Here is a 56,726-nt window from a genome sequence, read left to right as displayed (position 1 = left end):
CAGCAAACTTCATTTACGAACGTAAACAAGACGCAACTGTATATATGATTGGTGAAGAAGGTTTACATGATGCGCTTGTGGAAAAAGGATTTGAACTTGTAGATGAAAATCCTGATTTCGTTGTTGTTGGCTTAGATCGTGACATCACATATGAAAAGTTAGCAAAAGCTTGTCTTGCTGTACGTAACGGCGCAACGTTTATTTCTACAAATGGAGATATTGCCATTCCGACTGAGCGCGGATTATTACCAGGTAACGGTTCATTAACATCAGTTGTAGCAGTATCAACAGGTGTGGATCCGATCTTTATCGGAAAACCAGAATCAATCATTATGGAACAAGCTTTAAAAGTGCTTGGCATAGAAAAAAATGAAGCATTAATGGTTGGGGATAACTACGACACAGACATTTTAGCAGGAATAAATGCTGGCATGCATACGCTTCTTGTCCACACTGGAGTAACAACTGTGGAGAAGTTAACAGAATACGAAGTTCAACCGACGCAAGTTGTGCATAACTTGACGGAGTGGATTGAGAAGATGTAATGAAGAAAGCTGTTCCAAACTTTGGAGCAGCTTTTTTTCTAATATTTGCGGGTAGCCCGATTAATGTGGGCTAATATTCAGTTGTGATTAGTGTCGGTTTTTGTTGGTAAGTCGATATATTTAGAAAATCGCCGATATAATCTGAGTTGTGCTGATATAATTTTATTTAAAATGCCCGATTCACAACATCTTTAACCTCTTCAAGATATTGTTTACGCACACTGTCATCCACAGAAGGAACACTCGTATAGAATGTATGCTCAATTGTTTCAATACCTGTAAATTCAAAAATACCAACATCAGCTGTTTTTTTCATTGCTTCAAACATACCGCCGGCTAGGTATGCCTCTTTCGTATTTCCCATTGTAGATAATAATAATCCTTTTTTACCGCTTAATAACTTCTCGATGCCATTTTCACCGTAAGCATAAGCGAAGCCGTGGCTAAATACACGGTCAACGTATCCTTTTAAAATAGCAGGAAGTCCCGCCCACCAAACTGGATAAATAAATGTAATGCTATCAGCCCAAGAGATATGCTCTTGCTCTTCTTTAATATCTGCTGGTGTGTTTCCTTGAGAAAATGAGATGAAATCGGTAGCGCCTAATACTGGATTGAAGTTTAATTCGTATAGATCACGAACGCGAACTTCATGACCTTTTTCTGCTAATTCACTTTTTACCGTTTCTAAAATCGCATGGTTGAAGCTTTCTGTATTCGGGTGTGCATAAACGATTACATGTTTCATTGTTATTCCTCCTATTTGTGGATATGTGAATGGTTTTTATGTATTCATGTAACTATTGTGGTTACTTTTCTTGTAAGAGTCAATTTTTTTGCTGTGATAAACAAATGTTAGTATGTGACAAAAAAATACAAAATAGTAGGGATTTTGCATTTCTGAATAGAATATATAGATTGGTAAATAGAGAGAGAAGGGGATATGGGGATGAATATTATTGAAATTGAAAGGTTAGAAAAATCATTTGATATTGGGGATAGTAAAGTCAAAATATTAAAAGGCATTAATCTTCAAATTCAAAAAGGAGATTTCGTTTGTATTATGGGAGCAAGTGGCTCGGGTAAAACGACCTTACTTCAGTTGTTAGGTGGATTAGATATTCCATCGGTAGGTAGTATTCGAGTAGACGGTACAGAGATTTCCACATTAAAAGAAAAAGAGCTCGCTTTATTTAGACGGCATAAAATCGGTTTTATTTTTCAGCAGTTTAATTTGATTCCGGTGTTTAGTGCAGAGGAGAATGTGGGGTTGCCGTTACTGTTAGATAATGTATCGCAAAAGAAGGCAACGGTGACAGCAACTCGTTTATTAGAGCTTGTTGGATTGAAGGGAAAAGAAAAACATTTACCAGCACAGTTATCAGGCGGGCAACAGCAAAGGGTTGCGATAGCAAGAGCTTTTGCAAATGAACCGGCAATTATATTAGCGGATGAGCCAACAGGGGCATTAGATTCGGAAAATAGCAAAAACATAATTGCGGCACTTCGCAATGCGTGTGATGAGTTAGGGAAAACAGCTGTTATTGTAACGCACGACCCGTTCGTAGCGGCTCATGCGGATAAAGTTGTTTTCTTATTAGATGGTGAAGTGATTCATGAACATGCTGAAAGTAAAGGATGGAAATTTCGAAATATCCCGCAACAAGTTACTCATATTCAAGAGATTATGAATCGCCACTTTAAAGTAGGAGGTAAAGGTGATGCGATGGGTAATTAAATATGCGGTAAAATCGATGAAACAAAATTGGCTGCGAAATATGTTGATTGCTCTCGGTGCAGCTTTAGGTGTTATGTTAGCGACGATGTTATTGCTAGGAAATCAATCAGTAGAGAAGAGTGTGAAGGAACAAGTAGTAAGCCGATATGGAGATTATAATTTACAATTTGGCTATATAAAAAACGATATGTATTTAAATAATGAAAGTTTAAAAGGAATAGATGGCTTAGAAAATGCTGAAAAAATATCAAAAGTACTTATACCGTATCCTTTTCCAAATTATAAAGAGCTATCAGGAAAGCCGTCCTATTGGGGTGTTGAGCAAGATTCTCCAGAAATGCATTCTTATAAAATAGTAGAAGGTCGATATCCGAAAGAAGGGGCTGAAGTAGCGCTGACAAAAGGGTATACAGAACGTGAAAATATACGGATAGGAGATACGATTCAGTTGCCATTTCCGCAGCATGGAGAAAAGAATGTGAAAGTCGTCGGCATTTTAAATCCGCCGTTAATGGCAGCAATGGGACATAGTGCTTATTTTCCAATCGATTGGCTTCAAAAAGAATTAAATCTACCAAATCAGTTCAATCTCGTTCAAGTGAAAACAGCCGATGTAAATGTGAAAAGGACGATTGCTCTTGAGGTAAATAAGAAGATAGAAAATATAAAGGTGGATCAACGTACTTATGTCGATAAGGCATTTGAACGACTAAATGTAATGAAGCCTTTAATTTTTAGTTTAGGTGGTATTGCCTTATTTGTAGTAGCCCTTTTAATAATGGGAAGTTTCTTCTTATCTGTCAGAAGTCGATTTAAGCAATGGGCATTATTACGTGCACTTGGTAGTAATCCAAATCAAATTATATTAGTCGTTTTATTAGAGGCTTTATGTATTGGGGCAATCGGATCACTAGCAGGAGTTATTCTTGGAGCAGGTACGCAAACAATTGCAGCATCATTCATTAACAAATGGGTGAATATTGAGGAAGCAGGGAAAGCATCATTCGCGATTTCAAGTGAGATTTTACTTATTACTTTTTTACTAGGGATTGTTATGTCTATCCTAGGGGCTATTATACCAGCTTTTATGGTTAGAAAGATTCCACCAGTTCAAGCACTCCGCCCAGGTCTTCCTAGTAATGAGAGAAAAGAAAAAAGATGGAGTGCTTTTAGCCTTAGCATTTTAATCATTGGTACTGTTATTGGACTAGCAGGTAGCGTATTAGAGGAGTATATCGGTTTTAATCCAAGTGCGATAGGAGCGCTTTTATTTGCGGTCGGTTTGTTATTTGCGATTCCGTTATTTATTCGCGTGATAGCACCAGTGATTGCAAAACCGATTCAAATGATATTACGAATTGAAACGACGATTAGTAGCCGGAATGTCATTCGTTATCGAAATAAGGCAGCTGTGTCGGTTGCTATACTAGCATTTGGTTTTATGTTAGCACTTGTTGGAACGATGTATGTAAACTCTATGTATGAAGGTATGAAAAAAGGATTACAAAAACATTTACCAGCGGACTTAGTAGTAAGAATTCCAGTAGAGTCGCAAGGAATAGAAACATTACCGTTTAGTTGGATGGAGAAGGTTAAAAAAATTGATGGTGTAGAGGCGAGTGTTGGGAATGCTACTGACTTTACAGCAAAGCTTGTGAATTATGACTTTAAAAAAGCGAATCAAGAATGGTATGAATTTAGGAAAAAAAACAATTTGAACTCTGATTCAATGGAAGTTGTAGGTAATGATATTGTAGCGTATCAGAAAGTAACAAAGGCGAAAGTGATTTCAGGGCAAAGTTTAAGTAAGCCGTTACAAGATGGTGAGGGAGTCATTACGAAGGAAGTGGCTAAAAATTTAGGGCTTCAGTTGCAAGATACGTTTGAAGTACAAGGAAAGGGAAAAGAAAAACAAACGATTAAAGTCGTTTCGATTATTGAGCAAGGATTAAGGTTAAGAGGGTTAGATGTTTTTGTAAATGAACAATGGGCTCGCGATAAGTTTCACGTACAAGGATATGAAGCGATTCAAATTATGACAAATTCTAATCAGTCATTTGAAGCAATTAAGAAGCAAGTAAAAGAAATTACAAAGAATAAAGAGAATATAGAAGTTATAAATAGTCATGATTTATTGAAAGAACAAGAGCAGTTATTATCACAAATGATGATGTTAATTCGCTTGTTAGTTGTAATTGTTTTCATTATTTCTGGTATAGGATTAATGAATGCGATAGTCGCAAGTTTACATGAAAGACGTGCTGAAATTAGTATGATTCGTGCGGTAGGAGCTATCCCAAAGCAAATGAGAAGGATCGTTTTATTAGAGGGAACTTTACTTGGAGCGATAGCTGGTTGCATTGGCATTTTTGGTGGGATTTTGTTTAGTTATATCGTGTTATCAAGCTTAGAGTTAACGGTTATTATTATTCCGTATAATCAAGTTGTCATACTGGCTTTAGCTAGCGTGATGCTTGGAGCGGGGGCAGCATTGATTGCATCATTACAATTAAGAAAGTTCAAATTAAGTGATACTTTAAAAGAGTTATCAGCATAAAAGACTGTTACACACCACTCATACAAAGAACAAAGAAAACAAATAAAATAATGATAATACCAATGCCGAAGTTAAATACGAGAGTACTATCCATATATGTAACCTCCTGATTTGAAAGTAAAAAGCACTCTAGCCAAGAGTGCTTTTTTATTTTGAGTCTACTTCAAAACTTTGAGAAAAGGATTCGTGCATGTAAAGAGTTACATTAGTTTATGTATTGATGCTTTGAAATGAGTAAGTCCTTGTGAGGTATAGAAAAAAAAGACACTCCTTTGAGTGTCTTTCAAGATGACAAAATATGCCAATTGCTTGAGTTTGATAAGGCGCTAATATCCGTTTTAACGCCTTTTCTTTGATCAAGAAGTGTAGCAACAGCGATTCAAATAAATTGTACCATTTGTTTCATAGGTGTGCGTATGTAATTATGCATATTTCGATTAGAGGGAAATGAGGCGCTAAAAATGAATGAGTATATATAGAATATTTGATTAGGGGAGAGAAGGATGGATATACATAAGTTAACGGTAGAAGAAGCGAATGAGATAAATACGTGGATGTATGAAGAACCTTATCATTTGTATAGTTTTTCAGGTGAGGAAGAAGTAATAGAAGAATTATTAGATGGGACGTATTATGGTTGTTGTGACGATAAGGGAGAGTTTATCGGCTATTTTTGCTTTGGAGAAAATGCACAAGTGCCAGGGGGAAGAGATGTTCATTTATATGGTGGAGAAGATGTAATTGATATCGGACTTGGCATGAAGCCGGCGTTAACAGGGAAGCGAATGGGGCAAGAATTTTTTCAAGCTGGGATAGCCTTTGCTGTTAAAGAATTTAAGCCGAAAACGTTTCGACTTAGCGTAGCGACATTTAATACAAGAGCGATTACGCTATATAAAAAAATAGGTTTTCAACAAGGTCCTATTTTTTTGAGCCGCGGAAGAGAATTTATGCTCATGGAATACAAAAGACCGTCAGTATGAAACTGACGGTCTTTCATATTTCACTCCGAATGCTCAGCTCTGTGCGCTAAACGGCTTGAAGCAGCGGCAGCGATTCCGCCAACGATATCGTCCAGGAATGTATGCACCTTTCCAGTTGATTTATCATTTAAGTATTCTAAAATACCAGGTTTTAATTTATCGATATATCCAAAGTTTGTGAAACCGATAGAGCCGTACACATTAACGATAGAAAGTGCGATCACTTCATCAATTCCGTATAAGCCTTCATCACGTTTTACGATATCTTGTAACGGCTCACTTAACATTCCTTTTTCAGCGAGAACATCGAGTTCGATACCAGTAATTAGTGCGTTTTGTACTTCACGTTTTGATAATACACGCTCAACGTTATAACGGCATTCTGACATCTCTAAATTTGGATGATATTTTTTTTGAAGAAAATGAACAAGCTCAGCAATATCGTCAATTGTTACACCGCGTTCTTGTAATAGTTGTAATGCTCTTTCTTGTAGTTGATTTGATTCTTTCATGTTTATCACCTTTTTTTCTTTTTAGTATTTGTATACGTTTCGTTGCTTTATCATGTGCATAGGAATGAAAGGCGAGCACAAGCTCATATATATAAAGAAAAACCATAGGTGGCGACTGCGATGATTCATCATATTTATGAGCATTATCATATGCATGTTAAAGAATTAATCCCCCTTGGCCCCTATAAAAGCTTTTGGATTCGCAACAAAATTTATGTACTTGTTCCAATTGGAGAAATGGAGGAAGAAGTACTTGTAGAGATGAAAAAGCTCAGTGACTATATGAACCAGCAAGGGGATATAACTGTAGCGACTTTCGTTCCGACTATACACGGCTACTATGTAAGTGAGATAGAAGAACAAAATTACTGCTTATTAAAAGGTATGCGCGCGTTAGAACGACATGCTACGTCATTAGGAAGTGAGCTTTCTATATTCCATAAACGAGGTGCATTCTTTCCAGAAGAAATTGAGCAATTAAGCCGCATTGGTGAATGGAAAGCGTTATGGGAAAAAAGGCTCGATCAGTTAGAAAAGTTTTGGCAATCACAAGTAATGAACCACCCTACAGACGTATTCGATCAATTGTTTATTGAATCCTTCCCGTATTACTTAGGAGTTGCGGAAAATGCCATTCAATATGTTGTTGATACAGAAATGGATGACACACCGCAACTAACGGATGCAGCAACAATTTGCCAAGAACGATTCACACCTTTATTATGGCATCAAACGAAGCGTCTCAAACTTCCTTTTGACTGGGTGTATGATCACCCGACTCGAGATATAGCAGAATTAATCCGCTATATGATGATTGAAAAAAAGAAAGACTGGGAGCAAACAATCGTTCAATTTGTTACAGATTATGAACGGAATTATTCGCTATCCTCATTTGGGTGGCGCCTATTATTTGCAAGACTGCTGTTCCCACTTCACTATTTTGAAACAGTCGAACGATATTACCAAACTGGAAACGAAGAACAAAAAAGCATATATAGAGATCGCTTAGAAGCCATTCTACACGATGTGAACCGCTCTGAGCAATTTATGAAGCATTTTTATGGCTCACTCCGTTTACCAGTTGATAAGCTTGGGATTAGAAAATTAGATTGGCTGTCTTAAAAATATAAAAAAGAGACCGATTGAGGTCTCTTTTTTATATACCACAATTGTATGTAATACATTATGCCCCTACTTGTTGATCTGCACATATATTTAAAATGAATTGATGTTTTTCGATTTTTTCATTTACTTTACTCAATAATTCTTGCTGGATTTCTTTAAATAAAAATTGATAGCTCGCATTCCATGTTGGTATAACGGATGAAAGGTCTAATAAATACTCTTTTTTCTTTTCTAGTTCTTGAATTGTTAAAAACGTGTTCCCCATTTTTGGCATGTGTCGTCCCCCTATGTTTTTTACTTTATATGTGTGAACGATTCACTATATAGTATCAATTATCGCATTTTTTGAGAAGGATTTCCAATTTTGTTTTATGATGTTAACGGATAAATGTGATTTGTATAAAAAAAGGAGACCAAATTTGGTCTCCTTTTAGCAAGTGGCTTTGAACGAGCCGCTTCTGTTTTTAATTAATATCCAGCTCCAGCGGCTAAAATGTTCGGTGGCTTCGCTTCTTCCGCCGAGGCAAAAAGCGCCTCTATGTCAGAAGCTCCATCCTCCTCACATTCTGAACGAGCCGCTTACGCTTTTAATTAATATCTAGCTCCAGCGGCTAGAACAGTCGGCCATTTCGCGCCTTCCTGTGAGGCAAAAAGCGCCTCTTCGTCAGGAGCTCCAATGACCTCCTGTTCTGAACGAGCCGCTTCTGCTTTTAGATTAAAATACTTGTTCTACTTCGATAACGCCTGGTACTTCTTCAAGTAATGCGCGTTCGATACCAGCTTTTAGTGTGATTGTAGAACTTGGGCAGCTTCCGCATGCACCCATAAGGCGTAATTTTACGATACCTTCTTCAATGTCTACTAACTCAACGTCACCGCCATCGCGAAGTAAGAATGGACGTAATTTATCTAATACTTCTAGTACTTGTTCTTGCATATGTGGGTTTTCCATTTTTATCGACTCCTTTCATCAGTTTTATTATAATCAAGATAGAGGGGAAAATCTATTTTTTCTGTTCTTGTTTTATTGCCGAAATTTTTTATCATGTTTACAACGTGTTTTTTCAGTATAGGGGTATGGAATAAGTTTGTAAAATGATGTGCTTATGTAATAAGGTATCTGAATATACTGTTAGAACAAGAAGTGGGGGAGAAGAAATGGTTAATGTGCAAGTGTATGGGACGAAAGTAATTTGTGCGAGCTGCGTTGGAATGCCATCTTCAACAGAAACGTTTGAGTGGTTACAAGCGGCGATTGGTCGTAAATATGAAGGACAAGAAAATAAATTTAATTTCGAGTATATTGATTTTCAAGAAGAACAAGAAGATGAAGAGAAAAAAGCATTCGCAGAGCGCGTAGTGGAGGAAGATTTATTTTATCCGGTCGTTCTTGTAAATGGAGAAATTGTTGGAGAAGGAAATCCTCGTTTGAAGGATGTTTACGAAGAAATCGAGAAATATTTATAAAGCAGGAAGTCTTTGCGAATTGCAAAGGCTTTTTTTATTGGAGGGATAGATGTGGAGAATGTAGTAAAGCATGCGTTATCAAAAGAAGTAGAGCGGTTGATGGAGCGATACATAATAGGGTTAAAAGAAATTTTTTTAGATGAAAAAATAGTTGGCGTATATATTTACGGATCCATCGCACTCGGTGCATTTCATGAAGAAACGAGCGATGTTGATTTTGTCACGGTAATAAGTGATCCCGTGAATGAAGCTGAAAAACAGCAACTGGTAGAACTGCATAAGAAACTTAGTGGTAGTACGTTAGGGAAAAGAATGGATGGTATGTATATTCCGCTTGCTGATTTAGGGAAGTACAATGATGAAATGAATGAGTACGTGTATTGTGCGGATGGTAAGGCGAATATAGGACATTGGGATATTAATGCAGTCACATGGTGGACTTTGAAAAATCAAGGTATTACAGTAATCGGGAAAGAAGCAGAAGAACTTTCGTTCCAAATAAGGTGGGATGATGTAGTAAATACGATGAAATACAACGTAGAACAGTACTGGAGTGGGAAGGCGAAGCAGCCATATTTATTCTTTATAGAAGAATGGGTAGAATCAGCGGTTGTTACGATGGGGCGCATTTTATATACACTAAATTATAAAACAATCGTTTCAAAAGATAGAGGATTGCAATACTTGTACGAACATTCAGCGGAAGAATGGAAGTCTTTATTAAAAGAAGTAGCGAGAATACGGCAAAATCCAAAAGAAAAGCGAATGCTCTCAAGGTGGAGAAGGGCAGATATGACGAAGAGGTACTTACTGCATTTGATTGAAACATGTAGAGAGAAATGGTAGGGAAGAAAATGGACAATACAGTTGAGTGTATTGTCTTTTTTTATGTTTAATTTGGTATATAATGGTTAAAAAGGTTTAATTATACTGGAGGGGATATGGTGAACACGGAATTAGTTACATATAAAGAAAAGAATGTACAAATGAGTATGCTAGAAGTAATCGGTATGATCGTAATTATTTTTGGGGTAATGTATGGAATTGGTTATTTGAACTTTTTATATGAATTCTCATTATATCCGTGGTATGTAAATCATCTCATTTCACCCTTCACGTTTTGTATGATTATTGTAATGTATGCACCGGCAAGAAATTACTGTGTGCATTTACTAAAATCAATACAATTCAATAACTCAAAACATTATGTAACAATAATAATGACGATGATCGTACTGCTTATATATCTTGCGGTATTAAATTTAGTTTTACCACATGGGCTTCGTGTGGGGGAATCTAATATAGTAATAGAGCCTACTAAAAATGAAATCATTTTATATGTAGTTGTACTCACGATTTTTGCGCCGATTTGGGAAGAGCTTGTATTCCGAGGTATGTTTTTTATGAAATTATCTCAGCGCTTCTCTACACTTAGTAGTGCCGTTATAAGTGCTTTCATATTTACTTTAGGGCATCCCCTTACAGTAGGGAGTATTTTATATATTTTTGGTATAGGGATAAGTTTAGCCTACACCTATAAGAAAACAAACAATTTACTCGTTCCAATTGGAATTCATGTATTAAACAATTCATTTTATTTATTAGTAAATTTTCAACTGTAAAAAAGACGCCTTTTTGAAAGGGCGTCTTTCGTATTATGTAGTAGTTGGGAAAGGCTTTACAAGTATTATGTAGAGGAAAGATAATAGAAAAAATATGTGTGTGGAGGAAGACGATGAGTAAATATAAATTACATATAGATAGAGAACAATTATGGAAAGGCTGCATCTTAAATTCAATTGCAAATGCAATCTTTGTAGCACATGCTCCTGATTTCTCGCATGAAAGTTCATGGGATGGATGTAACTATAGTATGCAAGATAGTCAAGGTGGAAGAGGGACAATTACGTTTCATCCGGATTATACGATTGTATGTCTTCAAGATGTGAATAGTGAGAGAATTGATGAGAAAAGTTATTTTGAAGGGGCTCCTTCGGAAGTAATAGATATTGCGAAAGAAGAAGCACTTCAATATGTATTAGAAGAAGTAGAAGGTGAAACAGTTCCTTTTATTACAACTGCATTTTGGATTGAGGATAGCGGTGCGTATTCAATTGATTCATTTGAAGAGATGGAAGAGCATGGCGGATTCTTATTAGAAATTCCATTACTTGATACAGAATCAGCAATGGAAAGACTAGAAGAAGAGTATGAGCTGACAGAGGAACAAATAGAGCTTGTACAACTTGTATATGAGAGAAAAATCAAAAATCCAAACGAAGAAATTATGTTGTCTAAAGAAGAAGTAGCAATGATCGGAATGGATGATAGTGAAGGATTGAAAGTTAGTAAAGAGTCGTTTGAAGAAATGAATATTACTTGGGCGTTGTAGGAGAAGGATATAAAAGTGTGATAAAGCACTAGTAGAAAGCACATTGCGTTTTCTACTAGTTTTTTCATATACATGTCAACTTCGTGAAAGAATACGGGCTCTTTTTCCTCGGTATTCAGATGTACAGCACATTGCAAATATTGCTGTAAGTAGTGATTAGCTTGCTCGTACTGTTTTAAATTGTAGAAAGAGAAACAAGTAAGAAGCAAAAACGCTTTTTCCTGTAATATTGGAACGACGGCTAGTACTGGAGTAACGGAATGTATATTTATTTTTACTAAATTCTCATAAGATGCCCACACTTGAAACCAGTCGAAAATAGTAGAAAGATAATTCGGAATGTCGATAGTTTCATGTGAAACAGTATGCAATAACTGGTTCTGTTTCATATGTATAGGCTCTATTCTCGTTCGCAGAATGCAATCGAATATTGAGATGTTTTCTTTAATTAGTAATTGGTCCGTGATAAGCTGCGGGAGACCGATAGGATGAACTCCTATATGTATATAAAAGTCATCTCCAAATTGACTTTTTTGTATGTTAATGAGTTTATAAAATCCGTTTTCAGCTTTGCAAAATGTATGTCTTTTTTTCTTAAATTCAAGCAGTTTTAAAGCAGCATGTAAATTTGCAATGGAATTTTGTACCGCTTTAGAATAAGGTTTACTCTTCGTCATATTCATATGTAGTTAAGTTTTGTAAGAAACTTTCAAAGTTAGGTGCTAATTCAATTATTTGCTCAACTTCATTATCAATAAATATAACTGGAGGATTTTCAGCTACATTTCGATAGTCTAATGCAATCCACGTATGTCCGTCCCCAGATAAGAGTACGAGATTCTCAGGCATTCCCCATTCCTGAATGAAATAACGGCTCTCTAAAATACTAGATTCATTTTCATCAAAAGAAATGCCATATAAGCCAGAAACATTAACGTGATCGTCTGCCCAAGAATTCGGCTCTGAAGTAGGATGAGCATCAAGGCGAAGCGTTCCTCCATTTTGTTCTTTTAGAAGGTTTATGTACGATTCTGGAAGCTTTACGTTCAGTATTTCTTCTGCTTTTTTGATTAGTTCGTCGTTAATAGGTGCTAGTTTTAAATAATCATCTTCTGTCCAAATTGTAGTCTTCATATTGGATCACCTCAAATAATAGTTTTAAGAATCTTATGTCATATATTATAGTTAGTTTGAATAACGAGCAATAGAGGGAGGAAATAATGAAAAAGTTTCAAATCGAACTAAATAAACTGCCGACAGAAAATACCGGAGAAATAGTAATTAGTATAGATGAGAGTATTGTGTTGCAAGAAAAAACAGACATAGTCGACCCGATTTGTCAGTTGTTTGACGCATGGGGTGAATGTTTTAAAGATGATGGTGCTGTGATTTTTTTAGATGGATATGAAAAAAAGGTAGAGTTTAAGAAGAAGGATGGGGACTTTCTTATTATTAATCAGAGAGGAAAAAAGTTAGCTAGTGTTGATAGCGAGCAATTTTTACGAGTAATCTTTTCGTTTCTTAAAAAGGAGATAGAGCAGATTTACATAAGTGGAGTTGATTCTTTCCGAATAAAAGATACGTATCATAGAATTTTAGAAATTGAGCCATTTCTTTCTGAACTTGTAAATGGAAATAACGCAATTATGTACCGAACATATCATTCTACAAGTGGTAAGTATGAATTAAACTGGAATTATTTAAAGGGGATAGAGGTTGAACCGATATTTACTCCGGTACTATCTCATGATGAGAAGAGTATCTTTTATGTAGAGGAAAATAACCACAAAATTCGTAAACTCGATAGTGAAACGAAAGAAGAGATTTGGCAGTGTCATATTCCACTAGTAGAAGATTGTAATTGCATAACTGTGAATGGTGTCACAGTTATTTGGCATGCGAATAGATTTGGAGGAAATATTGCGAAATTGTACGCTATTTCATCAAGTTCTGGGGAGTTTCTATGGAATTTAGAAATAGAAGGACATATTATACAAGATGTAAAAACTACGAGGGAAGAATTACCACGTTTATTAGTTATTACACAGGAAGGCTACAATGTTTTATTAGAGCTTGAAAGTGGAGTAAAAGTATGGGAAAAGAATGTTCGAGTCGGAGGAGAAAAATTGCAGTGCCATCTGGGCCCAGATTACTATGTATTAGCAGGGAATCCTTCTGATGAAGATGGGGAAATGGATGTATATAGTAACGCTACAATTGCTATTCAATTATTAGACGCTTCTACACGATGGAAACAAACAATTGAAGAATGTAATCCAAATGAACCAGTTGCTTTAACTAATGAACATTTTATATGTGTAGCAATGGAGGTATTACAAAAGTGGGAATACGGAAAAGAGGGGTGTAACTTAATTTTTGAAAAAGCTCTTGATGAGGCCTGGTATTCTCACATTGTATCAGATGAATCAAAAATAATATTAACAAGAACAGAGTATGGATATGAAGATATAAGTAGACAAATACAATGTTATGATCATAAGAATAGTCAAAAATTATATGAAGTAAATATGCCGTCTGAAATTGAATTGCCTCGATTTCTTATCGGAGAGATGATGGTATTGTCCTTAGGAGAAGGCAGAATTTGTGGTATTAATATTCAAACAGGTAAAGTGCTTTGGAACAATAATACTCTACATGATATTACAGAGGTTTTGTTATATAAAGGTGGAGAAATTTATATTGCAACTTCAAATTTAGAATTGATAATACTTGATGCTGCATGTGGGGAGGTAAAAGATATAATTAAACTGCCTAAAAATGTTGTTGCAATAGATTTTATTGTAGCAATGGAGAAAGTCAATGATGCGTTATTCATTAGTTGCGTAAGTGGAAATATGTTTGAAATAGTAGAAAGCTAATTTGTGAGTTCTCTTAAGTCGAGATGTTTGTTTTAAAATAGTAGTATATATTCACTAAAAAAGATGTATAAAATGATTTTGATGCATCCTTTTTAGTGAATATATAAAATAATTAACTTAGTGTATTAAACCTATCATTCATAAGTATTCTAATATATTTAAAAGTAAAATGGAATAATAAACGGGAAATTGTAGGAATATATTCGATTTATGTTCATTTTTATGAAATATATGTACTTTTTGTTAGATTCCTTCTTTTTTTTTCTATAAAATACATGTATGTAGAAAGAAGAAAAGGATGATGTACGTGAAGGACACTGTTTTACAAGAAACAAATTCCCCGCAAGAGTTGCATAAAGTTGTTCAAAAGAATACAGCTTATTATGACTTTAAGTGGGGCAAAGTAGAAAATCCAGCGCAAGGAAATACGTGGAATTGGGTAGCCTTTTTCTTCCCACCTTTTTGGTTAGCTTATCGTAAAATGTATAAGTTGTTTATGATACTTACGTTATTGGCGGTACCTAGTATCGTTGTAACTCCTTTTATAGATATTCCAGATGGGATTTATTTAACATGTAGTTTAGTTCTTCAGTTAGGAACGATGATATTTACTGGATGGCAAGGAAATCGTTTATATTATAAGCACGCTGTTCGTGTATTACATAAGGGAGAAGATATGCCAGATCATGAGAAGGCGTATTATTTACAATCAAAGGGTGGCGCTAGTTTTGCTGGTATGATTGGTTTACACATTATAGTAGGGTTAGTATTTGGCGGAGCAACCTTTGGCCTTTCCCTTTTACCAACTGAGCCAAATATTAAAAATGTCGTTCGTTCAAGTAGTGAAGGTGTGACTTTAGAGATTATGACGGATAATCCAACTTGGAAGTTTGTGAAGAAAGAACAAGATTATGATGTAGTAGAATTTACTGGCTATGATTATACAGAGAAGAAGAACGTGAAAATTAAATTTGCTGTTTATTTTAGTGAAGACTATTTTGAATGGCAAGAAGTACATGAAAATAATAAGAAGTTAAGTGAAGAAGAGTTAGAGGAATATCAATTTTACATTGAAGAAAATGGTTGGGGGTTCTAGTGAGAACTCGTTCATTTTGAAAAGGGGAATCTTGTGAAGGTTCTTCTTTTTTACTTGGAAACACCATACGAATTGAAATTTTGTAAAATACAATAAAAAATGAGAATTTGAGGTAAGCTTGTCAATAACGTGAGACTATGGCACTATATAGAAATGCTATACAAATTTTATTTATCGAGATGTAAACATCAATTTTGATTTTTACGTATAAATAATGAACGGAGGAAATAAATTTATGGCTACTTTACCAAATTGTCCAAAATGTAATTCAGAATATACGTATGAGGATGGCGTTCTTTTCGTATGTCCAGAATGTGCTCATGAGTGGGGCCAAGAAGCAGAAGCTGAAAATAATGATGGTGCAAAAGTTGTAAAAGATGCGAACGGAAACGTTCTTCAAGACGGCGATGCTGTTACTGTCATTAAAGATTTAAAAGTAAAAGGAACTTCTTCAGTTGTGAAGATCGGTACGAAAGTAAAGAGCATCCGTCTAGTTGATGGTGATCACGATATTGATTGCAAAATCGACGGTTTCGGAGCTATGAAGTTAAAATCACAATTTGTTAAGAAGGCGTAAGTAAATAAAAAGAGGAGGCGTATAGGCCTCCTCTTTTTATTATGTCATTTTTTGTCGGTAAGTCGATATTCCTTGTCGAATCGTCGATATATTTCAAAAATCGTTGATATATTTTGAGTTATGATAGATATATTCGAAAAATCGTCGATATAATTTCACTCACCGAGAAAGGTGCATCATTTACCGAGCAAAAAGCTAGATTACCGTCCGCCATAGTCAATCTCCTTCAACTGACACCGCTTATTAAAGAAAGTTTTATATCCAAGCTGTAAAAAGATAATAACAGCAAAAGCGGTACTTCCTGAAATACCGAGTATAATTGCGATTTGATATTGAATAGCTGTAAATGGTGATACACCAGATAAGATTTGACCAGTCATCATGCCCGGTAAGCTTATAATCCCCATTCCGACCATAGAATTGATCGTTGGTAAAATAGCAGAGTCAAAAGCGTCGCGTATGAGCGGGGCAGCGGCTTCTTTCGGCGTTGCGCCGAGCATAAGTGCTCCTTCAATTTGACCTCTTTGTGATTTCATATTGTTTAAGAACGTATTTGCACCGAGAGAAACACCAGTCATTGCATTCCCAACTAACATTCCTGTAATCGGAACGATATATTGCGGCGCATACCAAGGGTCATGACCGATAATAACAAAGATAAATAGTAGAAGTGGCCCAATTGATCCGGCTACCATGGAAAGGGCGGCTACTCGTTTTAATTCTTTAGACATTGGGATATTCACTCGTTTATAAATATTAAAAATTGCAAAGGTAGTAATAGAAGTAATAAGAGCAATTGTATAAAATGGATTACTATTTTCAAATACGTATGTAAGGACATAGGCAACGAGTACGAGCTGAATCGTCATACGGAACGTTGCGAGCGCGATTTGTTTTTCGCGAGGTATCCCTTTTAATTTCACGAGCCCGATTAAAATAAGAATGAAAATATATGCAGCGGCAAGTTGCCAAATTTGGAGTTCAATCACGCCCTTCAACTGAGAGCACTTCCTTTCTAGTTGCACCGTTTGCTTTACTAATCTCAATAATATCGTCTGCAATTTCTTCTGGAAGTTGTTGTGAGTGTGTGATGAAGATAACTGTTTTTTTCTTTTCTCTTGCTAGCGTAGTGAATTGCTTCATAACGCGTCGTTCTGTATCGCTATCTAACGCCGAAGTTGGTTCATCTAATAAATAGACAGGTGGATCCATAAGTACGATACGTGCAAAAGCAAGGCGTTGTTTTTCGCCACCTGATAATGAATCAGCGTTGTCTTCTAAATTTTTTTCCAAGCTAACAGTCGTTAATGCACTTCGCAAGGCAGCATCATTTGGAAATGGTTTTTCAGAAAGACGAAGTCCCATTAATAGATTGTCTTTAATAGTTCCATCAAAAATAGGTGGTGTTTGCCCAAGCATGACTACGTCACGTCGTAATTGAATAGGGGGATAATCAGAAATTAGTTTTCCGTTATATTCAATTATTCCAGATGTTGGAGATTGTAGATCATTTAACATACGGAGCAATGTACTTTTTCCGCTCCCACTCTCACCGATAATACATGTAATTTTTTCTTTTTGAATCTGTAAATAAGGAATGTGCAGTATATCTTTATATGTAACGTCTTTTAATATAAACATAGATGGCTCCTTTCTGATTCTAGTTATATCGTATCAAAAAAGAGAAGATAACGGTTATAAAGAGCAACGTTTTTTCTTCGTCTTGAGTTCTATTAATAAATTAAGTAAACGATCTAATTCTTGGCTGAAAGAAATTACTTTATGATGAGTGAATCCGTACTTTTCAACGAGATAGATCAATTCTTTCTTCTTCGCTTCTATGCGATCATTTAGTTTCGTTACGTTCATAAGTGAAATGAAATGCCTCCTATAAAAGTATTTACAACACAAAAAATAAGACCGAATGACTTCGGTCTTAAAGGAAATAAAACAACTTATAAATAGCATACACTGTTCATCAATAGTTTTTAATATAAAAATGAAAAATAAATTATTATCTATATTGAGAAAAATGTGTCTGATAATTATATTTTAACTCATAAAAGAGACTGTCTAATTAGTAGACAGCCTTTTAAGTATTAACCGTTATGATATTTGTACATCCAGAGGATACCGGATTTTAATAACCTCGGTACACGTCCCATTAGTGGTTGGTTTGCGAGTAAACCGAAGCCGTGCTTCTTACCAAGAGAGCCGAGAACACCTTTTAATTTAATGACAGGTAGTTCGTCAGGAAGTGGTTCATTATGCCAACGTTTTAATAATATTTGGACAATTTGTTCCCCTTGACCTTCAGCAAGTTGTGCAGATGGTGCGTGTGGAAGTGCTGCACAATCTCCTACAACATATACATGCTCGTTATTTGGAATATTGTGATATTTTGTTAAAACAACCCGTCCGCTACCATCTTGTTCAACTGGAAGGTTTCGAACAACTTCATTTGCTTGAATACCAGCTGTCCAGACGATTGCATCACATTCAAGTGGTTCATCGTGGTTGTACACAATATTTGGCTCTACTTTTGTAATGTTAGAGTTTCGTATAATAGTAACTTTATGTTTTACGAACCATTCTTCTACATATCTACTTAATTTCTCTGGATATGGGAATAGAATTCTATCTTTTCGATCAAATAAGTAAATTTTTAAATCAGAACGGCTTTCGCGAAGTTCACTTGCAACCTCAACGCCACTTAATCCAGCACCAACGACAGCTACCGTTGCATTTGGTTCTAGACTATTTAATTGTTCATATGTCTTACGTGTTTGTTCAATCGATTGTAGGCTATGTGTATATTCCTTCGCCCCAGGAACGTTATGGTATTTATCCTCACAGCCAAGTCCAATAATTAAATCATCATATTGGATCGCTTCGCCGCCATCGAGATGAACAGCTTTTTCTTCGAGATCAATATTTGTTACTGTGCCGTATTGAATATTGAGGCGTGGGTGTTCAGGAAACGGTATACGAATATGCGTTTCTGAAATAGTACCCGCAACTAATGCATAATATTCAGTTTTGAAGCAATGATATGGTACTTTGTCGATTAATGTCACTTGTACATCATCCGGAAGTTGGTTGCTTGGAAGTAGCCGCTGCAGAATTCTCATTCCACCGTAGCCGCCACCTAATATTACGAGGTGTTTCATGATGGATTACCCCTTTTCTGTTGAAATATCCCCTAATCATAAAATTTTATATTAATAAAATATTTTGACTTTACTCAATCAAATTATATCGAATTTGTGAACAAATAACAATGCATGAATGAATACTCTGTTGTACAATAAGAAGAAAAGTAGAGTAAACGATCTGCATTATTTAGTTACCATTTCATCGTAAATAGCATGTTATATAGAAGGAATCATCTATTTTGAAGTGAAATAATGAAGTAACTAAATAGTTTAGAAGGTGTAATGAAAACAACAAGAAACAGCTTAGTTTTTTTCTTATAGATGAAGTCAGAAAGTAATTTGTTTTGTAGTACAGGGGGGAGAATTTTGATTAAACCATTAATTGAATTTTGTGTAGGTAACCTTGCGAGTGGTTCACAAGCCGCTTTAGAGAAATTAGAAAAAGATCCGAATTTAGATGTAATGGAGTATGGTTGTTTAGGATATTGTGGTATTTGTTTTGAAGGACCGTTTGCTCTTGTAAATGGTGAAGTGGTACAAGGGGCTACAGTAGAAGAACTTGTTAATAATGTATATGAGTATTTGGATGAAAATCCAATGTTTTAAGGTGTTGCAATCGGCAGCACCTTTTTCTTTTTCTATTAGATAAAATTTTATTTCGCAGGGGAGGATAATATTGTATATAAATAAAAAAGGCCCTTTTTAGAAGGGCTTTTTTCTTACACAATTTGCGCAAGAATGGCTCATCGCCAAATGTTGTCAAATATGAGAAACGGGGGACATTCATATTGTGTTCTAAAAGCGTGCATTTTATACTTGAAATAACAAATTATTTTTGGAGTGAATACAAATGAGCCAATTTTCTTTTACAAAAATGCATGGTCTTGGCAATAGTTATATATATGTAAATATGTTTGAAGAACAAATTCCTGAAGAAGATTTAGCTCTTGTGGCGGAAAAGGTTTCAAATATTAATACTGGTATTGGAGCAGATGGAATGATTTTAATTTGTCCGTCTGACGTAGCGCCGGTGAAAATGCGCATGTTTAATAATGATGGATCAGAAGGAAAGAGCTGTGGTAACGGTCTACGCTGCGTAGCGAAATATGCGTATGAGCATAAACTAGTAGAAGATACAGTTTTCACAATTGAAACGTTAGCTGGCATTGTAACGGCTGAAGTAACGGTAGAAGAAGGGAAAGTTACGTTAGCGAAAATTGATATGGGAGCACCGCGTTTAACGCGTGCAGAAATACCGATGCTTGGCGAAGGTGAAACACCATTTATTCGTGAAAACTTCTTATACAATAACCATCGTTATGCATTTACAGCTGTTTCAATGGGAAATCCGCATGCAGTTATTTTTGTGGATGATGTAGAACAAGCACCTCTTACAACACTTGGACCAGTTCTTGAGACACATGAAATGTTCCCAGAACGAGTAAATGTTGAATTCATTGAGATTTTGAATGAGGAAGAGATGAACTTCCGCGTTTGGGAACGTGGATCTGGTGTAACACAAGCTTGCGGAACAGGGGCGTGTGCTGCAGTTGTAGCCTCTATTTTAAATGGAAAAATGGAACGTGGTAAGGAAATTACAGTTCATTTAGCTGGTGGCGATTTAATGATTGCATGGACAGAAGAAGGCAACGTGTTAATGAAAGGACCAGCAGAAGTAATTTGCCACGGAGTGTATGAGTACAAGATAGAAGCGTAAAGATGTATAATAGAACGAGAACAGAAAGGATGGTGTATTTCATGATTGAAGTAACAGAACAAGCAGCTTTTCAAATTAAAGATATGTTAAAAGATGCTGAAGATGGAGAGAAGTACGTGCGCCTTGCTGTACACGGCGGCGGATGTAGTGGTCTTTCTTACGGCTTAGGATTTGAAGTAGAACCAAAAGAAGACGACACAGTTCTTGAGTTTTTCGGTGTCGAATTTGTTATCGATAAAGAAAGTGCTCCGATTGTTAAAGGAGTAAAAATTGATTATAAACAATCTATGCTTGGCGGCGGATTTACAATTGATAATCCAAACGCAATCGCATCATGCGGATGTGGATCATCTTTCCGTACAGCGACGAACGCTGGTAAGCCAGAAGAGTGCTAAGTTTTTAGTTGAAATAGAGAAAGACCTTTTTAGCGATGGAGTGCAATCGTTAAGGAGGTCTTTTCTTTTACAGTAAAAAATCAAAAAGCCGCCTTCTAAATTTAGAAACGAGCCTTAAGATATTTGTATAACAAATTTTAAAATCTTAAACTAATTTATCTTTGCATAGATGCAAGTATCAGCTGGTTGTTTGCCGTCAGCTGAAACATCTTCATTACGTAATACCCCTTCAAGCTCAAAACCTAATTTTTCAGGGATCGCACGACTTTTCGTGTTACTAGCTTCACATCGGATTTCAATCCTTCTAAATTTAAATAACTGAAATCCAAGGTTTGTTAACGCACGTACTGTTTCTGTTATGTATCCACTGCCACTAAATTGCGTGTTAACCCAGTATCCAATTTCACATTTAGAAACATTCCAATCAATTCGGTGAAGGCTAGCTGTTCCAATAAAATTATTCGTCTCCTTATGGTAGATAAGGTAGCGAAAGCTTTCTCTTTTCAAAAAATTTATATGGGCATTTCTCAGAAGAATTTCCGTTTCTTCAACAGTAGGAATGGACTGGAATAAAGACAACCATTGCTTTAATTCACGAATGGAATCTTTAATAGCTTCGTGTACTACATTCCCTTCACCAGCTTGCAGTGGTGCTCGAAGAATGAGTCTATCTGTTTCTATTTGTAACGGAACATCTAATAAAATAGGATTCATATTATTTCTCCTCTCAAAACCTTTAATTGGGATATAATTAAATTTATGTAAAAAAATCACCTGAGAGCTAGAAAACAATAAATATATATTCACTTCATCATTTAGAAATCCCTTTTCACATATTGAAAACGAAATTGCTAGTTGATACAAAAAATAGCTGCTGAAGTAGCTTTAAGTTGGTCAAATCTTGCATGATTATTTATTTGATCTTCTTTTAAAGTTCTCTTTTTTCCAGTTATAATTGAAGGGTAGAAAGAGGGGATATATGCTGGAAGATATTTTTGAATTTATATTGAAGTACGTTATAGGTCCTATTTTTAGATGTATAAGATACCTTGTGATAGATATTATAATAGAATGCATAATAGAAGGTGTAATAAACGGTATAAGGAAATTACGTGATAAGTGGCGAAAGTGGCGTGAAAGACGTTATTGGCGGTAATAGGTACATAAAAAATTGGCAGTAAAGAGATAGAGGATAAAAAGCCTTAAGGGAGATGATTCATTCATTTCCCTTAAGGCTTTTTATAATGAAGTAGTAGCAACTCATCTATATTTAGAATCTGTACTCATGCCAATTGGTGACGGGATGATGGTTTCTAAAGTGAAGAAATAATTACTATCTTACAAAAGTGTAATGTTCATGTCATGTTTTTGAATTTCTTCTTTAAGCTCTGGGCTTTAAGATAACAATATAAGAAAAACACATGAGGTGAAGGAAATGAAAAGATATATTGCACTTTTTAGTATTTTAGTTGTATTTGCGAGTCTTTTAGTTGGCTGTGATTTAAATCGTATGGGTAAAGATGAGTACTACGTTCAAATTACAGTAGATGGAAAAGAGTATAATGGTAAGTCTGATAATGGAGAGCCATACAAACATTTTGAGTATAAATTAAAAGGGTTTGATAAAGACGGAAAAGAAAAAGAATTAGAATTTAATGCTCAAAAAAATCTTCGTAAAGAAGCATTCTTACGCGTATACAATTCAGATAAAAAAGGTGTAACAGCTTGGGAAGAAGTTAAGAAAGACGAGCTTCCTGCAAAAGTGAAAGAAAAATTAGGTGCAAAATAAGATAGAAAAAAGGAATTGACGAACAGGGTCAATTCCTTTTTTGATTCTCAAAATCCTCTTCTGAAATGACTGTAAATCCATGTCTTTTAAATAAAGCAGTTGTTACCCCGTAACCAGTTTGTTTATTCCCGTTAAATTCTCCCGTGTAAATGGTAGAACTACCACAAGATGGACTACGTTCTTTCAAAATAATATATTCTGGGTGTAAATTTTTGATTTGTTCTAGCGCTTTATAAGCACCGCTCACGAAAGATTCCGTGACATCTTTACCATCTTTTGTCATCACTTTCGCTTTTCCATCCAAAACGTCATCGCCATTCCCGCCAATAATTTCAGCTGAGGGACGAGGCGTTGGCAATCCACCTAATACTTCAGGACAAATGAGGACTGTATCTTCTTTTTGCAGGAGCTCCTCTATTTTTGAAATGAGATTGTCATTTCCATCATAACGACAAGCAATACCACCTAAACAAGCGCTAATTACGATCATATTTTCATCTCCAATAAAAAATATTAATTACCACGCCAAATTCCCTTCCGATTCCTTATTTATAAGTGAGGTGATAAAAATGGGAAGCTTATATAATTTAATGAAACCATATAGTGAATTTCGAAGTAAAGAAGAGTTTAATACATATCAAAAACAAGTTTTGAAGTGCTACCGATTTCAATTAAATAAAACGGATGCTACTATTATTCATTTTTTAGGAAAGTATGCAGTGAATGAGAAACAGAAAACAGTGGGGGTTGCTTGTCCGTTAATGGAGACGATTGCGACGAATGTTGGAAAAAGTATTCGTACAGTACGCCGCTCCATTGCAAAGTTAGAGGAATTAGGAATTATAAAGCGTGTTGCAACGAAAGAAAGACATAAACGCGGCGGGTATAGTGCGAACTTATATGTATTTCTTACATCTGCAATTGACCGTATGGATGACCGTATGAAATTGTCCGCATGTGAAAGTGAGAATGATGCAGCTGGCTGTAGTGGAATGGGGCAAAAATATGAGGGGGAAACAATTCTTTCTAAAAACATTCCACAAATAAAAGAGAATAGAAAAGGAACGTACGAGCTTGATGAGACGTATTGCCGTCACGATATACCGAAGCCTTTTATATATGCACTTCTGCCGATGACGAGTAATCCGAAGAAGATTAATATATTTTGGAGTAAGGTGGAACTTGCGTATAAAAAGAGTGGGTTACTAGAACAAGGTGTTTTACTGGAGCAAATATTAGCTGATGAAGAAGTGTATGGGAATTTCATTTGGCGCGTGAAAAGTGTTGTGAGAGCGTATAAATACGGGGAAATCCGTAAAAATGTGAAGGCACTTTTATATAGTACAGTGCGGGATTTATTTTTAGAGGTTGGATTAGAATGGGGAGCAGCACTGAGAAGAAGTAAGGGGATACCGTTATTTGATCCGTTTAAAAAGGAGCCATGCGTAAATGCATGACTCCAAGTAGTTAATCAAACTTTCTTACAACTGGAACACGAATCGCTACAAATAGTACGAAGACGATAACGGCGATTGCACCACTTTTCATAACGGTTACGATTGGAATTCCTATTGCAAGCGCGATAGATGTGAATGCGTAAGAAAGCGGGATAAAGCCCATTGATGATAGCATAAGTAAACTCATTACACGTCCCATCATTTCTTCTTTCACTGTCGATTGAATCATCGCCATAAGCGGAACGATAGCCATTGCGATTGTAATACCGTAAAACATGCCAGCTAATAATGCTTGCCAAAGTACGGTGCTAAAGTTGATGGATAAGAAGAATACGCCAGACAGTAGCATCATAATAATACAAAATAGACCGCGTCTACGATTAATATTTTTTAAACCGACAATGACAGCGCCTATTGCCATTCCGCCGCCGACAGACGCTTCTAAGTAACTAAACTGAAGCGAATCACCATGCAGAACATTTTTAACGAAAAGCGGGAAACCGACTTGCATCGGACCGATTAAAAATAAGTTTAGAAAGGCGCTACAAATAAGGAAAGTTGAAAGGAATGGCGATTCCTTTACATATAAAATTCCTTCTTTAATAGAAGTGAACATGCCTTTGTCTGTATTTTGCTGCTCTGGCATCGTAAATTGTATTTTTTGAACGAGTATGGCTGCGACAATGAGTAATAAAATTGTAATCGAGAAAATCGTTTCATAGTTCGTAAATTTGATAAGAATGCCGCCAAGTACAGGTCCTAAAATAACCGATGCTTGGTTCGTCATTTGTGTAAGTGAGTTTGCTTGTGTTAAACGGCTTTTTTCTACAAGTTCAGGCAAGATAGATCCATCAGCTGACCAGAAAAAAGCATCAGCAAGTCCAAAGAATAAAGCGAATAAAGCAAATGTATATAGTGTTACATCACCTACGATGAACCATGTAAGAATAGTCGCGACAAGAATCGCACGAACAATATTAGAATAAAACATAATGTTTTTTTTCGGGAATTTATCAGCTACAGCGCCGCCGATAATCATAAAAACAAGCCTTGGAACACTAAGAGCTACGAAAACAACACCGAGTGATGCCTCAAGGTTTAATGTTTTTGCTATGTACCACGTTTGTGAAAAAGTAAAAAAGGCTAAAGCGAAACTTGAAAAAAGAGTAGCTGCCCAAAGAAAAAGGAAATTCGTATTTTTTAATAACGGTTTTCCGCTTCCTTCTAAAGCAGATTTATTTTGTTGTAGTTCCTCCATATTGCTTCCTTTCTATGTGACAAATTTAAACTAAAAAACTTGTTAACAATCACTTTATCCCGCGTTAACGGGCAGTAAAACTCCCACCTCAAAATTTGGCTCGAGCAAAGAAGTTAGGTGGGAGACTAACTGCCCGTAAACGTCCGATTGGTTCAACTAATACTCAGTGGTGGGGGATGAATCCCCCCACCACTGAGTATAGTTTCACTTTATACAGTTTCTAATATTTCTATACTGCACTTTCTCATTGTAGACAATAATGTGGAATTTGCACAGTGGCTATTTAACGACAAAAAAGAAGATACCAAATGGTATCTTCTTTTTTGTCGTTTAGGCTAATGCAATATAAATATCCAATTGAACGTTGTTTGGATCTAACGCTCTTTCGTCATAAAGCTCAAAGTCTGTTGTAAAAGCACGCTTATTTTCTTTTGACCATTTCCAAATATATTCCCAAGCCTCGCAAACGACTTCAGCAACTGGTCCTTTTCTCGTTGTAAATACCGCATACGTAGCGGCAGGTATTGTTAAAGTTGTCATATTTGCAGGAACGTCTTCTAATGAAGAAACAGGCATGCCAATTGTGTATTTATATGTACCCGTTTCATCTGATTCGTAATTTGAGTAGAAAGCGAATGTTTCTTTCGTTTGTTGATTTGGAATGTGGTGCATGATTTGTTCTTGGAAGTACCGGTTCCAAAGCCCGGGAATTTTCCCTTCAGTAGATGCCTCTTTTTCGTTGGTCGTCGTAATCGAAATGCCGATTGCTTGGAAAGCTTCTTTTTTTACGATGATAGGTTCTTTCATTTTAAAATATCCCCCTTATTGGATAGAACGTTTGTTCTTATTTATTGTAACATATTTTGGAAGGGAACGATAGCGTAATAAAAAAGAACTCCTTCGCATAAAAGGAGTTCTTTTTGTTTCTATATTAAAACATACTAGAGCTATGCATCGGTTGAAGTTTTGCGTTTGGATCGAAGTAAGCTTTCGCATTGTTTACTGCTGTTGGTGCTTCACCGAAGCCGCAAGCAATGAGCTTTACTTTTCCTTCATATGTACAAATGTCACCAGCAGCGTAAATGCCAGGAATATTTGTTTCCATTTTCGAATTCACGAGAATGCTGTTTTTTTGTATATCTAAGCCCCAGTTTTTTATTGGGCCAAGGGAAGAAACGAAGCCGTAGTTTACGATTACATCATCAACATCGATGATAATTTTTTCTTCTGTTTTTACGTGTTGTAGAACGACTTGTTCAATTTTGTCATCACCAATGAGTTCTACTGGAACGTATGGTGTGCTTACTTCTGCACGAGAGTTCATTAAGCTTTCTACGCTATGTTCATGCGCACGGAATTTATCACGACGATGAACGATTGTAACTTTGTCGGCGATTGGCTCTAACATCATTGTCCAATCAACAGCTGAATCGCCGCCGCCAAATACTACGACGCGCTTACCAGCAAATTTATTCATATCATCAACGAAATAATGTAAATTTTTCTTTTCGTACTTTGCTGTCCCTTCTAATTCTAAGCGGCGTGGTTGGAAAGCACCGTTACCAGCAGTAATAATGACTGATTTAGAATAGTGAGTTTGCTTATTTGTAACAAGTTTAAATATACCGTCAGCTTGTTTCTCAAGCGTATCAACAGCTTCTTCTAAACAAACGGTTGGATCAAATTTCTTCATTTGCTCTTTTAAGTTATCAACTAACTCTTGTGCACGCACTTTCGGGAATCCAGCTACATCATAAATGTATTTTTCAGGGTAGAGTGCGGATAATTGTCCTCCAAGCTGAGGTAAGCTTTCAATAATTTTTACACTTGCTTGTCTCATACCGCCATAAAATGCTGTGAATAGTCCTGTTGGACCACCACCAATAATCGTTATGTCGTAAACTTTTTGATTTTCTGCCACTTTCATTCCCCCTATAGATGGAATTTTGATATTGATTTCATATATTGTTCATATGTACACGAAAATCCTGCAAATGATGATACTTTCAAATAAATGATAGCATATTTCAGTTCATAATACTTCTGAAAACGACTGAATTGTGTGTAAGTTTTCGCATAGACACTTTTTAATTGTATAAAATATGGAGAAAGGAAAATACATGAAAAAAAGGCTGAAAAACCCTTGAAAACGCTATGTTATTTTAAAATATTGATAATTCTCCAGACGCTTGAATTCTGGAATAAAACCGACTAATATAGGGAAGTATTATGTTAAATTTCTATGACAAAATTCGTACGATTTTTTGACTGCGTTTTGTTATGATATAGAATGTGATAAATTCCACATTCTTGACAAATAGAGTTTTTAGTACTTGGTATTATTTTTCATTACTATTATATAAAGAAAAGGGTTGTGATTTGGTGAAGACTCCAAAAATCGTAGTTTTAGGTGCAGGTTATGGCGGGATGATTACGACTGTTCGTCTGCAAAAAGCATTATCTGTAAATGAAGCTGAAATTACGTTAGTAAACAACAACAGCTATCACTACCAAGCGACTTGGTTACACGAGAGCGCAGCTGGTACATTACAAGATGAAAAAATCTGTCTAGATATTCAAGACGTTATTGATACAAATAAAGTGAACTTTGTACAAGATACAGTAGTAGAAATTAAAGCTGCTGAAAAACGCATTATCTTAAAAGACGGCGAGTTAGAATATGACTACTTAGTAATCGGTCTTGGTTTCGAATCAGAAACATTTGGAATTACAGGATTAAAAGAGCATGCATTCTCAATCGCTAACATTAATGCAACTCGTCAAATTCGTGAGCATATGGAAGCTAGCTTCGCTAAATATGCAGATGAAAAGCGCGATGAGTTAGTAACAATCGTTGTTGGTGGTGCTGGATTTACTGGTATCGAGTACGTAGGTGAGCTTGCAAACCGTGTTCCTGAACTTTGCAAACAGTACAATGTACCACGTGAAAAAGCACGTATTATCTGTGTAGAAGCTGCTCCAACAGCACTTCCAGGTTTCGATCCAGCATTAGTAGAATACGCTGTGAAACAACTTGAGAAAAAAGGTGTAGAATTCCGCATCGGTACAGCAATTAAAGAAGCAACTGAAGAAGGTATTATCGTTGCAAACGGTGATGATACTGAATTAATTAAGTCTGAAACAGTAGTTTGGGCTGCAGGTGTTCGTGGTAACGGTATTGTGGAAGAGTCTGGCTTTGAAGCAATGCGCGGACGTGTAAAAGTTGATGAGTACATGCACGCTCCAGGATACGAAGATGTATTCATGGTTGGTGACGCAGCGTTAATCATTAACGAAGAAATTAACCGTCCATACCCACCAACAGCACAAATCGCAATTCAACAAGGTTACAACATTGCGCACAACTTAACTGTGTTAGTTCGTGGTAAAGGCGAAATGAAGAAATTCGTATTCGACAATAAAGGATCTGTATGTTCTTTAGGTCATGACGATGCAATGGGCGTTGTTATGGGCAAAAAGTTAACAGGTTGGAAAGCTTCCTTCATGAAGAAAGTGATCGATAACCGTTACCTATTCTTATTAGGTGGACCTTTATTAGTTCTTAAAAAAGGTAAATTAAAGTTCTTTTAATATATAGTAGAAAAAGCAGAAACGGCTAAGAGCTGTTTCTGCTTTTTTCATTTAAAAAATATAGTATAATATATAAAAAAGAAAGAATATTCTGTCCGTTCTAATAGAGGAGGGTATGACATCATGGAGAAGCGAGGAAAAGTATGGTTAGCTGTCAGTGGCCTAGTAGCTACAAAAGATGGCAGGTGGTTATTCGTTAAGAAGAAATACAGTGGGTTAAAGGGGAAATGGTCTTTACCGGCTGGTTTTGTAAATGAAGGTGAGACCGTTGATGAAGCTGTGAAACGTGAAGTGTTAGAAGAGACAGGTATTGTCGCTCATGTGAAGGGGATCATTGGTGTTAGATCGGGCGTGATTCGCAATGAGATTAGTGATAATATGATTATTTTCCTTTTGGAGCCTGAAGGGGAAGAGATTATTGTACAGGAGAAGGAATTGTCTGAAGTAGCGTTTCTACATCCAGATACGATTGCGGACGATCCAAATACGTCTGTACTTATTACATATTTGTTAGAAAGACAATCAGAATTACATCTTGAAATGGACAAAACATTAAATCCAGGAGAGCAGTTTGGTTATACAGCCTATCACGTATTTACGGCACATACGAAGGAGAGGGAGAAAGAGTGAGTATACCGGTATTACTTATTTCAATGATGTTATTTTTCATTTTGTTTTTTGGAATTGGATTTTTACTCAACATGATATTGCGAGCGACATGGGTAATGGTTATTGTATATCCGATTGTTTGTATGCTTATTATTAATAAGGCGAGTATGTGGGATTATTTTTCAAAGCCAAAAGAAACATTTTCTTCATTTGGGACAAGTGTATCGCATTTAGGACAAGCAGATGTGTTTATTTTATCTACTGGGTTAGTAGGTGCTGCTTTAGCAGGAATCGTAATTAAAAAACTTCGGAAAAGCGGATATCAAATGTTTTAATCTCCAATGCAATTGGAGATTATTTTTTTTGCATATTCTTTCATCGTATAGGGAATGATTAACGATGAAGGAGTGTGGCATATAAAAATGTTAAAACGATATTGTATTCGCATTATGATGACTTGTTTACTTGCAATTGCATTATGCGTAACATGGAATGCTTTCACAGGAGTTTCTTTATTAGAGATTGTAAAGAAATATGAGGGAACGAGTGCAAAAGAAGTACATGCAGCAGAAGTTAAGAGAAATGTTGCTCCGAGTAAAGAAGTGATAAATGCTTTAGAGCAGGCAAACGACTGGTCTAAATATCGTTCAATTGAAATGACGGCAACAGGTTATACGTCGGGAATTGAGTCAACTGGTAAGAGGCCGGGACATCCGGAGTATGGTATTACATATTCAGGTGTTAAGGCGAAAAGGGATTTATATTCCACAATTGCAGCGGACTTACGCGTATTCCCAATTGGAACAATCTTATTCGTACCAGGTTATGGGTATGGTGTAGTAGCTGATAAGGGCGGTGCAATAAAAGGAAACCGTCTTGATTTGTACTATGATACGGTGAAAGATGTTTATAGCCAATGGGGTAAGAAAAAAGTAAATGTATATGTAGTTAAGATAGGAAATGGTAAGTTTTCAGAAGAAGAGTTAACGATGTTAAACCAAGATGAGACGATGCAAGTGTTTCGCGGACAATATTTAAAACAAAGATAGTCTAGTGGTAATTACGCTAGACTTTTTTTATTTTATATTGGAGGAAATAGGGACTAGATAGAATATAACAGAAGTTAGAATTGTCGCATTTTATCGAAAATAAAGTTATAATAAAGGTAGAGTAGAGAAATTTAGGGGGTCTGAACATGTTCCAAGTACAAAAAGAATTAGCAAGCCATGAAGCGGTGGTTGTTGCCTTATTTGAAGAAGAGGAAACGAGTAGCTTTGTACAAGAACTGGACAAAGTGTTTGAAGGACAATTACAAGTTTTATTAGAAGAGAAAGAACTTTCTACGAAGAAGAAAGCTATTTCAAAAGTACATAGTTTAGGAAAAACAGATGTGAAACGTTATTATTTCGTTGGTTTAGGCAAGAAAGAATCTTATACGACAGAAACATTACGTTCGGCTCTTGGTAAGACGTTTAAAACACTGCAAGCAGCAAAAGTACAAGATGCAGCAATCTTACTTGATTCTTTCGTAACAGAGAAATTAGACGCGATTGATGTCGCTCATATTGCGGCAGAAGTACAAGGCCTTGGTACATATGAGTTACAAACGTATAAATCAGATAAAAAGGATCGTGTAGAGTTAGAGAAGTTTACGGCTATTACAGCGGAAGATGCACAGGAAATTGAAGCGGCATTAACAGTTGGCTACGTACATGGACGTGCAACAAATTCAGCTCGTACACTTGTAAATATGCCGCCAAACGTATTAACAGCGACGAAGCTTGCTGAGTATGCTATTGAGTTAGCGGAGAAGTATGATATGGATTATAAAGTTCTTGAGAAAGAAGAGATGGAAGAGCTTGGTATGGGTGCGTTACTTGCAGTAAACCAAGGTAGTGTAGAACCACCAAAAATGATCGCTCTTATTTATAAAGGAAAAGAAGAGTGGACAGATGTTATTGGATTCGTTGGAAAAGGAATCACATACGATACAGGCGGTTATTCTTTAAAACCACGTGAAGGCATGGTCGGTATGAAAGGTGATATGGGCGGTGCAGCTGCTGTATTAGGTGCGATGGAAATTATCGGTGAACTTCGCCCAGAGCAAAATGTGATCGCTGTTATTCCATCAACGGATAACGTTGTAAGTGGTACAGCATTTAAGCCAGACGATGTAATCACATCTATGAGCGGAAAAACAATTGAAGTATTAAATACAGATGCAGAAGGTCGCTTAGCATTAGCTGACGGTATTACGTATGCGAAAAAATTAGGTGCAAACTATCTCATTGATGTTGCGACATTAACAGGTGGTGTAATTGTTGCACTTGGAAATCATACGACGGGTGCAATGACAAACAATGAAGAGTTGTTTGAGCAAGTGCTAGAAGCATCTATGGAAACAGATGAATCAATTTGGCAATTACCGATTTTTGATCGTGATAAAGAACGCGTGAGAAACAGTAAGTTTGCTGATTTAAATAACTCACCAGGCCGCGAAGGACATGCGGTTATGGCTGGTACATTCCTAGGTGAATTTGCTGAAGATACACCTTGGGTACACTTAGACATCGCTGGAACATCTGAATCATCAGGAACACATGATTTAGGTCCAGCTGGAGCAACAGGTGCGATGGTACGTACACTTGCAACGCTTGTTGAACGTTTCGGCGAAGAATAAGATCGTAAGAGAGGGCTGTTCCTACATTTTGGAACAGCCTTTTTTATTGATATATGGTGTTACGGCCGATGTAATTTTACTTTATAGAGAAATTGTATATAAAGTCCCGTTTAAAGCAAAGGAAGTGCGGCCCGTTTCTTCAGAGACAACTAAAATAAGGGCATCGCTTTTTTCTGATAAGCCAATTGCAGCTCTGTGACGTGTTCCTAGTTCAGGATCAACTTCTGTGCTTTTCGTGAGCGGAAGAATATTGGCAGCTGAGACAATATGATTATTTTTAACGAGAACGGCTCCATCATGAAGAGGGTTACCTGGATAAAATATTGATTCGAGTAATGGTGCGGTTAAATGAGCGTTTAATGTCGTTCCAGTTTGAATGAAAGCTTCAAGCGTCTCGTTTCGTTCCACAACGATAAGAGCGCCATGTTTTCGGGCGCTTAAATGTTGGATAGCTGTCGTAATAAAAGATGAACTTTCCGTATAAGGTGATAAATATGCTTGAATATAGTATGTAGCTGCCAATGTTTGTACATTTGCTAACATATGATGAATATCTTCCATTTTGCATAAAATACATTCGTCTTCTTTATCGATTGCGCTCCTCATAATCGATAGTTCTTTTTCAGCAATTTCAATCATTTGCTTTGTTTGTATTTTGAGCTCTTCTGACAAGCCCCATTCGCGCATAATCCTCATTCCCTTTAGTGGAGTATTTAACAATAGTGTATACAAATATTCCTAGTAAAATCCTGCTAGATTTTATAAAATATTGAGATACAGCATGTTTTTTTCATATAATAAAGGTATGACGAGCGAGAGGAGAGAGAAGAATGAATTGGAAACAAGAATTTAGTCGCTGGCTTTCTTACGCACAATTAGATGCAGAATTAAAAGAACAGCTAGAAAATATGAAGCAAGATGAGAAGAAAATCGAGGATAGCTTTTATAAAAATCTAGAGTTTGGCACAGGTGGTATGCGTGGTGAACTTGGTGCTGGTACGAACCGTCTGAACGTATATACAGTTCGTAAAGCGACAAAAGGATTAGCAAGCTTTATCGAAAAGTTAGGTGAGGAAGCGAAAAAACGCGGTGTTGTTGTAGCCTATGATTCTCGTCATAAATCACCTGAGTTCGCAATGGAAGTTGCTGCTACACTAGGTGCACACGGCATTACAACATATGTGTTTGAAAGCTTACGTCCAACGCCAGTGCTTTCTTTCGCAGTTCGTCATTTACATACAGTGAGTGGAATCGTTCTTACTGCAAGTCATAATCCGCCTGAATATAACGGTTATAAAGTATACGGTGAAGATGGTGGACAGTTGCCTCCGAAAGAAGCTGATGAATTAATTAGCTACGTAAACGCAGTAGAAGACGAGTTAACAGTTGAGGTTGCTAATGTGGAGCAATTAAAAGCTGACGGTTTATTACATATTATTGGACAAGAAGTCGATGATGCATATGCTGCAGAATTGAACAATGTCATTATTAATAAAGAAATGGTGGAAAAGGCCGGCAAAGATTTAAAAATCGTCTTCACACCACTACACGGAACATCAAATATTTCTGTACGCCGTGGTTTAAAAGAAGTTGGATTTACAGATGTAACAGTTGTAAAAGAGCAAGAGTTACCAGATCCGAACTTCTCTACAGTAAAATCACCGAACCCAGAAGAGCATGCAGCATTTGAATATGCAATTCGTGACGGTGAAAAGGTAGGAGCGGATGTATTAATCGCAACAGATCCTGACGCAGATCGCCTTGGTGTAGCAGTTCGTAATCACGATGGTGAGTTCCAAGTATTAACTGGTAACCAAACAGGTGCATTAATGCTTGATTATTTACTATCACAAAAGAAAGAAAACGGAACGCTTCCAGAGAACGGTGTCGTATTAAAAACAATCGTAACGTCTGAAATCGGCCGTACAATCGCGAAAGCATACGGTTTAGATACAATTGATACGTTAACTGGGTTTAAATTTATCGGTGAGAAAATTAGACAGTATGAAGAAAGCGGACAATATGAATTCCAATTCGGTTATGAGGAAAGCTATGGTTATTTAATCCGTCCATTCTGCCGTGATAAAGATGCAGTACAATCTGTCCTATTCGCATGTGAAGTAGCTGCATACTACAAATCTCAAGGGAAGACGTTATATGACGGTCTATTAGAAGTATTTGAGAAGTACGGCTTCTTCCGTGAAGACCTTGTGTCGTTAACGTTAAAAGGAAAAGATGGAGCGGAAAAAATCCAAGAGATGATGGCAACGTTCCGTGAAAATCCTCCGAAAGAAGTAGCGGGCTTAACAGTCGTGGCAGTTGAAGACTATAAAGCAAGCATCGTTACATCTTTACAAGATGGACATAAAGAAGAGATTCACTTACCGAAATCAAATGTGTTAAAATATCAATTAGAGGATGGTTCATGGTTCTGCCTACGTCCATCTGGAACTGAACCGAAGATTAAGTTCTACTTTGGTGTAAAAGATAGTTCTTTACAAAATAGTGAACAAAAGTTACTTACTATTAAAGAAGACATTATGAATCGTTTATAATACAAAGTAATTTTAAGTAGTAAGGAACAAAAGGGAGCGAAATCTCCCTTTTGTTTTATGTAGGAAATGATTGCTATTGATTCCGACAGGAGAGAGGGTATTTTGTGATGAAAAAAGTAAGAAAAGCGATAATCCCAGCAGCTGGATTAGGAACACGTTTTTTACCAGCAACGAAAGCAATGCCGAAAGAAATGTTACCGATAGTAGATAAACCAACGATCCAATACATTGTAGAAGAAGCAGTGAAATCGGGTATCGAAGATATTATTATCGTTACTGGTAAAACAAAGCGTTCTATCGAAGATCATTTTGATAACGCATTTGAACTAGAACAAAACTTATTGGAGAAGAAAAAATATGAGTTGCTTGAAAAAGTACAAGCTTCTTCAAAAATGGTAGATATTCATTACATCCGTCAAAAAGAACCGAAAGGGCTAGGACATGCTGTTTGGTGTGCACGTAAATTCATTGGCGATGAGCCGTTTGCAGTGCTACTAGGTGATGATATTGTCCAAGCTGAGAAACCATGTTTACGTCAATTAATGGATGAGTATGAAAAAACACTTTCTTCTGTTATTGGTGTACAAACTGTTCCAGAGTCGGAAACACATCGCTATGGAATTATTGATCCATTAGAACAAGAAGGTCGTCGTTACCAAGTTCGCAATTTCGTCGAGAAGCCAGCGCAAGGTACAGCACCTTCAAACTTAGCGATTATGGGACGTTACATTTTAACGCCTGAAATCTTTATGTTCTTAGAACAGCAACATGTTGGTGCTGGTGGCGAAATTCAGTTAACAGATGCAATCCAAAGCTTAAATGAAATTCAACGTGTATTTGCTTACGATTTCGAAGGAAAGCGCTACGATGTAGGTGAAAAGCTAGGATTCGTTCAAACGACAATCGAAATGGCACTGCAACACCCAGAATTACGTGATGACATGGTTGCAATGATGAAGAAAATTTTAGAAGAACAAACGAATCAAGAGTCTTAATATAATGATATAATCCCCTGTTGGATGGGCGGTAAAAGAACGTATTTACTGCTTAATCTAAAAGGGGATTTTTTGATAAAAAAGACACTCTGGAGAGAGTGTCTTTAATTTTTATCAGTAGGCTTTAGCTCATTAGCTTTGGATTTAATTTCATCAGTAATAGCGATATTAATATTTCCAGCTGCTTTTTTGTATTCTTGAATCAATGCATTAACATTTTGATTAAATGAAATTAAGCTGCCACTTGGAGATTGGGCTTGTTCGTTAAGCGCTGTAATAATCCCGTATATTTTTTTATATTCTTCATAGGTTTCTTTATACTTATTAGGCTGTTCTTTTGCGGCTTCAGAGACTAACTTTAAATCATTTCCCATTGTGCTATAAAACGTATCAACAGTTGTAATCATTCCGTCAATTTCTGTTCTCTTAGAACTTAGTGCATGATTGAAGTCTTGTCTTTTATCTATTGCACTTGACCATGTAGTTGAATACTCGGATAATACGTAAGATGCTGCATATTTAAAGGTGTTTATATTATTATAAAAAGATGCTGCGGCAATTAAGTAATTAGCTTCTTTTTTCTTTTGGGCTTGAAGAGCTTGGTATTCCTCTTCTATATTTGTTACTTTTGTTATCGTAAAGAGTAGAACGATAATGGATATAATTGATGTAACAAATAATATTATAGATGTTACTAAAGATTTTTTTGCTGGCAATTTTCGTACTTTCTTAATTAACCCAATAACAATAAAGATTAAAGTCGCGCATAAACTAGCTATAGTAAGAATTAAAAAGAAAAATGCTAGGCCGTTTCCAAAGGTATATGACATTCCTAACTCACTATTTCCATATAATTTGTAACCGATACTCATACTTAGTATGAAAAATAAAGATAGTACTCCGACACTTATTTTAATAAGTGTATTTTTTGATAGATTCACTGATTTTCCTCCAAAACATTGTTCTAATTAGATGTGTAAATATAAGATTTGCTGAATTAGCATAACAAAAATCATTTCTAATATGTGTCGTATATTGTCGAAAATAAAAAAAGAGTTATCTTAACATAGTAAGATAACTCTTTTTTATTATGAAATTGTCGAATGAGAATGCTGATAAGCGGAACGACGTACAGCATAGTATATACGAGGTGCGATAATAGCACCGATAATGGTAAATGCAATATCTTTTACTGCGAACCACATCATAATCATCCAAGCAGCTTTATAGCTCATATTACCACCCATGAAGAGATTGACTGCCCCGTACATGTAAGTAGTACCGATAATATACGTTAAAATGATTCCTGTGAACGAAGCAATTGCAAATGTACTGAATGTCGGTCGTTCTTTTTGTTCTACTAGTTTTCCTGATACGTAAGCAACGATAATAAATGCGATAATAAAACCACCAGTAGGATCTAAAAGTGCTCCAAATCCAGCTTTGAAGTTAGCGAAGATTGGTGCACCTGCTACTCCAACGAGCATGTAAACGGTCATTGATAATGCACCAAGTCTACTTCCAAGAAGAAGCCCTGCTAAAATTGCGAAAAATGGTTGCATAGATAATGGGATGCCCGCTACTTGCAGGAATGGTGCCCAAGATACAATATTTGCACCAATGGCCATAAGAGCAACGAACATGGCAGCTAATGCTAAATCTAAAACATGAAATCTTCTCATAATGTTAACCTCCTGTTGTTTTTAGGTTAACATTATCGTAGCGAAAAGATTTACTTGTTGTCAATTAAAATATTTTGATAAGAAGGCTTCAAATAGTCTCTTAACAACGTATATGGAATACGAAATTGTGGAATGCCGCTTGAATAAGGCGCAATTTCATATAAAGGGAAATAAATGACGAGATTGTCCGGTTCTAAAAAGAAGTGGAACTTTTTCGTGCTCATGACTTTTTCAGATGCATCAGGAAAATAAATACTTTCATTTTGTTTAATTTGTCTTACAATCTCAGCACGAATTACATCTTTATATTTATCTTCTTGTTGAAATAAATCGTCTAAGTGTAGTAACTTTTTTTCGTTTAAATCGAATGTGTTTGCCTTCCACGTATAAAGACCGTGTGCTCCGCCTGTATATTGATAGTAATTCAAATATAGGCTAAGAAAAGGTGGTTTATTTAAAGAGACTTTATAATCAACATTCGCCACGTATGGATGAAATGGTGTACTTGACCCTTCTGTTTCTTTATAATATTTTTTTGCGTCTTTTTCTAATCTGGTTTTAAATTTGTCAGTAGATTTTTTGTAATAGAAATTGAGCTTATTTTGAAATTTAGAATCGGAAAAGTTATGAAAAGAAGGTCTGTTAATTTGATATTCTATATAAGGTTTCTTACCTTTTTGCGTGACAGTCTGAACATCGATTGTCAGGTTGGATGCTTTGGCTGCTAGTGCACAATTTGGTACAATAGTCAGCAAGGAGAACATAAGCGATAGTATAAAAAATTTCTGTTTCATTTAGGTGAAGCCTCCTTATATAAGTGTTATAAGTAGTTTGAAAGTAAATAGGTAAAATTATACATTTAATTAAAGTGAGAGAAGGGGGAAACGATATGGCAAAAACTTTAATGGATTCGCTTGGAATTGAGTTGTTAGAGATGACAGAAGATAAGGTAGTTGCTACGATGCCTGTTGATGAACGTACACATCAGCCGTTTGGTTTTTTACACGGTGGTGCATCTCTTGCGTTAGCGGAAACAGTAGCAAGCGTTGGTTCATACAATTTAATTGATCAAGAAAAATGTATTTGTTTCGGTTTAGAAATTAATGCAAATCATATTCGCTCAAAGAAAGATGGAATTGTAACAGCGATCGGAACACCGATACATAGAGGAAACTCAACGATGGTTTGGGATGTACGTATCATTGATGAGAATGACGATTTATTATGTATTTCAAGATGTACAGTAGCAATTAAAGAAAAACGTGAAAAGTAAAAAAAGAGGCTGCTCTAATGAGCAGCCTCTTTTTCTTATAATTAGAACTGGATTTTCTTCTCTAAGAAACCTTTTAGTTCGCTAATTGGCATACGAACTTGTTCCATTGTGTCACGGTCACGTACTGTAACAGCTTTGTCTTCAACTGAGTCGAAGTCATAAGTGATACAGAATGGTGTACCGATTTCGTCTTGACGACGGTAACGTTTACCGATAGAACCAGTTTCGTCAAAGTCTACCATGAAGTCTTTAGCTAGTTCTGCAAATACTTCAGTAGCACCTTCAGATAGCTTTTTAGATAATGGTAAGATCGCTGCTTTGTATGGTGCTAAAGCAGGGTGGAAACGAAGAACTGTACGAGAATCGTTTTCTAATTGCTCTTCTTCATATGCATCACATAAGAACGCTAATGTTACGCGATCAGCACCTAAAGATGGCTCGATGCAGTACGGTACGTAACGCTCATTCGTTTGTGGATCAATATAGTTAAAGTCTTCGTTAGAGTGTTCCATGTGACGTTTTAAATCGAAGTCTGTACGAGATGCAACGCCCCATAGTTCGCCCCAACCGAATGGGAATTTGAATTCAATGTCAGTTGTTGCGTTACTGTAGTGAGATAATTCCTCTTCACCGTGGTCACGAAGACGCATGCTTTCTTCAGTCATACCAAGTGAAAGTAACCAGTTCTTACAAGTTTCACGCCAGAATGCGAACCACTCTAAATCTTCACCAGGCTTACAGAAGAATTCAAGTTCCATTTGTTCGAATTCACGTGTACGGAATGTGAAGTTACCAGGCGTGATTTCGTTACGGAAGCTTTTACCGATTTGGCCAATACCAAATGGAAGTTTTTTACGCATAGAGCGTTGTACGTTTTTGAAGTTTACGAAAATACCTTGTGCTGTTTCTGGACGAAGGAAGATTTCGTTTGTGCTAGACTCTGTAACACCTTGGAATGTTTTGAACATTAAGTTGAACTGACGGATTTCAGTGAATTCTTCACTACCGCAATCAGGACATTTTACTTCATGTTCTTTCATTAAGTCAGCCATTTGGTCGAAAGTAAGACCATCAACAACCATTTCGATGCCTTTTGCATCTAATGCATCTTCAATTAATTTGTCAGCACGGTGACGCGCTTTACATTTTTTACAGTCGATCATTGGATCGTTGAAGTTACCAACGTGACCAGAAGCGATCCAAGTTTTTGGGTTCATTAAAATAGCTGCGTCTAAACCAACGTTGTATGGAGATTCTTGAATGAATTTTTTCCACCAAGCTTTTTTAACGTTATTTTTTAATTCGATTCCAAGTGGACCGTAATCCCAAGTGTTTGCAAGACCACCGTAAATTTCAGAACCAGGGAAAACAAAACCGCGATGTTTCGCTAAGTTTACTACTTGTTCCATTGAATACATAAGAAAATCCTCCTTTTGAAAGTTAACGTATTGGCGATGACGTGCTCAGGTAACTTGTGAAACGAGCAGTATATGCTTTGAAAAACATAAAAAAACGCTCATCCCAAGGCTTAATTGCCTAGGGACGAGCGTTTGCCCGCGGTTCCACCCTAGTTGATACACAAAAGGTGCATCCACTTTATCACGTATTGCTCGAGACTGCCGTTTCCTTGCGGCTTCAGGCTTTCACTATCCCTGAATCGCTTTTTGTGCAAGTACTTATAAGTCCGTCATCGCTACTTATATTAATAATAATGAACATATTCTAACACGTTCTTTTTTAAATCTCAATAGAGGAACGCGTCTATCTATGATAGAGTCTCGCCTATTTTTTCGTTATTTATTCCGTAATTTTCTTTAATGTGCTTAATTGCTTCACGCCTGCTGAGCGGAGCAAGCTCGTTATTTTGCACGTATTCCCAAACGACATCGGGCTTTGTTTTTGCATATTCACGAAGGACCCATCCAATCGCTTTTTGAATGAAAAATTCTTTCGAAGAATGTAGTTGTCCAATAACCCAAAAAAGAAGTTCTTCATCCATCTTTTGTTTATATTTTAGCTGGAATAAAATGGCGGCGCGTTGTAACCATATGTTATCTGATGCAATCCATTTTGGAATATAGGCAGAAATCAATTCTGGATGTTGTAAAAAGATATTACCTAAAAATGTAGGGACGATGCTATCGACAGTGTCCCACCAAGATTTTGTTACAATAAGTTCTTCTAAGAAGGGGATATGCGTTTCGTTTATATGCTTTTTATATTTTTGCATCATATCGAGTGCAGCTACCTGAAATTCTCGTTCTGGTAAATCCCAAAGCTCACGTACGATAATTTGGAAGTCTTTTGGATCTGGGAGAGTATGTATTTGGATGACGTCTTTTAATAATTGTCTTCTTTCAGGCGTTTGAATACCAAGAAATGGGAAGTGATTTTTCATATAACGTGCCATCGGTTCTGCTTTTTCCGGATTTTTGTGAGCTATGAAATGCTCTTGTAATGCTTTTACAAATGGATGCATCGGTTGTTCTCCTCTCTTATTATCTTACTCCTATTATTATACAGAGGGTTTGGTTGAATTTTAAAACATAACTTGCAATGCAATGAAATATGTTGAGAGTAGAGAGGAGAGGATAAGATGGAAGATCAAGGCTTACTAGCAGGTTTCTTTGCTCTTAGTTTTGCGTTTATTCTTGTTATATTGATTTGGGCAGTTATTGCGTATTTGTTAACGGCTTTTGCACTGTATACGATGGCGAAAAATGACGGTGCAACGGATGGAGTTCTAGCATTTATTCCTTTTTTAAATAGTAAAATATGGGGTGATTTAGCGAAAGATAAATTACCAGATTTCTTGAAAGAAGAAGCAGGATGGAAAGTATTCGGCATATATGTCGCATGTTTCATTTTTAATTTCGTACCAATTTTATATTTAATAGCAACAGCTGTATCCATTGTGTTGTCTATTTATCTTATCTACGCTATTTTAGACAGATATGGAACGAACTCTATATTATTTACGATTATTCATGTCATCACATTTTCAGTGTTCTTGCCGATTCACTTGTTCATTATCAGAAATGAGCCGGTGAGGTATAACGAGTAAGTTTAATTTAAATATGTGTAATGAAAAAAGCGCCCTGATTATCAGAGCGCTTTTTGTGCTACATAAGGTAGCGTACATAAATATAAATATGAGAAATGATTAATGAAACGATCATAATTGGGAAACCGACTTTTAAGAAGTCCATGTAGCTAAATTTATGTCCTTCGCGGCTTGCGATACCTGCGACAATTACGTTAGCAGAAGCGCCGATTAATGTTCCGTTTCCGCCCAGACAAGCACCTAATGCTAATGCCCACCATAATACGTCGATTTGTGCGTCAGCAGGTGATAAACCTAATCCGACAGCCATATCGTTAATAAGAGGAATCATTGTTGCAACGAATGGAATGTTATCGATTGTTGCCGAGGCGATACCAGATACCCATAAAATAAGGATAGATGCGTAAGAAATATCTCCGCCTGTTATGCCAATTACTTTTTGAGCTAGCATTTTGATCAGACCGATATCGATAAGTCCTCCAACGAGTACGAATAGTCCTGCGAAGAAGAAGATTGTTACCCATTCTACACTTGCGAATACTTCTTCAATTTCATGCTCTTTCACACCGATTAGCATAAGAACAGTAGCACCAGTTAAAGCGATGATAGCTGCATCAACGTGGAAAATGGAATGAGTCATGAAACCTACAATTGTAAGTCCAAGTACTGTTAAAGATTTTTTCATTAATACTGGATCTTTAATGTATTGCTTTTCATCTAAACTCATTAATTTTTTAACTTGTACAGGATCAGCGATTAATTGTTTGCGGTACATGAAGTAAAGTATTGTCGCTGTCACACCAATGATAATAATTACGATTGGCGCTAAGTTTAGTAAGAAAGCATTGAAATCTAAATGCTTATTGGCAGAACCAATCATAATGTTAGGTGGATCACCAATTAATGTTGCTGTTCCCCCAATGTTTGAAAAAATAATTTCAGAAAGTAAATAAGGGACAGGATTTACTTGCAGTATGCGCGTAATAGATAAAGTAACTGGAACAACAAGAAGTACAGTTGTAACGTTATCTAAAAACGCGGAACCAAGTGCAGTAAGTAAGGAAAGTGAAATTAAAATTTTAATTGGATTTCCTTGCGCTCCTTTTGCTGCTTTAATGGCAACGTATTGGAAGACGCCCGATTTACTCGTAATGTTCACCAAAATCATCATACCGATGAGTAGTGTAATCGTCCCCCATTCAATATGTTTCGTAAAGGCATTGTGTAAATCAACAACCCCCATAATTACCATGAGTGCTGCACCAAGAAGTGCGATGACAGCGCGATTAATTTTTTCAGAAATAATAATGGCATATGTAATTAAAAAGACTGCGATAGCAAAATAATACTGCCAGTTTGCGAGCTCTTGCGTTGTTTCGTGCAAAACTCTCATCTCCTTTCATTCACTTTTCTTAGTGTGTCAAAAATTAACTAGATGAAACACACATAACGTCATTATAAAGTAGAAAAATGTCGGATGTAAATGAAAGGGCTTATTTTGTTATATTTTCTGCAAAGGTTACTTTTTCTTATTTTTAAAAATATTTGCGGGCATTTGACATATATATAAGATACATCCAATCTGAATATTTAAAATGGAATTAGCATTCGAGCTTGTTCGTGTAGGAGTGTCAAATAGAAAGGAATGACAAAGATGATAAGGAAGGGATCGTATGAATGAACAACAATTTTTATTTTTGGATTTTGAGTTTACGATGCCCCAGCACAGAAAAAAACCAAAAGGATTTTTCCCGGAGATTATTGAGGTAGGACTCGTTTCGGTTGTTGGCTGTAAGGTAGAAGATACGTATTCAGCTCATGTTAGGCCGAAAACTTTTCCATCTTTAACGGATCGATGTAAGAAGTTTTTAGGGATTAAACAAGAAGTCGTAGATAAAGGAATTTCGTTTCCAGAACTCGTTGAAAAACTTGCAGAATATGAAAAGAGATGTAAACCGACCATTGTTACGTGGGGAAATATGGATATGAAAGTGTTGAAGCATAATTGTGAAAAAGCGGGAGTAGATTTTCCGTTCCTAGGACAGTGCCGTGATTTATCACTTGAGTATAAGAAGTTTTTTGGTGAGAGAAATCAAACAGGACTGTGGAAAGCAATTGAGGCGTATGGAAAAGTAGGGACGGGTAAGCATCATTGTGCGCTAGATGATGCGATGACGACGTATAATATTTTTAAGTTAGTAGAAAAAGATAAAGAGTATTTAGTGAAACCAGCACCGCCAACATTAGGGGAACTCGTTGATTTTTCAAAAGTGTTAAAGAAAGTGAGTACACAGTAACGACCAAATTGCACAGTATGTAATTTGGTCGTTTTGTTTTTTTAAAGTTTATAGTCTTTTTTTAATTGTTCTAATGTTTCTAGACTACGAACTGCAAAAGGTGAATCATCTTCAGAAAATGAATTCATTTGAGTTTCTAATGCTAATTTGAGTGAATCTGTATAATCTGGAATTTCTCCTTCATATTTCTTCACCATTTGCTCTGGAATGTTCGTCTGTTCACGAAAAGCTAAAGCACGTCTTTCGTGGAAAAATGGTACGTCAGCTTGTTTTACGTTATGTAAGTCACCTTGCACTGGATGTTTTAAGACAGCTAATACTTTTACGACGTAACTGCCAGGGCGGCTATTTGTAACTTCGCCAATGTATTTTCCTGTTTTATAAATACCGGTAACGATTTCGCCAATTTCAAATGTTTCTCTCATATTTTTCACCTCAAGTTTATAGTAAGGAAAGTAGGAGAAGGAGTCAAAGAAATCATTCGCTTTCGGAATGCCCCCCCTTGAGAATGTGGATAGGTTCCACTATAATTTAAGTTAATATAACAGAAAATTCTGATGTTTCGCAAATCCTATAATAAGGAGTGATCTATATGATGCCATTATATTTTCCAGAAGATAAAACAGAATATATTATTCCGGGGATTGTTTGTGTTCTATTTATCATCGGTGCGATTGCTACGTGGCGTATGTTCGTTCGTGTATCAAAACGAGAAGCAGAGCGATTACAGAAAGTTGAAGAAAAGCTGTTAGCTGAAAAGAAACAGTAACTCATTTTTGTATGTTTCCCTCTATGCTCGGACAATCTAAGGGCAGAATGTATTTTGGAGGGAATGAAATGAAAAAACGGCTTTTTTTCAGTTGTTGTTTACTATTTCTGATGGCAGGTTGTGACCAAGGAAAGCCGAAAGAAATTGACGTGAAATTACATAATGCTTCAGGTGATGAAGTGGGGACTGCGAAAGTAACTCAGCAAACAAGCGGAGTGAAAATTACGATTAAAGGGGAAGGTTTCGCGCCAGGCCCGCACGGACTACATGTACACGAAATTGGAGAGTGTAAAGCACCTCGTTTTGAATCAGCTGGAAATCATTTTAATCCAGATGATAAAAAGCATGGACTACTTAATCCGAAGGGTGCAGAAAACGGTGATTTACCGAACGTAATTGCAGACGGTTCTGGGAAAATTAAAGCAGAAATCGATGCACCGCATATAACTCTCGAGGAAGGAAAAACAACGATTCATAGAAAAGATGGAGCGTCTATTATTATTACAGAAAATGCTGATGATGGTATGACACAACCGACAGGTAAATCAGGTGATCGAATTGCTTGTGGTGTTATTGTAAAAAAAGCGTCGGATATGAAGAAAAAGTAAAAGCTACCGTGCGCGGTAGCTTTTTTGTGTAGTGTAAGTGAAAATATATCAGCGATTATTGGAATATATCGACTGTAACTTAAAATATATCGGCGATTATTGGAATATATCGACCGTAACTCAAAATATATCGGCGATTTTTAAAATATATCGACTTACCGACAAAAGTTGACAAAGGAGGCTGTCCTAAATAGCCTCCTTTCTTATTATGAAAACGTATGGCGCAGCCTGTTTAAAATTTCTTCTAAAACAGATCTTGGACAGCCGATGTTAATTCGAATATGTTCTTCGCCGCCTAATCCGTATTTCTCACCAGGTTCAACGATAATTTTCCCTTTTTCCTCAAGCAATTTAGTGCGCTCGTCTTGAGAAAGGTTTAGGGCAGAACAATCAATCCATAATAAAAAGCTACCTTCTGGCTTCGTTACGGAAAGAGTAGGTATGTGATCTTTCATATATTCACAAGCGAACTTAGCGTTATCTTCTATATAAAATCGAATTTCATTTAGCCAATCGTTACATTCTGTATAGGCACTTTGCATCGCTGTATAGGCGAATATATTTAATCCGTGGAAGCCTTGTCTATATTGGATGGATGTAAAGGCTTGACGGAGTTTTTCATTCGGAATGATAATAATCGATGCTTGTAATCCCGCGATATTAAATGTTTTACTCGGAGCCATACAAGTAATCGTGCGCGCGGCTAATTCTTCGGATAAAGAAGCGAACGGTGTATGTGTATGATCTGCGTAAATAATATCGGAATGAATTTCATCTGCGACAACGATTACATTATATTTGGTACATAAAGATCCAAGCTTTGTTAGTTCCTCTTTCGTCCAAACACGCCCTATCGGATTGTGAGGACTGCAAAGAAGCATGAGTTTAATGCCTTGTTGAAATTGCTTTTCTAAATGCTCAAAGTCAATCGCATATGTATCATTTTGTTTCTGTAATGGACTTACGCATAATTGTCTATTGTTTGTTGTGACCATTTCGAAAAATGGGGGATAAATAGGTGGTTGTACGAGAACGGATTCATTTTCCTTTGTGAAGGCTTGTATGCTCGTACTAAGAGCTGGAACGATTCCGGCGCTAAAGACAATCCACTCTTTTTGAATATCCCAGTTGTACTGTTTTTTTGTCCAGTTACAAATAATATCGCCAATATTTTCGGGAGGAAGTGTATAGCCGAAAATAGGATGCTCGATACGTTGCTTTAAAGCAGTTTGAATTGGTTGTGGTACTTCAAAATCCATATCAGCAATCCAAGCATGGATAAGTTCTTCGTTTTTATATGTATCCCATTTTGTACTATGAGTTCCACGTCGATTGACTGTTTTATGAAATAGTTGCATAAGTTTGCCCCCTTCTTCTGTAAAACCGTTAAGTTATGAAAGTTCTCTCTCTTCTTATAGAATAGCTGATGTGATAGGATAAAGAAAAGTATTAAAAAGTGAAAAGGCGGGAAGCGAATGGGTACATATGAAAAGATGATAGAGGTTGTGAAGAATTGGGATCCGTTTCAAATGGGACCGGAGTTTTATGAAACAGAAGCGAGCGATGTTGTGAACGTCGCAAGTGTGTTTGATGATCCGAAATACATCGCAAAGAAGATTCAACATATATACTTTATGTCTTTTGAGGAAGTACCTGCGCTTGAAAAATGTGAGAAGTTAGCTGTGGAATTACTTGTAATAAAAGAAGGCGGAAGTTGTTCATTGTAGGCTGTCGGAATTTCCGACAGCCTCTTTGATATTATTGCGCAGAAAAAGCGATAATTTCTTCATAAACATGTTCCGGTTTTTCTTCAGGTAGTAAATGCCCTGTATTTTCGTAAGAAATAAATTTCGAATTCGGTAAATCTTTGTGCAGACGATGACCTACATGTACAGGGACGACCCGATCTTTTTCACCCCAAATGAGTAGAGTAGGTGTTTCGATTTTTTGTAATTCAGTTGAAGATAAGTCACCTTCACGATCTCGTATCATACGAGTTAAAGCGGGGAATATACGGTTGTCATAAAAAGGGGCAGAGTAACCTGCCTTCATTTCATCGTCAATTAATGAATGATCATGAACGACATTCATTAAGTTATGAACAATGCCGCGCCGTATAATCCAATTCTTTACGTATAAATGAAAGAACGGTAAATAAGAAGAGTACAGTAAAGGTAAAGTTGCGCGTGCTAAATAGCTAGAGCTACATAGTAAAATTGTTTTTGAAATTAATTCAGGACGTATACGGTTTACGTAAAGTGAAATTTGGCCGCCCATAGAATGTCCAACTAACACAATGTTTGAGAGAGATAAGTGTTCAATTAAATCGATTATAATCGTTGCTAAATTATGATAAGAATACTTAAATAGATGAGACTTATCACTCTTCCCGAACGGTGGTAAATCAAGAGCAATGACTGTTCCTTCTTTCGATAATAAAGGAATTAGACGGCGGTAGCTGAATGAGGAAGATAAAAAGCCGTGAACGAGTACGAAAGTAGGACGTTCTGTTTTATTTTCATGTTCATACAATTCGTAATGAACAGTAGTGCCGCGAGTGGAAAAAGTGAAATAAGGACAAGTAGATTCGTGATTCATTTTTTGTCACTCCATTGATTTTTGTTCATATCATTTCCAAGGCAGAAAAAAATATGTTAACAAAAAAAGGCAAGATGACGATGTCATCTTGCCTTTCGTATATTCAGTATTACCCGCGAACAATATTAGGCGGTGTTTTTCCTTGTAACGCTGCAACTAAATTTTCAGCGGAGGTCATAGCCATTTGTTGCCTAGTTTTTAATGTTGCAGATCCGATATGTGGTAAGGTCACAACATTTTGTAAGGATAAGAGCGGATTGTCTTTTTGAATCGGCTCTTGTGTAAAAGTATCGATGCCTGCTGCAAAGATTTTCTTTTCTGTTAACGCATGAATTAACGCTTCTTCATCTACTGTTTTCCCGCGAGAAGCATTAATGAAGATAGCCGTTTCTTTCATGAATGAAAATTCCTTTTCTCCGATAAGATGGTACGTTTCATCTGTTAATGGAGTAAGAAGAACGATAAAGTCAGACTGCTTTAGAAGCGTCTGTAAATCACAATATGTAGCATCGAATTTTTGTTCAGCTTCTTCTTTTCGGCGACGGTTATAATAAAGAACATCCATATCAAATCCGAATTTCGCTCGTTTTGCAACAGCTTCACCAATTCGGCCCATACCGATAATGCCGATTGTACTATGGTGTACATCTAGCCCAAAGTGCTCTTTTCCAATTTCCGCATTCCATTTACCATTTTTTACGTAGGAGTCGAGTTCACAAACACGACGACCAGCAGATAACATAAGAGCAAAAACGAGGTCAGCTACTGTATCATCTAGTACGTAAGGTGTATTTGTTCCGATGACATTGCGCTTTTTCATCGCTTGTAAATCAAAATTATCGTAACCGACAGAAATGTTGCTTACTACTTTTAAGTTAGGAGCCGCCTCCAATAATTCTTCATTAATAGCAGATCCGAAATTTAATAAACCATCTTTATCTTGTATTTTCTCTAGTAGAACATCACGAGGTACCTTCTCATTTTGCTCCCATTTTTCATAATCACAGTGTTCTGATAAATAGTTTTCTACAAATGTTGGAACTGGTTCAGCAATATAAACTTTTGGTTTCACGATTCCATCCCCTTTCGTTTTATCACGCATTTATCCGCTGATTAAAGTTTCACTTTACCCCGCTTTAACGAGCAGTAAGGCTCCCACCTAAAAAGACGGTTGAGACAAAGAAGTGAGGTGGGAGATCAACTGCTCGTAAAAGCCCGATTGGTGCGGGCTAATAATCAGCGGGGTGAAGCATTCTGCTGATTAAAGTTTCACTTTATTTTGACATAATTCACTAAAAAAATCTTCTTTTCAAACTGGAAAGGCTATTTGTATAATTTAGACACAAACGAAAAGGAAGGATGATTTATATGGTGACAGAAAAAGAATTAGAATTATTAGCTTGTCTTGAAAAAAGTAGTCGATTAACTGTAGATACATTAGCGAAGCTGTTAAATATAGAAGTAGAAGAAGTAAAGAAAATGATTGAAAAATTAGAAGCGGAAAAGATTATCGTGGATTATGTAACACATATCGATTGGACGAAGGTGAAAGAACATACAGGTTTAACGGCAATGATTGATGTGAAAGTTACGCCAAAGCACGGCGTTGGGTTCGATGCGGTTGCTGAGCAAATTTATCGTTATTCAGAAGTGAAATCTGTGTATTTAATGTCAGGGACATATGACCTTTCTATTACATTAGAAGGAAAGACAATGGGAGAAGTGGCAATGTTTGTTTCTGAGAAATTAGCAACAATTGAATCTGTCGTTTCTACGACAACGCATTTTATTTTGAAGAAGTATAAACATGAGGGAATTATTTATGAAAAAAACGATGATGATAAGCGAATTGTGGTGACACCATGAAGCAATTTGAACTATCTAGAGCAGCGGAATCTTTACAACCATCTGGTATTCGAAAGTTTTTCGATTTAGCAGCAAATATGAAAGGTGTTATTTCGCTTGGAGTAGGAGAGCCTGATTTCGTTACACCTTGGAATGTGAGGCAAGCATGTATCCGTTCTTTAGAACAAGGATATACGTCATATACAGCAAATGCAGGATTATTGGAGCTCCGTCAAGAAATAGCAAAGTATCTAAAAAAACAATTTGCAGTTTCTTATGATCCAAACGATGAAATCATTGTTACAGTTGGAGCAAGTCAGGCGTTAGATGTAGCGATGCGCGCCATTATAAATCCTGATGATGAAGTACTCATTATTGAGCCAAGTTTCGTTTCTTATGCCCCGCTTGTGACATTAGCTGGAGGCGTTCCAGTTCCTGTGGCGACTACTTTAGAAAATGAATTTAAAGTACAACCAGAACAAATTGAGGCAGCTATTACAGCGAAGACAAAGGCAATTTTACTTTGTTCACCAAATAACCCAACAGGTGCAATGTTAAACAAGTCCGAGCTTGAAGAAATAGCAGTGATTGTTGAGAAGTACAATTTAATCGTATTATCTGATGAAATTTATGCAGAACTTGTATACGACGAAGCATATACAAGTTTCGCGAGTATTAAAAATATGCGCGAGCATACGATTTTAATTTCGGGATTTTCAAAAGGATTTGCAATGACAGGATGGCGTCTTGGTATGATTGCAGCTCCTGTTCATTTTTCAGAATTAATGCTCAAAATTCACCAATATTCTATGATGTGTGCCCCAACGATGTCTCAGTTCGCAGCACTTGAAGCGTTACGTGCGGGGAATGATGAAGTAATTCGGATGAGAGATAGTTATAAGAAACGCCGTAATTTTATGACGACATCTTTCAATGAAATGGGATTAACGTGTCACGTGCCGGGCGGAGCATTTTATGTCTTTCCTTCAATCTCTTCAACTGGACTATCTTCAGCGGAATTTGCAGAACAGTTATTATTAGAAGAAAAAGTGGCTGTTGTACCTGGAAGTGTATTTGGCGAAAGTGGCGAAGGGTTTATTCGTTGTTCGTATGCAACATCGCTTGAACAGCTTATGGAAGCAATGAAGAGAATGGAACGGTTTATAGAGAATAAAAAAAGGACAAAACACAATACGTTTTGTCCATAAAAGGGGGGGAATACTAGAAAGCCATGTGTTAGTATTCTATCCTAATATTGGAGAATTATACTTACTTAAGGAAATTTTTTCATGAATTTTGAATGAGCTCTGTCATAGTGGTATAATTTACTAATATAAGGTATGCGTATCCTGAGTTGCTTTACTTACGGTACGTATTAACTAATCGGATATTTAACAATAAATCATCTGCTTTGCTATCTACAATTGTAGAGAAAATGGTAAACGTATGGGAGTGTTTCATATGTCAGAACAATATACAACAGGAGTGGTTGTAACAGGGAAAGTGACTGGGATTCAAGATTACGGTGCATTTGTAGCGTTAGATGCAGAAACACAAGGACTTGTGCATATATCTGAAATTACAAATGGATATGTAAAGGATATTCATGACTTTTTAAAAGTCGGCGATACAGTAGAAGTAAAAGTACTTTCAATTGATGAAGAACACAGAAAAATGAGTTTATCGTTAAAAGCGGCGAAAAGAAAACAAGGACGGATTCTTATACCGAATCCATCTAAGGACGGATTTAATACGCTGCGAGAAAAGCTAACAGAATGGATTGAAGAGTCTGAGTTAACAAAGTAAAAGAGGAGCGCATATGAGCGTTCCTCTTTTACTTTTTCTTATGATATATATTTGCAAATATGATTGCATGCAATCATATTCGTATGTCGAAGGTGAAGTAAAGACATACTGACTAGCGAATTTCGTTCGTTTCTGGGTGAGTACCAAGATTTTCTGATGGTTTAAAGAGTAAACCAAGATTGATAAGCCCAGAAATACCGACGATGCCGTAAATAATACGTGCAAGAGCTGAGTTTTGTCCACCGAAAATGGCTGCCACTAAGTCAAACTGGAAGAACCCAATTAATCCCCAGTTTACAGCGCCAATTACAGTAAAGACTAATGCGATACGTTGCAAAGTACTCATGAAAAAGCCCCCCTTAATTGTGAAGCATGAGCAAGTGATGAGTTAATTAACTCTTTTATAGAATGGGGTAGTTATGTTGTTTTTATACATAAAAAATGTTCGAAACAGGATGTATATACATCTATACCGAAAAATGCGAATTTTTATGCAAAAAATGAACTTTTTTTAAAAAATATATATTGGTTACGTTTACAAGGGGTGAATCGCTTGATTTACAACTTCAGTTTCGCTAAAGTGAATACAGAAATACATATCCATAATTGGAGGGAAAAAGATGAGTACACATGTAACGTTCGACTATTCTAAAGCGTTATCCTTCATCGGTGAACATGAAATCACTTATTTACGTGATGCAGTGAAAGTAACACATCACGCAATCCACGAAAAAACTGGAGCTGGGAACGATTTCCTTGGGTGGGTAGACCTTCCGCTTCAATATGACAAAGAAGAATTTGCTCGCATTCAAAAATGCGCAGAAAAAATTAAAAATGACTCTGACATTTTACTTGTTGTAGGTATCGGTGGTTCTTACCTAGGAGCACGTGCAGCAATTGAAATGTTAAACCATTCTTTCTACAACACACTTTCTAAAGAACAACGTAAAACTCCACAAGTGCTATTTGTTGGACAAAACATTAGCTCCACTTACATGAAAGATTTAATGGATGTACTAGAAGGTAAAGACTTCTCTATTAACGTTATTTCCAAATCAGGTACAACAACAGAGCCAGCACTAGCATTCCGTATTTTCCGTAAGTTATTAGAAGAAAAGTATGGAAAAGAAGAAGCTCGCAAACGTATTTATGCAACTACAGATAAAGCGCGTGGTGCATTAAAAACATTAGCTGATAATGAAGGTTACGAAACATTCGTTATTCCAGATGATGTTGGAGGACGTTTCTCTGTATTAACGCCAGTTGGTTTATTGCCAATCGCAGTGAGTGGCTTAAATATTGAAGAGATGATGAAAGGTGCAGCTGCTGGTCGTGAGGACTTCGGTACATCAGAACTAGAAGAAAACCCAGCTTACCAATACGCAGTAGTTCGTAACGCTCTATACAATAAAGGAAAAACAATTGAAATGCTTGTTAACTATGAGCCAGCACTTCAATACTTCGCTGAGTGGTGGAAACAGTTATTTGGTGAAAGTGAAGGAAAAGATCAAAAAGGTATTTTCCCATCTTCAGCAAACTTCTCAACTGACTTACATTCATTAGGTCAATACGTTCAAGAAGGTCGTCGTGACTTATTTGAAACAGTTCTAAAAGTAGGTAAACCTACACATGAACTAACAATCGAATCAGAAGAAAACGATTTAGATGGATTAAATTACCTTGCTGGTGAAACTGTAGACTTCGTAAACACGAAAGCATACGAAGGTACATTACTTGCACATAGCGATGGCGGAGTACCAAACTTAATCGTAAATATTCCTGAATTAAATGAGTACACATTCGGTTACCTTGTATACTTCTTCGAAAAAGCATGTGCGATGAGCGGCTACTTATTAGGCGTAAATCCATTTGACCAACCAGGAGTAGAAGCATACAAGAAAAACATGTTTGCTTTACTTGGTAAACCAGGATTTGAAGAATTAAAAGCAGAATTAGAAGAGCGTTTAAAATAATAAAAAGCGGCCGGATCCGGCCGCTTTTTATTATTTCATCGAAAAGTCCATCAGTATATTCAAACTAGAGTGGGTATGCTAAAGAAAAAGTCTAGGAGGGATGGACTTGATTCCGATTCATTCAAATTTAGAAGGATGTACATATGCGTTATATAAGTTAGAAGAAATAATGAAGCCACTCGGATATAGCATTGGTGGCAATTGGGATTATGATAAAGGATGCTTTGATTATAAAATTGATGAAGAAGATGGCTATCAATTTCTGCGAGTGCCATTTACAGCGGTGAATGGTGAATTAGATGTGCCAGGTGTAATAGTTCGTCTTGAAACGCCGTATATTCTTTCGCACGTATATCAAGACGAACTAGATGATCATGTAAATACGTTAACAGCCGGCACGAGTGGATTGGATCAATTTGCTGAGCCGAAAGATCCAGATGGAGATGTAAAAAGAAAATATATCAATATTGGGAAAGTGCTCATGCAAGAATTAGAGCGTCATTTTACTAATGGTGAATAACAATGAGTATGTCGCTTTCAATGAGAACAAAGGAATGAACTGGATTAATCATATATTGTTCGTCGCGCTTTATACCTAGTAAGAGAATATTTTGTTTTAAAAGAGTATAGCTACAATTGGCAAAAGTTTGTCCGGTGCAGGACATGGGAAGCTCCATCAGTTGTAATTTATTATCAGAGATTTCGTCGTAAAGTGAAAATAGTACACCTGAAATGGAAGGGAATAAAAGAGAAGCGGTAAATACATAGCTCGTTAATTTATTTCCTTCTATAATTTCTGACACGCCAGCTCTCGTTGCATTTTGTATTTGTTCAGAAGTAAGGAGTTCAGCGATGCAGTGAATGTTTGGGTTGAGCCCTTTTGCAGTTAAAATATTTAAAATGGACTGTGTATCCGCTAAGCTTTCATTTTTTTCTTTATCGGCTGTTATTAATATGGTGTGTGCCGTTGTAATATTAGCTTTTAATAACGTTTGGTCGTGATGGGGACACCCCTTTATAAATTCTAAATGATGAAATGGTTTTGGCAGTAAAGAAAGTGTTTCATCAATTAAAACGATATCAAGGTTTGGTTGTAATACGTGCATTTGTTTTACAACATGTTTTGCTCGTTCATTCCAGCCGACAATAATCATATGACCGTTAGAAGTCGCAGCTTCTTCTCCTTTAATTTTCATATATTGTTTATTAATCATTTCAGTAGCAAACAGCACCATATAATAAGAACAAAATCCAGTTCCTAATAAAATAATACTCATACCGATAAGTTTCCCGATTAGTGTATGAGGGGCAAAGTCACCATAGCCAACAGTGAAAATTGTAACGATTGACCACCAAATTCCATCAAACCATGTGGTAAAGTGTGATGGTTCTAATCTATGTATAAGAAAGCCAGAAAAAGCAGTAAGTATAACAATAAAGCAAATTAAACGAAAAATAATGGAATCACGAAATGTATCTACTAAATTCGGACGGGATTTCAATTGCCTATTCCTCCTTACTTTGCAGGACTACATTCATTGTTGCCATTATAGAAAAAAGAAAAACTCTCTAATTTAAAAGAGAGTTTGTTTTACGTTACATACTTTCCACTTCAGTTTGTTGAACACTTTCGAGATGCTGGAGAGCATAGTAAACATCAGCAGTATGTCTTTTTTGATCGATACATAATTTAAGATGCAAATAGTGCGAGCCATTCTCCAATGTTTTAAGCTTCATATTCTTTACTTTTATATCCATTTCTTTTATTTCTTCAATTACAACCGGGATATTGTCCATATTTCGCACAACAAGTTTTACTGCGATATCACGTTGACGAAATGATCTAGGTCCTACAAATTTCATTGTTAATGGTATAAGTTCAACGCTAATCATAAGGAAACACATTCCAAAAATCGCTTCGATATAGAACCCAGCTCCAACAGCAATACCAATACCAGATGCGCCCCAAATCATAGCAGCAGTTGTTAATCCGGCAATACTATCGTTTCCTCTACGTAAAATAACACCGGCACCTAAAAAACCAATCCCTGATACAATTTGAGCGGCAAGTCGAAGTGGGTCCATATTCATATGATCAGTATGTGGTAAATTGTAAGCTGCTTTAATAGAAACAATCGTCAGGAGGCAACTAATGATAGAAATAACTAAGCACGTTTTTAAACCAAGTGGTTTACGTTTTAATTCGCGCTCTAAACCGATGGCGAACCCTAAAATAGCCGAGAGACCTAGTTTGATTAATAAATCGGTATAGTCCATATATATTCCTCCTTGTATGGTATGGTATCGTATATAAATAAAACGTTTATTATAGAAAGAAACGTTTTTGGATAGAGTGACTTTATATAGAATATATGTAGCAATTTCTTAGAAATGAAAGAGATATTTCGTTTAAGTATATGATATTAAAAAAGAAATGTAGTTAATTTAAAAAAAGTTTATAAAAGGTGTTGCATTTCATTTTTCTGCATGATATATTAATAACCGTCGCTGATGCGGAAACGCAGAAAACGACAAAAAAGAAATTGAAAAACTTAGTTGACATCGAAAAACGAAGATGTTAACATAAGGGAGTCGCAAATGAGCGACCAAGTAGTTCTTTGAAAACTGAACGAAACAAACAACGTGAAACGTCAATTTTTATTTTAGATGCTAGACAAACTAACTTTATTGGAGAGTTTGATCCTGGCTCAGGATGAACGCTGGCGGCGTGCCTAATAC

At 36.4% G+C, this 56,726-nt stretch carries 63 protein-coding genes and 2 pseudogenes (1 of these 65 running past the window's edge); 36 read left to right on the top strand and 29 right to left on the bottom strand.

Annotated features, from left to right (window positions below):
- Window positions 1-545, top strand: partial view of a TIGR01457 family HAD-type hydrolase gene (locus MR147_RS22430; RefSeq protein WP_000276467.1) — the 3' portion only. 220 nt of this gene lie to the left of the window's left edge; 545 of the gene's 765 nt are visible here — the last part of the coding sequence; the start codon falls outside the window, past its left edge; its stop codon occupies window positions 543-545.
- A gap of 166 nt (window positions 546-711) precedes the next feature.
- On the opposite strand, the gene MR147_RS22425 is transcribed toward MR147_RS22430, so the two are convergent.
- Window positions 712-1,293 carry an NAD(P)H-dependent oxidoreductase gene (locus MR147_RS22425; protein ID WP_074606403.1) on the bottom strand — a complete coding sequence of 194 codons (582 nt, stop codon included), beginning with the start codon at window positions 1,291-1,293 and terminating at the stop codon, window positions 712-714.
- 201 nt (window positions 1,294-1,494) lie between these two features.
- Between MR147_RS22425 and MR147_RS22420 the strand changes: the two genes are divergently transcribed.
- The 3 genes from MR147_RS22420 to MR147_RS22410 all read left to right on the top strand — a co-directional run bounded on the left by MR147_RS22420 (window position 1,495) and on the right by MR147_RS22410 (window position 5,823).
- The gene (locus tag MR147_RS22420; protein WP_074606402.1) at window positions 1,495-2,283 is read left to right on the top strand and encodes an ABC transporter ATP-binding protein; all 789 of its coding nucleotides are present in this window, start codon (window positions 1,495-1,497) and stop codon (window positions 2,281-2,283) included.
- On the top strand, window positions 2,267-4,840 hold the full coding sequence (locus tag MR147_RS22415; protein WP_139302698.1) for an FtsX-like permease family protein: 2,574 nt from the start codon (window positions 2,267-2,269) through the stop codon (window positions 4,838-4,840). Before MR147_RS22420 ends, MR147_RS22415 begins: the two co-directional genes overlap by 17 nt.
- Window positions 4,841-5,343: 503 nt before the next feature.
- Window positions 5,344-5,823 carry a GNAT family N-acetyltransferase gene (locus tag MR147_RS22410; RefSeq protein ID WP_074606398.1) on the top strand — a complete coding sequence of 160 codons (480 nt, stop codon included), beginning with the start codon at window positions 5,344-5,346 and terminating at the stop codon, window positions 5,821-5,823.
- Window positions 5,824-5,843: 20 nt separating this feature from the next.
- On the opposite strand, the gene MR147_RS22405 is transcribed toward MR147_RS22410, so the two are convergent.
- Entirely contained in the window at window positions 5,844-6,335 is a 492-nt protein-coding gene (locus MR147_RS22405) for a phosphatidylglycerophosphatase A family protein (protein ID WP_000665103.1), read from the bottom strand.
- Window positions 6,336-6,455: 120 nt separating this feature from the next.
- Between MR147_RS22405 and yutH the strand changes: the two genes are divergently transcribed.
- A complete protein-coding gene (gene yutH, locus MR147_RS22400; protein ID WP_000581272.1) occupies window positions 6,456-7,457 on the top strand; it encodes a spore coat putative kinase YutH in 1,002 nt (333 codons plus the stop codon).
- A 61-nt stretch (window positions 7,458-7,518) separates the two neighbouring features.
- Here the strand turns inward: yutH and MR147_RS22395 are convergent, their stop codons facing one another.
- Together MR147_RS22395 and MR147_RS22390 are read right to left on the bottom strand one after the other, a co-directional pair.
- The gene (locus MR147_RS22395) at window positions 7,519-7,734 is read right to left on the bottom strand and encodes a hypothetical protein (RefSeq protein ID WP_001125487.1); all 216 of its coding nucleotides are present in this window, start codon (window positions 7,732-7,734) and stop codon (window positions 7,519-7,521) included.
- 441 nt (window positions 7,735-8,175) lie between these two features.
- On the bottom strand, window positions 8,176-8,412 hold the full coding sequence (locus tag MR147_RS22390) for a NifU family protein (RefSeq protein WP_000431159.1): 237 nt from the start codon (window positions 8,410-8,412) through the stop codon (window positions 8,176-8,178).
- Between the two features lie 206 nt (window positions 8,413-8,618).
- Here MR147_RS22390 and MR147_RS22385 point away from each other — a divergent pair, with 206 nt between their 5' ends.
- The 4 genes from MR147_RS22385 to MR147_RS22370 all read left to right on the top strand — a co-directional run bounded on the left by MR147_RS22385 (window position 8,619) and on the right by MR147_RS22370 (window position 11,319).
- The gene (locus MR147_RS22385; protein ID WP_000248594.1) at window positions 8,619-8,927 is read left to right on the top strand and encodes a DUF1462 family protein; all 309 of its coding nucleotides are present in this window, start codon (window positions 8,619-8,621) and stop codon (window positions 8,925-8,927) included.
- Window positions 8,928-8,978: 51 nt separating this feature from the next.
- On the top strand, window positions 8,979-9,773 hold the full coding sequence (locus tag MR147_RS22380) for a nucleotidyltransferase domain-containing protein (protein ID WP_074606397.1): 795 nt from the start codon (window positions 8,979-8,981) through the stop codon (window positions 9,771-9,773).
- 98 nt (window positions 9,774-9,871) lie between these two features.
- Window positions 9,872-10,549 carry a CPBP family intramembrane glutamic endopeptidase gene (locus tag MR147_RS22375; protein ID WP_242304756.1) on the top strand — a complete coding sequence of 226 codons (678 nt, stop codon included), beginning with the start codon at window positions 9,872-9,874 and terminating at the stop codon, window positions 10,547-10,549.
- Between the two features lie 113 nt (window positions 10,550-10,662).
- Window positions 10,663-11,319 (top strand): hypothetical protein, encoded by a 657-nt coding sequence (locus tag MR147_RS22370; protein WP_074606395.1) that lies wholly within the window; start codon window positions 10,663-10,665, stop codon window positions 11,317-11,319.
- A gap of 41 nt (window positions 11,320-11,360) precedes the next feature.
- On the opposite strand, the pseudogene MR147_RS22365 reads toward MR147_RS22370, so the two are convergent.
- Both MR147_RS22365 and MR147_RS22360 read right to left on the bottom strand, forming a co-directional pair.
- Window positions 11,361-11,996 (bottom strand): annotated as a pseudogene (locus MR147_RS22365) (DUF4304 domain-containing protein); the annotation flags it as partial.
- The gene (locus tag MR147_RS22360) at window positions 11,983-12,453 is read right to left on the bottom strand and encodes an SMI1/KNR4 family protein (protein ID WP_074606393.1); all 471 of its coding nucleotides are present in this window, start codon (window positions 12,451-12,453) and stop codon (window positions 11,983-11,985) included. The gene MR147_RS22360 and the pseudogene MR147_RS22365, both read right to left, overlap by 14 nt.
- Window positions 12,454-12,539: 86 nt before the next feature.
- On the opposite strand from MR147_RS22360, the gene MR147_RS22355 reads away from it, so the two are divergent.
- The 3 genes from MR147_RS22355 (at window position 12,540) to phnA (ending at window position 15,871) form a co-directional block, all read left to right on the top strand.
- Window positions 12,540-14,198, top strand: coding sequence for an outer membrane protein assembly factor BamB family protein (locus tag MR147_RS22355; protein WP_074606392.1), 1,659 nt, complete (start codon window positions 12,540-12,542; stop codon window positions 14,196-14,198).
- A 301-nt stretch (window positions 14,199-14,499) separates the two neighbouring features.
- Window positions 14,500-15,294: a DUF2628 domain-containing protein gene (locus MR147_RS22350; protein ID WP_074606390.1), complete on the top strand. Its 795-nt coding sequence runs from the start codon at window positions 14,500-14,502 to the stop codon at window positions 15,292-15,294.
- Window positions 15,295-15,529: 235 nt separating this feature from the next.
- Entirely contained in the window at window positions 15,530-15,871 is a 342-nt protein-coding gene (phnA, locus tag MR147_RS22345; protein ID WP_000212737.1) for an alkylphosphonate utilization operon protein PhnA, read from the top strand.
- 200 nt (window positions 15,872-16,071) lie between these two features.
- Here the strand turns inward: phnA and MR147_RS22340 are convergent, their stop codons facing one another.
- From MR147_RS22340 to MR147_RS22325, 4 genes are all read right to left on the bottom strand, one after another.
- Window positions 16,072-16,869, bottom strand: coding sequence for an ABC transporter permease (locus tag MR147_RS22340; protein ID WP_000679255.1), 798 nt, complete (start codon window positions 16,867-16,869; stop codon window positions 16,072-16,074).
- Complete coding sequence (locus MR147_RS22335; RefSeq protein ID WP_074606389.1) at window positions 16,853-17,512, bottom strand: ABC transporter ATP-binding protein; 660 nt, start codon at window positions 17,510-17,512, stop codon at window positions 16,853-16,855. Before MR147_RS22335 ends, MR147_RS22340 begins: the two co-directional genes overlap by 17 nt.
- Window positions 17,513-17,566: 54 nt before the next feature.
- Window positions 17,567-17,740: a Spo0E family sporulation regulatory protein-aspartic acid phosphatase gene (locus MR147_RS22330; protein ID WP_001103330.1), complete on the bottom strand. Its 174-nt coding sequence runs from the start codon at window positions 17,738-17,740 to the stop codon at window positions 17,567-17,569.
- Window positions 17,741-17,970: 230 nt separating this feature from the next.
- On the bottom strand, window positions 17,971-19,041 hold the full coding sequence (locus tag MR147_RS22325) for an NAD(P)/FAD-dependent oxidoreductase (RefSeq protein WP_000682073.1): 1,071 nt from the start codon (window positions 19,039-19,041) through the stop codon (window positions 17,971-17,973).
- A 351-nt stretch (window positions 19,042-19,392) separates the two neighbouring features.
- Between MR147_RS22325 and MR147_RS22320 the strand changes: the two genes are divergently transcribed.
- The 3 genes from MR147_RS22320 (at window position 19,393) to MR147_RS22310 (ending at window position 21,138) form a co-directional block, all read left to right on the top strand.
- Window positions 19,393-19,632, top strand: a complete 240-nt coding sequence (locus MR147_RS22320; RefSeq protein ID WP_000595026.1) for a YuzB family protein — start codon at window positions 19,393-19,395, stop codon at window positions 19,630-19,632.
- A gap of 244 nt (window positions 19,633-19,876) precedes the next feature.
- Complete coding sequence (dapF, locus tag MR147_RS22315) at window positions 19,877-20,743, top strand: diaminopimelate epimerase (RefSeq protein ID WP_000077385.1); 867 nt, start codon at window positions 19,877-19,879, stop codon at window positions 20,741-20,743.
- 41 nt (window positions 20,744-20,784) lie between these two features.
- The gene (locus MR147_RS22310; protein ID WP_000573822.1) at window positions 20,785-21,138 is read left to right on the top strand and encodes a HesB/IscA family protein; all 354 of its coding nucleotides are present in this window, start codon (window positions 20,785-20,787) and stop codon (window positions 21,136-21,138) included.
- A gap of 150 nt (window positions 21,139-21,288) precedes the next feature.
- On the opposite strand, the gene MR147_RS22305 is transcribed toward MR147_RS22310, so the two are convergent.
- Complete coding sequence (locus MR147_RS22305; protein WP_074606387.1) at window positions 21,289-21,852, bottom strand: GNAT family N-acetyltransferase; 564 nt, start codon at window positions 21,850-21,852, stop codon at window positions 21,289-21,291.
- Between the two features lie 526 nt (window positions 21,853-22,378).
- On the opposite strand from MR147_RS22305, the pseudogene MR147_RS27185 reads away from it, so the two are divergent.
- Window positions 22,379-22,468 (top strand): annotated as a pseudogene (locus MR147_RS27185) (methyltransferase); the annotation flags it as partial.
- Between the two features lie 105 nt (window positions 22,469-22,573).
- On the top strand, window positions 22,574-22,927 hold the full coding sequence (locus MR147_RS22300; protein WP_000833158.1) for a YxeA family protein: 354 nt from the start codon (window positions 22,574-22,576) through the stop codon (window positions 22,925-22,927).
- 28 nt (window positions 22,928-22,955) lie between these two features.
- Here the strand turns inward: MR147_RS22300 and MR147_RS22295 are convergent, their stop codons facing one another.
- Window positions 22,956-23,417, bottom strand: a complete 462-nt coding sequence (locus tag MR147_RS22295; protein ID WP_001982685.1) for a 2-thiouracil desulfurase family protein — start codon at window positions 23,415-23,417, stop codon at window positions 22,956-22,958.
- Between the two features lie 79 nt (window positions 23,418-23,496).
- Here MR147_RS22295 and MR147_RS22290 point away from each other — a divergent pair, with 79 nt between their 5' ends.
- Window positions 23,497-24,384, top strand: a complete 888-nt coding sequence (locus MR147_RS22290) for a helix-turn-helix domain-containing protein (RefSeq protein WP_074606385.1) — start codon at window positions 23,497-23,499, stop codon at window positions 24,382-24,384.
- 10 nt (window positions 24,385-24,394) lie between these two features.
- Here MR147_RS22290 and MR147_RS22285 read toward each other — a convergent pair whose 3' ends face one another.
- The 3 genes from MR147_RS22285 to MR147_RS22275 form a co-directional block, all read right to left on the bottom strand.
- Window positions 24,395-25,642: an MFS transporter gene (locus tag MR147_RS22285; RefSeq protein ID WP_074606383.1), complete on the bottom strand. Its 1,248-nt coding sequence runs from the start codon at window positions 25,640-25,642 to the stop codon at window positions 24,395-24,397.
- Window positions 25,643-25,972: 330 nt separating this feature from the next.
- The gene (locus MR147_RS22280; RefSeq protein WP_074606381.1) at window positions 25,973-26,449 is read right to left on the bottom strand and encodes a GyrI-like domain-containing protein; all 477 of its coding nucleotides are present in this window, start codon (window positions 26,447-26,449) and stop codon (window positions 25,973-25,975) included.
- Window positions 26,450-26,573: 124 nt separating this feature from the next.
- The gene (locus tag MR147_RS22275) at window positions 26,574-27,563 is read right to left on the bottom strand and encodes an NAD(P)/FAD-dependent oxidoreductase (RefSeq protein WP_000829779.1); all 990 of its coding nucleotides are present in this window, start codon (window positions 27,561-27,563) and stop codon (window positions 26,574-26,576) included.
- A gap of 461 nt (window positions 27,564-28,024) precedes the next feature.
- On the opposite strand from MR147_RS22275, the gene MR147_RS22270 reads away from it, so the two are divergent.
- From MR147_RS22270 to pepA, 5 genes are all read left to right on the top strand, one after another.
- Window positions 28,025-29,233, top strand: coding sequence for an NAD(P)/FAD-dependent oxidoreductase (locus MR147_RS22270; RefSeq protein WP_000856615.1), 1,209 nt, complete (start codon window positions 28,025-28,027; stop codon window positions 29,231-29,233).
- A 123-nt stretch (window positions 29,234-29,356) separates the two neighbouring features.
- Entirely contained in the window at window positions 29,357-29,863 is a 507-nt protein-coding gene (locus tag MR147_RS22265; RefSeq protein ID WP_000415311.1) for an NUDIX hydrolase, read from the top strand.
- Window positions 29,860-30,177, top strand: coding sequence for a YuiB family protein (locus MR147_RS22260; protein WP_000027015.1), 318 nt, complete (start codon window positions 29,860-29,862; stop codon window positions 30,175-30,177). Before MR147_RS22265 ends, MR147_RS22260 begins: the two co-directional genes overlap by 4 nt.
- Window positions 30,178-30,264: 87 nt before the next feature.
- Window positions 30,265-30,891, top strand: a complete 627-nt coding sequence (locus MR147_RS22255) for a 3D domain-containing protein (RefSeq protein ID WP_000920101.1) — start codon at window positions 30,265-30,267, stop codon at window positions 30,889-30,891.
- A gap of 146 nt (window positions 30,892-31,037) precedes the next feature.
- On the top strand, window positions 31,038-32,522 hold the full coding sequence (gene pepA / locus MR147_RS22250) for a cytosol aminopeptidase (RefSeq protein ID WP_074606379.1): 1,485 nt from the start codon (window positions 31,038-31,040) through the stop codon (window positions 32,520-32,522).
- Window positions 32,523-32,603: 81 nt separating this feature from the next.
- On the opposite strand, the gene cdaS is transcribed toward pepA, so the two are convergent.
- Window positions 32,604-33,209, bottom strand: a complete 606-nt coding sequence (gene cdaS / locus MR147_RS22245; protein ID WP_001209528.1) for a sporulation-specific diadenylate cyclase CdaS — start codon at window positions 33,207-33,209, stop codon at window positions 32,604-32,606.
- A 143-nt stretch (window positions 33,210-33,352) separates the two neighbouring features.
- Between cdaS and MR147_RS22240 the strand changes: the two genes are divergently transcribed.
- Window positions 33,353-35,077, top strand: a complete 1,725-nt coding sequence (locus MR147_RS22240) for a phospho-sugar mutase (protein WP_001104208.1) — start codon at window positions 33,353-33,355, stop codon at window positions 35,075-35,077.
- Window positions 35,078-35,184: 107 nt separating this feature from the next.
- Window positions 35,185-36,072 carry a UTP--glucose-1-phosphate uridylyltransferase GalU gene (gene galU / locus MR147_RS22235; protein WP_002081150.1) on the top strand — a complete coding sequence of 296 codons (888 nt, stop codon included), beginning with the start codon at window positions 35,185-35,187 and terminating at the stop codon, window positions 36,070-36,072.
- A gap of 104 nt (window positions 36,073-36,176) precedes the next feature.
- Here galU and MR147_RS22230 read toward each other — a convergent pair whose 3' ends face one another.
- From MR147_RS22230 to MR147_RS22220, 3 genes are all read right to left on the bottom strand, one after another.
- A complete protein-coding gene (locus tag MR147_RS22230) occupies window positions 36,177-37,013 on the bottom strand; it encodes a hypothetical protein (RefSeq protein WP_048553481.1) in 837 nt (278 codons plus the stop codon).
- A gap of 147 nt (window positions 37,014-37,160) precedes the next feature.
- Window positions 37,161-37,754, bottom strand: a complete 594-nt coding sequence (locus MR147_RS22225; RefSeq protein WP_001252165.1) for a biotin transporter BioY — start codon at window positions 37,752-37,754, stop codon at window positions 37,161-37,163.
- A gap of 50 nt (window positions 37,755-37,804) precedes the next feature.
- Window positions 37,805-38,548 (bottom strand): DUF3298 and DUF4163 domain-containing protein, encoded by a 744-nt coding sequence (locus tag MR147_RS22220; protein ID WP_074606378.1) that lies wholly within the window; start codon window positions 38,546-38,548, stop codon window positions 37,805-37,807.
- Window positions 38,549-38,643: 95 nt separating this feature from the next.
- Here MR147_RS22220 and MR147_RS22215 point away from each other — a divergent pair, with 95 nt between their 5' ends.
- Window positions 38,644-39,027 carry a hotdog fold thioesterase gene (locus tag MR147_RS22215; protein ID WP_001140608.1) on the top strand — a complete coding sequence of 128 codons (384 nt, stop codon included), beginning with the start codon at window positions 38,644-38,646 and terminating at the stop codon, window positions 39,025-39,027.
- 41 nt (window positions 39,028-39,068) lie between these two features.
- Here the strand turns inward: MR147_RS22215 and MR147_RS22210 are convergent, their stop codons facing one another.
- Together MR147_RS22210 and MR147_RS22205 are read right to left on the bottom strand one after the other, a co-directional pair.
- Window positions 39,069-40,445 carry a glycine--tRNA ligase gene (locus MR147_RS22210; protein ID WP_000287154.1) on the bottom strand — a complete coding sequence of 459 codons (1,377 nt, stop codon included), beginning with the start codon at window positions 40,443-40,445 and terminating at the stop codon, window positions 39,069-39,071.
- Window positions 40,446-40,792: 347 nt separating this feature from the next.
- Complete coding sequence (locus tag MR147_RS22205) at window positions 40,793-41,506, bottom strand: DNA alkylation repair protein (RefSeq protein ID WP_074606376.1); 714 nt, start codon at window positions 41,504-41,506, stop codon at window positions 40,793-40,795.
- 117 nt (window positions 41,507-41,623) lie between these two features.
- On the opposite strand from MR147_RS22205, the gene MR147_RS22200 reads away from it, so the two are divergent.
- Window positions 41,624-42,091 carry a hypothetical protein gene (locus MR147_RS22200; protein WP_000390057.1) on the top strand — a complete coding sequence of 156 codons (468 nt, stop codon included), beginning with the start codon at window positions 41,624-41,626 and terminating at the stop codon, window positions 42,089-42,091.
- A 58-nt stretch (window positions 42,092-42,149) separates the two neighbouring features.
- Here the strand turns inward: MR147_RS22200 and MR147_RS22195 are convergent, their stop codons facing one another.
- Complete coding sequence (locus tag MR147_RS22195) at window positions 42,150-43,475, bottom strand: ArsB/NhaD family transporter (RefSeq protein ID WP_000545225.1); 1,326 nt, start codon at window positions 43,473-43,475, stop codon at window positions 42,150-42,152.
- Between the two features lie 289 nt (window positions 43,476-43,764).
- Here MR147_RS22195 and kapD point away from each other — a divergent pair, with 289 nt between their 5' ends.
- Window positions 43,765-44,388 (top strand): 3'-5' exonuclease KapD, encoded by a 624-nt coding sequence (gene kapD, locus MR147_RS22190; protein WP_061131734.1) that lies wholly within the window; start codon window positions 43,765-43,767, stop codon window positions 44,386-44,388.
- 41 nt (window positions 44,389-44,429) lie between these two features.
- Here the strand turns inward: kapD and kapB are convergent, their stop codons facing one another.
- Window positions 44,430-44,813, bottom strand: coding sequence for a kinase-associated lipoprotein KapB (gene kapB / locus MR147_RS22185; protein ID WP_001209341.1), 384 nt, complete (start codon window positions 44,811-44,813; stop codon window positions 44,430-44,432).
- 167 nt (window positions 44,814-44,980) lie between these two features.
- On the opposite strand from kapB, the gene MR147_RS22180 reads away from it, so the two are divergent.
- Together MR147_RS22180 and sodC are read left to right on the top strand one after the other, a co-directional pair.
- Window positions 44,981-45,157, top strand: a complete 177-nt coding sequence (locus MR147_RS22180; RefSeq protein WP_000982760.1) for a hypothetical protein — start codon at window positions 44,981-44,983, stop codon at window positions 45,155-45,157.
- A 68-nt stretch (window positions 45,158-45,225) separates the two neighbouring features.
- A complete protein-coding gene (gene sodC, locus MR147_RS22175) occupies window positions 45,226-45,765 on the top strand; it encodes a superoxide dismutase [Cu-Zn] (RefSeq protein WP_000746504.1) in 540 nt (179 codons plus the stop codon).
- 206 nt (window positions 45,766-45,971) lie between these two features.
- Here sodC and MR147_RS22170 read toward each other — a convergent pair whose 3' ends face one another.
- A complete protein-coding gene (locus MR147_RS22170) occupies window positions 45,972-47,123 on the bottom strand; it encodes a MalY/PatB family protein (protein ID WP_074606374.1) in 1,152 nt (383 codons plus the stop codon).
- 117 nt (window positions 47,124-47,240) lie between these two features.
- Here MR147_RS22170 and MR147_RS22165 point away from each other — a divergent pair, with 117 nt between their 5' ends.
- Window positions 47,241-47,492, top strand: a complete 252-nt coding sequence (locus tag MR147_RS22165) for a YugE family protein (protein ID WP_000537632.1) — start codon at window positions 47,241-47,243, stop codon at window positions 47,490-47,492.
- Between the two features lie 31 nt (window positions 47,493-47,523).
- On the opposite strand, the gene MR147_RS22160 is transcribed toward MR147_RS22165, so the two are convergent.
- Both MR147_RS22160 and MR147_RS22155 read right to left on the bottom strand, forming a co-directional pair.
- Window positions 47,524-48,363, bottom strand: a complete 840-nt coding sequence (locus MR147_RS22160; RefSeq protein WP_001015187.1) for an alpha/beta fold hydrolase — start codon at window positions 48,361-48,363, stop codon at window positions 47,524-47,526.
- Between the two features lie 109 nt (window positions 48,364-48,472).
- Window positions 48,473-49,465 (bottom strand): 2-hydroxyacid dehydrogenase, encoded by a 993-nt coding sequence (locus tag MR147_RS22155; protein ID WP_242304755.1) that lies wholly within the window; start codon window positions 49,463-49,465, stop codon window positions 48,473-48,475.
- Between the two features lie 266 nt (window positions 49,466-49,731).
- On the opposite strand from MR147_RS22155, the gene MR147_RS22150 reads away from it, so the two are divergent.
- The 3 genes from MR147_RS22150 (at window position 49,732) to yugI (ending at window position 52,014) form a co-directional block, all read left to right on the top strand.
- Window positions 49,732-50,229: an Lrp/AsnC family transcriptional regulator gene (locus tag MR147_RS22150; RefSeq protein WP_074606370.1), complete on the top strand. Its 498-nt coding sequence runs from the start codon at window positions 49,732-49,734 to the stop codon at window positions 50,227-50,229.
- Window positions 50,226-51,416, top strand: coding sequence for an aminotransferase (locus MR147_RS22145; RefSeq protein ID WP_000808515.1), 1,191 nt, complete (start codon window positions 50,226-50,228; stop codon window positions 51,414-51,416). The genes MR147_RS22150 and MR147_RS22145 overlap by 4 nt, the downstream gene beginning before the upstream one ends.
- Window positions 51,417-51,669: 253 nt before the next feature.
- A complete protein-coding gene (gene yugI / locus MR147_RS22140; protein ID WP_000003767.1) occupies window positions 51,670-52,014 on the top strand; it encodes a S1 domain-containing post-transcriptional regulator GSP13 in 345 nt (114 codons plus the stop codon).
- Window positions 52,015-52,126: 112 nt separating this feature from the next.
- On the opposite strand, the gene MR147_RS22135 is transcribed toward yugI, so the two are convergent.
- A complete protein-coding gene (locus tag MR147_RS22135) occupies window positions 52,127-52,360 on the bottom strand; it encodes a DUF378 domain-containing protein (RefSeq protein WP_000105788.1) in 234 nt (77 codons plus the stop codon).
- 274 nt (window positions 52,361-52,634) lie between these two features.
- Here MR147_RS22135 and MR147_RS22130 point away from each other — a divergent pair, with 274 nt between their 5' ends.
- Window positions 52,635-53,987 (top strand): glucose-6-phosphate isomerase, encoded by a 1,353-nt coding sequence (locus MR147_RS22130; RefSeq protein ID WP_000103660.1) that lies wholly within the window; start codon window positions 52,635-52,637, stop codon window positions 53,985-53,987.
- 106 nt (window positions 53,988-54,093) lie between these two features.
- Window positions 54,094-54,507 carry a YugN-like family protein gene (locus tag MR147_RS22125; protein ID WP_139302697.1) on the top strand — a complete coding sequence of 138 codons (414 nt, stop codon included), beginning with the start codon at window positions 54,094-54,096 and terminating at the stop codon, window positions 54,505-54,507.
- Here MR147_RS22125 and MR147_RS22120 read toward each other — a convergent pair.
- Together MR147_RS22120 and MR147_RS22115 are read right to left on the bottom strand one after the other, a co-directional pair.
- Window positions 54,494-55,489: a potassium channel family protein gene (locus MR147_RS22120; protein WP_000842328.1), complete on the bottom strand. Its 996-nt coding sequence runs from the start codon at window positions 55,487-55,489 to the stop codon at window positions 54,494-54,496. The two genes, MR147_RS22125 and MR147_RS22120, sit on opposite strands and share 14 nt — an antisense overlap.
- A gap of 94 nt (window positions 55,490-55,583) precedes the next feature.
- A complete protein-coding gene (locus MR147_RS22115; protein ID WP_000386681.1) occupies window positions 55,584-56,264 on the bottom strand; it encodes an MgtC/SapB family protein in 681 nt (226 codons plus the stop codon).
- Window positions 56,265-56,726 lie beyond the last annotated feature (462 nt).

Origin of the sequence: Bacillus cereus group sp. BfR-BA-01350 (genome assembly GCF_022663775.1) — a bacterium.
Taxonomy (GTDB): domain Bacteria; phylum Bacillota; class Bacilli; order Bacillales; family Bacillaceae_G; genus Bacillus_A; species Bacillus_A paranthracis.
This window is presented reverse-complemented; position numbering and strand designations above follow the sequence as displayed.

Coding starts and splice junctions, on each gene's coding strand:
- MR147_RS22425 (WP_074606403.1), bottom strand. CDS start 1,293: ATGAAACATGTAATCGTTTATGCACACCCGAATACAGAAAGCTTCAAC.
- MR147_RS22420 (WP_074606402.1), top strand. CDS start 1,495: ATGAATATTATTGAAATTGAAAGGTTAGAAAAATCATTTGATATTGGG.
- MR147_RS22415 (WP_139302698.1), top strand. CDS start 2,267: ATGCGATGGGTAATTAAATATGCGGTAAAATCGATGAAACAAAATTGG.
- MR147_RS22410 (WP_074606398.1), top strand. CDS start 5,344: ATGGATATACATAAGTTAACGGTAGAAGAAGCGAATGAGATAAATACG.
- MR147_RS22405 (WP_000665103.1), bottom strand. CDS start 6,335: ATGAAAGAATCAAATCAACTACAAGAAAGAGCATTACAACTATTACAA.
- yutH (WP_000581272.1), top strand. CDS start 6,456: ATGATTCATCATATTTATGAGCATTATCATATGCATGTTAAAGAATTA.
- MR147_RS22395 (WP_001125487.1), bottom strand. CDS start 7,734: ATGCCAAAAATGGGGAACACGTTTTTAACAATTCAAGAACTAGAAAAG.
- MR147_RS22390 (WP_000431159.1), bottom strand. CDS start 8,412: ATGGAAAACCCACATATGCAAGAACAAGTACTAGAAGTATTAGATAAA.
- MR147_RS22385 (WP_000248594.1), top strand. CDS start 8,619: ATGGTTAATGTGCAAGTGTATGGGACGAAAGTAATTTGTGCGAGCTGC.
- MR147_RS22370 (WP_074606395.1), top strand. CDS start 10,663: ATGAGTAAATATAAATTACATATAGATAGAGAACAATTATGGAAAGGC.
- MR147_RS22360 (WP_074606393.1), bottom strand. CDS start 12,453: ATGAAGACTACAATTTGGACAGAAGATGATTATTTAAAACTAGCACCT.
- MR147_RS22355 (WP_074606392.1), top strand. CDS start 12,540: ATGAAAAAGTTTCAAATCGAACTAAATAAACTGCCGACAGAAAATACC.
- MR147_RS22350 (WP_074606390.1), top strand. CDS start 14,500: ATGTACGTGAAGGACACTGTTTTACAAGAAACAAATTCCCCGCAAGAG.
- phnA (WP_000212737.1), top strand. CDS start 15,530: ATGGCTACTTTACCAAATTGTCCAAAATGTAATTCAGAATATACGTAT.
- MR147_RS22335 (WP_074606389.1), bottom strand. CDS start 17,512: ATGTTTATATTAAAAGACGTTACATATAAAGATATACTGCACATTCCT.
- MR147_RS22330 (WP_001103330.1), bottom strand. CDS start 17,740: ATGAACGTAACGAAACTAAATGATCGCATAGAAGCGAAGAAGAAAGAA.
- MR147_RS22325 (WP_000682073.1), bottom strand. CDS start 19,041: ATGAAACACCTCGTAATATTAGGTGGCGGCTACGGTGGAATGAGAATT.
- dapF (WP_000077385.1), top strand. CDS start 19,877: ATGAGCCAATTTTCTTTTACAAAAATGCATGGTCTTGGCAATAGTTAT.
- MR147_RS22310 (WP_000573822.1), top strand. CDS start 20,785: ATGATTGAAGTAACAGAACAAGCAGCTTTTCAAATTAAAGATATGTTA.
- MR147_RS22305 (WP_074606387.1), bottom strand. CDS start 21,852: ATGAATCCTATTTTATTAGATGTTCCGTTACAAATAGAAACAGATAGA.
- MR147_RS22300 (WP_000833158.1), top strand. CDS start 22,574: ATGAAAAGATATATTGCACTTTTTAGTATTTTAGTTGTATTTGCGAGT.
- MR147_RS22295 (WP_001982685.1), bottom strand. CDS start 23,417: ATGATCGTAATTAGCGCTTGTTTAGGTGGTATTGCTTGTCGTTATGAT.
- MR147_RS22290 (WP_074606385.1), top strand. CDS start 23,497: ATGGGAAGCTTATATAATTTAATGAAACCATATAGTGAATTTCGAAGT.
- MR147_RS22285 (WP_074606383.1), bottom strand. CDS start 25,642: ATGGAGGAACTACAACAAAATAAATCTGCTTTAGAAGGAAGCGGAAAA.
- MR147_RS22280 (WP_074606381.1), bottom strand. CDS start 26,449: ATGAAAGAACCTATCATCGTAAAAAAAGAAGCTTTCCAAGCAATCGGC.
- MR147_RS22265 (WP_000415311.1), top strand. CDS start 29,357: ATGGAGAAGCGAGGAAAAGTATGGTTAGCTGTCAGTGGCCTAGTAGCT.
- MR147_RS22255 (WP_000920101.1), top strand. CDS start 30,265: ATGTTAAAACGATATTGTATTCGCATTATGATGACTTGTTTACTTGCA.
- pepA (WP_074606379.1), top strand. CDS start 31,038: ATGTTCCAAGTACAAAAAGAATTAGCAAGCCATGAAGCGGTGGTTGTT.
- cdaS (WP_001209528.1), bottom strand. CDS start 33,209: ATGCGCGAATGGGGCTTGTCAGAAGAGCTCAAAATACAAACAAAGCAA.
- MR147_RS22240 (WP_001104208.1), top strand. CDS start 33,353: ATGAATTGGAAACAAGAATTTAGTCGCTGGCTTTCTTACGCACAATTA.
- galU (WP_002081150.1), top strand. CDS start 35,185: ATGAAAAAAGTAAGAAAAGCGATAATCCCAGCAGCTGGATTAGGAACA.
- MR147_RS22225 (WP_001252165.1), bottom strand. CDS start 37,754: ATGAGAAGATTTCATGTTTTAGATTTAGCATTAGCTGCCATGTTCGTT.
- MR147_RS22220 (WP_074606378.1), bottom strand. CDS start 38,548: ATGAAACAGAAATTTTTTATACTATCGCTTATGTTCTCCTTGCTGACT.
- MR147_RS22215 (WP_001140608.1), top strand. CDS start 38,644: ATGGCAAAAACTTTAATGGATTCGCTTGGAATTGAGTTGTTAGAGATG.
- MR147_RS22210 (WP_000287154.1), bottom strand. CDS start 40,445: ATGTATTCAATGGAACAAGTAGTAAACTTAGCGAAACATCGCGGTTTT.
- MR147_RS22205 (WP_074606376.1), bottom strand. CDS start 41,506: ATGCATCCATTTGTAAAAGCATTACAAGAGCATTTCATAGCTCACAAA.
- MR147_RS22200 (WP_000390057.1), top strand. CDS start 41,624: ATGGAAGATCAAGGCTTACTAGCAGGTTTCTTTGCTCTTAGTTTTGCG.
- kapD (WP_061131734.1), top strand. CDS start 43,765: ATGAATGAACAACAATTTTTATTTTTGGATTTTGAGTTTACGATGCCC.
- kapB (WP_001209341.1), bottom strand. CDS start 44,813: ATGAGAGAAACATTTGAAATTGGCGAAATCGTTACCGGTATTTATAAA.
- MR147_RS22180 (WP_000982760.1), top strand. CDS start 44,981: ATGATGCCATTATATTTTCCAGAAGATAAAACAGAATATATTATTCCG.
- sodC (WP_000746504.1), top strand. CDS start 45,226: ATGAAAAAACGGCTTTTTTTCAGTTGTTGTTTACTATTTCTGATGGCA.
- MR147_RS22170 (WP_074606374.1), bottom strand. CDS start 47,123: ATGCAACTATTTCATAAAACAGTCAATCGACGTGGAACTCATAGTACA.
- MR147_RS22165 (WP_000537632.1), top strand. CDS start 47,241: ATGGGTACATATGAAAAGATGATAGAGGTTGTGAAGAATTGGGATCCG.
- MR147_RS22160 (WP_001015187.1), bottom strand. CDS start 48,363: ATGAATCACGAATCTACTTGTCCTTATTTCACTTTTTCCACTCGCGGC.
- MR147_RS22155 (WP_242304755.1), bottom strand. CDS start 49,465: ATGCGTGATAAAACGAAAGGGGATGGAATCGTGAAACCAAAAGTTTAT.
- MR147_RS22150 (WP_074606370.1), top strand. CDS start 49,732: ATGGTGACAGAAAAAGAATTAGAATTATTAGCTTGTCTTGAAAAAAGT.
- MR147_RS22145 (WP_000808515.1), top strand. CDS start 50,226: ATGAAGCAATTTGAACTATCTAGAGCAGCGGAATCTTTACAACCATCT.
- yugI (WP_000003767.1), top strand. CDS start 51,670: ATGTCAGAACAATATACAACAGGAGTGGTTGTAACAGGGAAAGTGACT.
- MR147_RS22135 (WP_000105788.1), bottom strand. CDS start 52,360: ATGAGTACTTTGCAACGTATCGCATTAGTCTTTACTGTAATTGGCGCT.
- MR147_RS22130 (WP_000103660.1), top strand. CDS start 52,635: ATGAGTACACATGTAACGTTCGACTATTCTAAAGCGTTATCCTTCATC.
- MR147_RS22115 (WP_000386681.1), bottom strand. CDS start 56,264: ATGGACTATACCGATTTATTAATCAAACTAGGTCTCTCGGCTATTTTA.